This window comes from Phreatobacter sp. (assembly GCF_022843985.1).
Classification (GTDB): domain Bacteria; phylum Pseudomonadota; class Alphaproteobacteria; order Rhizobiales; family Phreatobacteraceae; genus Phreatobacter.
Genome location: NZ_JALHMP010000006.1, coordinates 57,026 through 111,243, shown reverse-complemented (window position 1 = coordinate 111,243; position 54,218 = coordinate 57,026). Strand labels below are relative to the sequence as shown.

The 54,218-nt window shown below is 66.5% G+C and carries 60 protein-coding genes (2 of these 60 running past the window's edge); 42 read left to right on the top strand and 18 right to left on the bottom strand.

Annotated features, from left to right (window positions below):
* From Q0C57_RS06050 to Q0C57_RS06025, 6 genes are all read left to right on the top strand, one after another.
* Positions 1-586, top strand: partial view of an urease accessory protein UreF gene (locus tag Q0C57_RS06050; protein WP_296573531.1) — the 3' portion only. Its footprint begins 110 nt before the window's first position; only the last 586 of its 696 coding nucleotides appear in the window; the start codon falls outside the window, past its left edge; it ends in the stop codon at positions 584-586.
* 65 nt (positions 587-651) lie between these two features.
* The gene (gene ureG, locus Q0C57_RS06045; protein ID WP_296573529.1) at positions 652-1,272 is read left to right on the top strand and encodes an urease accessory protein UreG; all 621 of its coding nucleotides are present in this window, start codon (positions 652-654) and stop codon (positions 1,270-1,272) included.
* A gap of 99 nt (positions 1,273-1,371) precedes the next feature.
* On the top strand, positions 1,372-2,892 hold the full coding sequence (locus Q0C57_RS06040; protein ID WP_296573526.1) for a UxaA family hydrolase: 1,521 nt from the start codon (positions 1,372-1,374) through the stop codon (positions 2,890-2,892).
* Between the two features lie 143 nt (positions 2,893-3,035).
* On the top strand, positions 3,036-4,088 hold the full coding sequence (locus tag Q0C57_RS06035) for a TRAP transporter substrate-binding protein (RefSeq protein ID WP_296573523.1): 1,053 nt from the start codon (positions 3,036-3,038) through the stop codon (positions 4,086-4,088).
* Between the two features lie 4 nt (positions 4,089-4,092).
* Entirely contained in the window at positions 4,093-4,605 is a 513-nt protein-coding gene (locus Q0C57_RS06030) for a TRAP transporter small permease (protein ID WP_296573521.1), read from the top strand.
* Positions 4,602-5,921 (top strand): TRAP transporter large permease, encoded by a 1,320-nt coding sequence (locus tag Q0C57_RS06025; RefSeq protein ID WP_296573518.1) that lies wholly within the window; start codon positions 4,602-4,604, stop codon positions 5,919-5,921. Before Q0C57_RS06030 ends, Q0C57_RS06025 begins: the two co-directional genes overlap by 4 nt.
* Before the next feature lie 3 nt (positions 5,922-5,924).
* On the opposite strand, the gene Q0C57_RS06020 is transcribed toward Q0C57_RS06025, so the two are convergent.
* Positions 5,925-6,293: an Ig-like domain-containing protein gene (locus tag Q0C57_RS06020; protein ID WP_296573516.1), complete on the bottom strand. Its 369-nt coding sequence runs from the start codon at positions 6,291-6,293 to the stop codon at positions 5,925-5,927.
* Positions 6,294-6,375: 82 nt separating this feature from the next.
* Positions 6,376-6,657: a hypothetical protein gene (locus Q0C57_RS06015; protein ID WP_296573512.1), complete on the bottom strand. Its 282-nt coding sequence runs from the start codon at positions 6,655-6,657 to the stop codon at positions 6,376-6,378.
* Positions 6,658-6,827: 170 nt separating this feature from the next.
* On the opposite strand from Q0C57_RS06015, the gene Q0C57_RS06010 reads away from it, so the two are divergent.
* Complete coding sequence (locus Q0C57_RS06010) at positions 6,828-7,292, top strand: PaaI family thioesterase (RefSeq protein ID WP_296573508.1); 465 nt, start codon at positions 6,828-6,830, stop codon at positions 7,290-7,292.
* A 10-nt stretch (positions 7,293-7,302) separates the two neighbouring features.
* A complete protein-coding gene (locus Q0C57_RS06005; RefSeq protein WP_296573505.1) occupies positions 7,303-8,106 on the top strand; it encodes a crotonase/enoyl-CoA hydratase family protein in 804 nt (267 codons plus the stop codon).
* On the opposite strand, the gene Q0C57_RS06000 is transcribed toward Q0C57_RS06005, so the two are convergent.
* Positions 8,107-9,195 (bottom strand): malate/lactate/ureidoglycolate dehydrogenase, encoded by a 1,089-nt coding sequence (locus Q0C57_RS06000; RefSeq protein WP_296573502.1) that lies wholly within the window; start codon positions 9,193-9,195, stop codon positions 8,107-8,109. It abuts the gene before it with no gap.
* A 144-nt stretch (positions 9,196-9,339) separates the two neighbouring features.
* On the opposite strand from Q0C57_RS06000, the gene Q0C57_RS05995 reads away from it, so the two are divergent.
* Positions 9,340-10,173: an alpha/beta hydrolase gene (locus tag Q0C57_RS05995; RefSeq protein WP_296573499.1), complete on the top strand. Its 834-nt coding sequence runs from the start codon at positions 9,340-9,342 to the stop codon at positions 10,171-10,173.
* Here Q0C57_RS05995 and Q0C57_RS05990 read toward each other — a convergent pair whose 3' ends face one another.
* Positions 10,174-10,998 carry a flagellar motor protein MotB gene (locus tag Q0C57_RS05990; protein WP_296573497.1) on the bottom strand — a complete coding sequence of 275 codons (825 nt, stop codon included), beginning with the start codon at positions 10,996-10,998 and terminating at the stop codon, positions 10,174-10,176. It lies immediately after the preceding gene.
* Between the two features lie 7 nt (positions 10,999-11,005).
* Positions 11,006-11,776, bottom strand: coding sequence for a MotA/TolQ/ExbB proton channel family protein (locus Q0C57_RS05985; RefSeq protein WP_296573493.1), 771 nt, complete (start codon positions 11,774-11,776; stop codon positions 11,006-11,008).
* A gap of 158 nt (positions 11,777-11,934) precedes the next feature.
* Between Q0C57_RS05985 and Q0C57_RS05980 the strand changes: the two genes are divergently transcribed.
* The 11 genes from Q0C57_RS05980 to Q0C57_RS05930 all read left to right on the top strand — a co-directional run bounded on the left by Q0C57_RS05980 (position 11,935) and on the right by Q0C57_RS05930 (position 20,695).
* A complete protein-coding gene (locus tag Q0C57_RS05980; protein WP_296573490.1) occupies positions 11,935-12,132 on the top strand; it encodes a hypothetical protein in 198 nt (65 codons plus the stop codon).
* 210 nt (positions 12,133-12,342) lie between these two features.
* Entirely contained in the window at positions 12,343-12,864 is a 522-nt protein-coding gene (locus tag Q0C57_RS05975; RefSeq protein WP_296573487.1) for a hypothetical protein, read from the top strand.
* A gap of 88 nt (positions 12,865-12,952) precedes the next feature.
* Positions 12,953-13,690, top strand: coding sequence for a signal peptidase I (lepB, locus tag Q0C57_RS05970; RefSeq protein WP_296573484.1), 738 nt, complete (start codon positions 12,953-12,955; stop codon positions 13,688-13,690).
* 8 nt (positions 13,691-13,698) lie between these two features.
* Entirely contained in the window at positions 13,699-14,442 is a 744-nt protein-coding gene (gene rnc, locus Q0C57_RS05965) for a ribonuclease III (protein ID WP_296573482.1), read from the top strand.
* A complete protein-coding gene (era, locus tag Q0C57_RS05960) occupies positions 14,439-15,347 on the top strand; it encodes a GTPase Era (RefSeq protein ID WP_296573478.1) in 909 nt (302 codons plus the stop codon). The genes rnc and era overlap by 4 nt, the downstream gene beginning before the upstream one ends.
* A 3-nt stretch (positions 15,348-15,350) precedes the next feature.
* The gene (locus Q0C57_RS05955) at positions 15,351-15,584 is read left to right on the top strand and encodes a DUF1737 domain-containing protein (RefSeq protein ID WP_296573477.1); all 234 of its coding nucleotides are present in this window, start codon (positions 15,351-15,353) and stop codon (positions 15,582-15,584) included.
* Positions 15,585-15,587: 3 nt separating this feature from the next.
* Positions 15,588-16,298 carry a DNA repair protein RecO gene (recO, locus tag Q0C57_RS05950; RefSeq protein ID WP_296573474.1) on the top strand — a complete coding sequence of 237 codons (711 nt, stop codon included), beginning with the start codon at positions 15,588-15,590 and terminating at the stop codon, positions 16,296-16,298.
* Positions 16,299-16,330: 32 nt separating this feature from the next.
* Complete coding sequence (locus Q0C57_RS05945) at positions 16,331-17,128, top strand: ATP12 family protein (RefSeq protein ID WP_366937802.1); 798 nt, start codon at positions 16,331-16,333, stop codon at positions 17,126-17,128.
* Positions 17,129-17,276: 148 nt separating this feature from the next.
* The gene (locus tag Q0C57_RS05940; protein ID WP_296573473.1) at positions 17,277-18,809 is read left to right on the top strand and encodes an acyl-CoA carboxylase subunit beta; all 1,533 of its coding nucleotides are present in this window, start codon (positions 17,277-17,279) and stop codon (positions 18,807-18,809) included.
* Between the two features lie 94 nt (positions 18,810-18,903).
* The gene (locus tag Q0C57_RS05935; protein ID WP_296573471.1) at positions 18,904-19,737 is read left to right on the top strand and encodes a universal stress protein; all 834 of its coding nucleotides are present in this window, start codon (positions 18,904-18,906) and stop codon (positions 19,735-19,737) included.
* Between the two features lie 70 nt (positions 19,738-19,807).
* On the top strand, positions 19,808-20,695 hold the full coding sequence (locus tag Q0C57_RS05930; RefSeq protein ID WP_296573470.1) for a hypothetical protein: 888 nt from the start codon (positions 19,808-19,810) through the stop codon (positions 20,693-20,695).
* Between the two features lie 79 nt (positions 20,696-20,774).
* Here Q0C57_RS05930 and Q0C57_RS05925 read toward each other — a convergent pair whose 3' ends face one another.
* Genes Q0C57_RS05925 through Q0C57_RS05915 form a run of 3 tightly spaced genes read right to left on the bottom strand, consistent with a single transcriptional unit; the run spans position 20,775 to position 23,752 of the window.
* The gene (locus tag Q0C57_RS05925; RefSeq protein WP_296573468.1) at positions 20,775-21,974 is read right to left on the bottom strand and encodes a dipeptidase; all 1,200 of its coding nucleotides are present in this window, start codon (positions 21,972-21,974) and stop codon (positions 20,775-20,777) included.
* 11 nt (positions 21,975-21,985) lie between these two features.
* Positions 21,986-23,158, bottom strand: a complete 1,173-nt coding sequence (gene rnd, locus Q0C57_RS05920; protein ID WP_296573465.1) for a ribonuclease D — start codon at positions 23,156-23,158, stop codon at positions 21,986-21,988.
* 42 nt (positions 23,159-23,200) lie between these two features.
* On the bottom strand, positions 23,201-23,752 hold the full coding sequence (locus Q0C57_RS05915; protein ID WP_296573462.1) for a glutathione peroxidase: 552 nt from the start codon (positions 23,750-23,752) through the stop codon (positions 23,201-23,203).
* Positions 23,753-23,935: 183 nt separating this feature from the next.
* On the opposite strand from Q0C57_RS05915, the gene Q0C57_RS05910 reads away from it, so the two are divergent.
* Positions 23,936-24,883: an acetamidase/formamidase family protein gene (locus tag Q0C57_RS05910; RefSeq protein WP_296573460.1), complete on the top strand. Its 948-nt coding sequence runs from the start codon at positions 23,936-23,938 to the stop codon at positions 24,881-24,883.
* Between the two features lie 3 nt (positions 24,884-24,886).
* Here Q0C57_RS05910 and Q0C57_RS05905 read toward each other — a convergent pair whose 3' ends face one another.
* Positions 24,887-25,663: a creatininase family protein gene (locus Q0C57_RS05905; protein WP_296573458.1), complete on the bottom strand. Its 777-nt coding sequence runs from the start codon at positions 25,661-25,663 to the stop codon at positions 24,887-24,889.
* Between the two features lie 293 nt (positions 25,664-25,956).
* On the opposite strand from Q0C57_RS05905, the gene Q0C57_RS05900 reads away from it, so the two are divergent.
* Together Q0C57_RS05900 and Q0C57_RS05895 are read left to right on the top strand one after the other, a co-directional pair.
* Positions 25,957-28,092: a hydantoinase/oxoprolinase family protein gene (locus Q0C57_RS05900; RefSeq protein ID WP_296573456.1), complete on the top strand. Its 2,136-nt coding sequence runs from the start codon at positions 25,957-25,959 to the stop codon at positions 28,090-28,092.
* A 5-nt stretch (positions 28,093-28,097) separates the two neighbouring features.
* Positions 28,098-29,738: a hydantoinase B/oxoprolinase family protein gene (locus tag Q0C57_RS05895; RefSeq protein ID WP_296573452.1), complete on the top strand. Its 1,641-nt coding sequence runs from the start codon at positions 28,098-28,100 to the stop codon at positions 29,736-29,738.
* A gap of 18 nt (positions 29,739-29,756) precedes the next feature.
* Here the strand turns inward: Q0C57_RS05895 and Q0C57_RS05890 are convergent, their stop codons facing one another.
* The gene (locus Q0C57_RS05890; RefSeq protein WP_296573449.1) at positions 29,757-30,275 is read right to left on the bottom strand and encodes a winged helix DNA-binding protein; all 519 of its coding nucleotides are present in this window, start codon (positions 30,273-30,275) and stop codon (positions 29,757-29,759) included.
* A 315-nt stretch (positions 30,276-30,590) separates the two neighbouring features.
* On the opposite strand from Q0C57_RS05890, the gene Q0C57_RS05885 reads away from it, so the two are divergent.
* Genes Q0C57_RS05885 through Q0C57_RS05860 form a run of 6 tightly spaced genes read left to right on the top strand, consistent with a single transcriptional unit; the run spans position 30,591 to position 36,091 of the window.
* A complete protein-coding gene (locus Q0C57_RS05885; protein WP_296573446.1) occupies positions 30,591-31,589 on the top strand; it encodes a TRAP transporter substrate-binding protein in 999 nt (332 codons plus the stop codon).
* A gap of 13 nt (positions 31,590-31,602) precedes the next feature.
* Positions 31,603-32,184: a TRAP transporter small permease subunit gene (locus Q0C57_RS05880; protein ID WP_296573440.1), complete on the top strand. Its 582-nt coding sequence runs from the start codon at positions 31,603-31,605 to the stop codon at positions 32,182-32,184.
* Between the two features lie 47 nt (positions 32,185-32,231).
* A complete protein-coding gene (locus Q0C57_RS05875) occupies positions 32,232-33,536 on the top strand; it encodes a TRAP transporter large permease subunit (RefSeq protein ID WP_296573437.1) in 1,305 nt (434 codons plus the stop codon).
* 13 nt (positions 33,537-33,549) lie between these two features.
* A complete protein-coding gene (gene pxpB, locus Q0C57_RS05870; protein WP_296573435.1) occupies positions 33,550-34,275 on the top strand; it encodes a 5-oxoprolinase subunit PxpB in 726 nt (241 codons plus the stop codon).
* Complete coding sequence (locus tag Q0C57_RS05865) at positions 34,272-35,312, top strand: biotin-dependent carboxyltransferase family protein (protein ID WP_296573432.1); 1,041 nt, start codon at positions 34,272-34,274, stop codon at positions 35,310-35,312. Before pxpB ends, Q0C57_RS05865 begins: the two co-directional genes overlap by 4 nt.
* Positions 35,313-35,323: 11 nt before the next feature.
* Positions 35,324-36,091 carry a 5-oxoprolinase subunit PxpA gene (locus Q0C57_RS05860; protein WP_296573429.1) on the top strand — a complete coding sequence of 256 codons (768 nt, stop codon included), beginning with the start codon at positions 35,324-35,326 and terminating at the stop codon, positions 36,089-36,091.
* Here the strand turns inward: Q0C57_RS05860 and Q0C57_RS05855 are convergent.
* Together Q0C57_RS05855 and ribA are read right to left on the bottom strand one after the other, a co-directional pair.
* Positions 36,078-38,345: a hypothetical protein gene (locus Q0C57_RS05855; RefSeq protein ID WP_296573426.1), complete on the bottom strand. Its 2,268-nt coding sequence runs from the start codon at positions 38,343-38,345 to the stop codon at positions 36,078-36,080. The genes Q0C57_RS05860 and Q0C57_RS05855 overlap by 14 nt on opposite strands.
* 62 nt (positions 38,346-38,407) lie before the next feature.
* Positions 38,408-39,529 (bottom strand): GTP cyclohydrolase II RibA, encoded by a 1,122-nt coding sequence (gene ribA / locus Q0C57_RS05850; protein WP_296573423.1) that lies wholly within the window; start codon positions 39,527-39,529, stop codon positions 38,408-38,410.
* A gap of 272 nt (positions 39,530-39,801) precedes the next feature.
* On the opposite strand from ribA, the gene Q0C57_RS05845 reads away from it, so the two are divergent.
* Entirely contained in the window at positions 39,802-40,353 is a 552-nt protein-coding gene (locus Q0C57_RS05845; RefSeq protein ID WP_296573420.1) for a cytochrome b, read from the top strand.
* Positions 40,354-40,450: 97 nt separating this feature from the next.
* On the opposite strand, the gene Q0C57_RS05840 is transcribed toward Q0C57_RS05845, so the two are convergent.
* Positions 40,451-40,633 carry a DUF465 domain-containing protein gene (locus Q0C57_RS05840; protein WP_296573416.1) on the bottom strand — a complete coding sequence of 61 codons (183 nt, stop codon included), beginning with the start codon at positions 40,631-40,633 and terminating at the stop codon, positions 40,451-40,453.
* Positions 40,634-40,869: 236 nt separating this feature from the next.
* On the opposite strand from Q0C57_RS05840, the gene Q0C57_RS05835 reads away from it, so the two are divergent.
* From Q0C57_RS05835 to Q0C57_RS05825, 3 genes are all read left to right on the top strand, one after another.
* Positions 40,870-41,082 carry a DUF465 domain-containing protein gene (locus Q0C57_RS05835; protein ID WP_296573414.1) on the top strand — a complete coding sequence of 71 codons (213 nt, stop codon included), beginning with the start codon at positions 40,870-40,872 and terminating at the stop codon, positions 41,080-41,082.
* A gap of 135 nt (positions 41,083-41,217) precedes the next feature.
* Positions 41,218-41,727 carry a 5-(carboxyamino)imidazole ribonucleotide mutase gene (purE, locus tag Q0C57_RS05830; RefSeq protein WP_296573412.1) on the top strand — a complete coding sequence of 170 codons (510 nt, stop codon included), beginning with the start codon at positions 41,218-41,220 and terminating at the stop codon, positions 41,725-41,727.
* Positions 41,714-42,805, top strand: a complete 1,092-nt coding sequence (locus tag Q0C57_RS05825) for a 5-(carboxyamino)imidazole ribonucleotide synthase (RefSeq protein ID WP_296573409.1) — start codon at positions 41,714-41,716, stop codon at positions 42,803-42,805. The genes purE and Q0C57_RS05825 overlap by 14 nt, the downstream gene beginning before the upstream one ends.
* On the opposite strand, the gene Q0C57_RS05820 is transcribed toward Q0C57_RS05825, so the two are convergent.
* The 5 genes from Q0C57_RS05820 to Q0C57_RS05800 all read right to left on the bottom strand — a co-directional run bounded on the left by Q0C57_RS05820 (position 42,792) and on the right by Q0C57_RS05800 (position 46,396).
* Positions 42,792-43,685: a DMT family transporter gene (locus tag Q0C57_RS05820; protein ID WP_296573407.1), complete on the bottom strand. Its 894-nt coding sequence runs from the start codon at positions 43,683-43,685 to the stop codon at positions 42,792-42,794. The two genes, Q0C57_RS05825 and Q0C57_RS05820, sit on opposite strands and share 14 nt — an antisense overlap.
* A gap of 80 nt (positions 43,686-43,765) precedes the next feature.
* Positions 43,766-44,014: a cysteine rich repeat-containing protein gene (locus Q0C57_RS05815; protein WP_296573405.1), complete on the bottom strand. Its 249-nt coding sequence runs from the start codon at positions 44,012-44,014 to the stop codon at positions 43,766-43,768.
* Positions 44,011-44,994 carry a small ribosomal subunit Rsm22 family protein gene (locus tag Q0C57_RS05810; RefSeq protein ID WP_296573403.1) on the bottom strand — a complete coding sequence of 328 codons (984 nt, stop codon included), beginning with the start codon at positions 44,992-44,994 and terminating at the stop codon, positions 44,011-44,013. The genes Q0C57_RS05815 and Q0C57_RS05810 overlap by 4 nt, the downstream gene beginning before the upstream one ends.
* Positions 44,991-45,782, bottom strand: coding sequence for an SDR family NAD(P)-dependent oxidoreductase (locus Q0C57_RS05805; RefSeq protein WP_296573400.1), 792 nt, complete (start codon positions 45,780-45,782; stop codon positions 44,991-44,993). Before Q0C57_RS05805 ends, Q0C57_RS05810 begins: the two co-directional genes overlap by 4 nt.
* Positions 45,783-45,859: 77 nt before the next feature.
* The gene (locus Q0C57_RS05800; RefSeq protein WP_296573398.1) at positions 45,860-46,396 is read right to left on the bottom strand and encodes an MOSC domain-containing protein; all 537 of its coding nucleotides are present in this window, start codon (positions 46,394-46,396) and stop codon (positions 45,860-45,862) included.
* 127 nt (positions 46,397-46,523) lie between these two features.
* Here Q0C57_RS05800 and Q0C57_RS05795 point away from each other — a divergent pair, with 127 nt between their 5' ends.
* The 9 genes from Q0C57_RS05795 to rseP all read left to right on the top strand — a co-directional run.
* Positions 46,524-47,174 (top strand): HAD hydrolase-like protein, encoded by a 651-nt coding sequence (locus Q0C57_RS05795; RefSeq protein WP_296573396.1) that lies wholly within the window; start codon positions 46,524-46,526, stop codon positions 47,172-47,174.
* A gap of 150 nt (positions 47,175-47,324) precedes the next feature.
* Positions 47,325-48,323, top strand: a complete 999-nt coding sequence (locus tag Q0C57_RS05790) for a 30S ribosomal protein S2 (protein WP_296573392.1) — start codon at positions 47,325-47,327, stop codon at positions 48,321-48,323.
* A 135-nt stretch (positions 48,324-48,458) separates the two neighbouring features.
* Positions 48,459-49,382 (top strand): translation elongation factor Ts, encoded by a 924-nt coding sequence (tsf, locus tag Q0C57_RS05785; protein ID WP_296573390.1) that lies wholly within the window; start codon positions 48,459-48,461, stop codon positions 49,380-49,382.
* A 401-nt stretch (positions 49,383-49,783) separates the two neighbouring features.
* Positions 49,784-50,500 carry a UMP kinase gene (gene pyrH, locus Q0C57_RS05780; RefSeq protein WP_296573760.1) on the top strand — a complete coding sequence of 239 codons (717 nt, stop codon included), beginning with the start codon at positions 49,784-49,786 and terminating at the stop codon, positions 50,498-50,500.
* Positions 50,501-50,556: 56 nt separating this feature from the next.
* Positions 50,557-51,123, top strand: coding sequence for a ribosome recycling factor (gene frr / locus Q0C57_RS05775; protein ID WP_296573757.1), 567 nt, complete (start codon positions 50,557-50,559; stop codon positions 51,121-51,123).
* Positions 51,124-51,143: 20 nt separating this feature from the next.
* Positions 51,144-51,911, top strand: coding sequence for an isoprenyl transferase (locus Q0C57_RS05770; RefSeq protein WP_296573354.1), 768 nt, complete (start codon positions 51,144-51,146; stop codon positions 51,909-51,911).
* A gap of 1 nt (position 51,912) precedes the next feature.
* Positions 51,913-52,761 (top strand): CDP-archaeol synthase, encoded by an 849-nt coding sequence (locus tag Q0C57_RS05765; protein ID WP_296573351.1) that lies wholly within the window; start codon positions 51,913-51,915, stop codon positions 52,759-52,761.
* The gene (gene dxr / locus Q0C57_RS05760) at positions 52,755-53,936 is read left to right on the top strand and encodes a 1-deoxy-D-xylulose-5-phosphate reductoisomerase (RefSeq protein WP_296573349.1); all 1,182 of its coding nucleotides are present in this window, start codon (positions 52,755-52,757) and stop codon (positions 53,934-53,936) included. The genes Q0C57_RS05765 and dxr overlap by 7 nt, the downstream gene beginning before the upstream one ends.
* Positions 53,937-53,991: 55 nt before the next feature.
* Positions 53,992-54,218, top strand: the start of a protein-coding gene (rseP, locus tag Q0C57_RS05755; RefSeq protein ID WP_296573346.1) for an RIP metalloprotease RseP. 916 nt of this gene lie beyond the right edge of the window; only the first 227 of its 1,143 coding nucleotides appear in the window; it begins with the start codon at positions 53,992-53,994; its stop codon lies beyond the right edge, outside the window.

Genomic DNA, 54,218 nt, shown 5'->3' with positions numbered 1-54,218 from the left:
CGAAACCGGCGACATCACCGATCTGAAGACCCTGGTGGACTGGCTCGGCATCGTCCTCGCGGAGGGCTCAGGGCTGGCGGACGCGACGTTCTGCGCCCATGCCCATCGCGCCGTGACCGCCGGCGACGGCACAGCCCTCGCGGCCGTGGCCGAACTGGCGCTCGCCTTTCAGCCGACCCGCGAGCGGCGGCTTGAGACCTCCGCCCAGGGCAATGCCTTCATGGCCGCCACCGAAGCGGCCTGGCCTGCGGCTCCGCTTGCCCTCGTCCGTGCCTCCTGGCCGGAGGCTATTGCCTATCCGGTGGCGGTGGGAGCCGCGACGGCGGCGCACGGGATTGGCGAAGAGACGGCCGTCCATGCCTTGCTGCACGCTGTGGCGGCGAACCTCATCTCTGCCGCGGTGCGCCTTGTTCCCCTCGGGCAGACCGACGGTCAAAGGGCGCTGGCCGCCCTGGAGCCAGTGGTCGCCGCGACCACCACGGCTGCGTCGCGCCTGGCGCTCGACGATATCGGCGGCCATGCGCTGCGGTCGGATATCGCCTCCATGCGGCACGAAACCCAGTATACCCGTCTCTTCAGGAGTTGAGGCACGAGTCCGACAAGGTGGTGACGCTTGCCGGACCACAACGTGCCTGCACAAAGGATTGGACCATGGCCTCACCTCACGGACCCCTGCGCGTCGGAATCGGCGGCCCTGTCGGCTCGGGCAAGACGGCGCTGATGGACGCCCTCTGCAAGATGTTGAAGGGCGAGTTCGAGATCGCCGCCATCACCAACGACATCTACACCAAGTGGGACGCCGAATATCTGATGCGGTCGGGGGCCTTGCCGACTGAGCGGATCATGGGGGTGGAGACCGGCGGCTGCCCGCATACGGCGATCCGCGAGGACGCCTCGATCAATCTCGCGGCGGTGGCCGAGATGCGGGCCAAGTTTCCCGAACTCGATCTGATCCTCATCGAATCGGGCGGCGACAATCTCGCCGCGACCTTCTCGCCGGAACTGGCCGACATCACCATCTATGTGATCGATGTCGCGGCGGGCGAAAAGATCCCGTCCAAGGGCGGGCCGGGCATCACCCGCTCGGACCTTCTCGTCATCAACAAGACCGACCTTGCGCCCCTGGTCGGCGCCGATCTCGGCAATATGGATCGCGATTCGAAGCGTATGCGTGGACAAAGGCCCTTCGTCTTCACCAATATCAAGACCGGAGACGGCGTGGCGGAGGTTGCCCGCTTCGTGCGCGAAAAGGGGGGCCTTGCCGCTGGCTGAGACAGGCCGGACCTGCGGTCGACCTCTTTCCTTAAAACGGTTCAAAGGCCATGATCCCTGGCAATGACGGCCGAGTGGCCGCTGCGCCGGGAGAGCCCCATGACCATCCAACCCCGTTTCATCCGCCTCGCCGCCGCGGACAATGTCGTCGTTGCCGTCGACACGATCGATGCCGGCAAGCGCGTCGACGGTGTGATGGCCGCAGCGCGGGTCATGAAGGGCCACAAGATGGCGACGAGGCCGCTTGCCGAGGGCCAGCCCATCGTCAAGTACGGCCAGATCATCGGCTTTGCCTCGCAGCCCATTGCACCCGGCGACTGGGTCCATACCCACAATTGCGCCTTCGCCGCCTTCGAACGCGACTATGCCTTCGCCCGAGACGCCCAGCCCGAGGACGTGCTGCCCGTCGAGCAGCGCGCCACTTTCGAGGGGTTCCGGCGGCCGGGCGGTCGCGCCGGCACGCGCAACTACATCGCCATTCTCACCTCGGTGAACTGCTCGGCCTCTGTCGCTCGTTTCATGGCCGAAGCGGTCAACCGGTCGGGGATGCTGGACGATTATCCCAATGTTGACGGCGTGATCCCGCTCGTTCACGGAACCGGGTGCGGCCTCGCCGGCGAGGGGCCCGGCTTCGACATCCTCGAGCGCACCATCTGGGGCTATGCCACCAATCCCAACGTCTCCGCCGTGCTGATCGTCGGCCTCGGCTGCGAGGTGTTCCAGATCCCGGGCCTGATGAAGCGCTACGGCATCCATCCGGGGGCGCATTTCCAGTCGATGACGATCCAGGAAACCGGCGGAACGAAGAAGTCGATCGAGGCCGGCCTGGCGCGGATCCGGGAGATGCTGCCGATCGTCAACCAGGCGAAGCGCGAGACGCTGCCGGCCTCCGAACTGTGCCTGGCGCTGCAATGCGGCGGGTCCGACGGCTATTCCGGAATCACCGCCAATCCCGCACTGGGCAAGGCGGTGGACCTCCTGGTGCGAAACGGTGGCACCGCCTGCCTGTCGGAAACGCCGGAGATCTATGGCGCCGAGCACCTTTTGACCCGCCGGGCCGAAAACCGCGCCGTCGGTGAGAAGCTGGTTGACATCATCCGCTGGTGGGAGGGCTATACGGCCAAGCACGAGGGGTCGATGGACAACAATCCATCGCCCGGCAACAAGGCCGGCGGTCTTACCACCATCCTGGAGAAGTCGCTTGGCGCCGCGGCCAAGGGCGGGTCGACGACGCTGCGCGGCGTCTACCACTATGCCGAGAAGATCGACCGCAACGGCTTCGTCTATATGGACACGCCTGGCTATGATCCGGTCGCGGCGACGGGACAGGTGGCGGGGGGCTCCAACATCCTGTGCTTCACCACCGGGCGCGGCTCTGCCTATGGCTGCAAGCCGACGCCCTCCATTAAGCTCGCCACCAATTCCGACATCTACGCCCGCATGATCGACGACATGGATATCAATTGCGGCGACGTGCTGGACGGGGTGTCCCTCGACGACAAGGGGCGCGAGATCTTCGAGCTCATCCTCCGCACGGCCTCGGGCAAGAAGACCAAGTCGGAACTGCTCGGCTATGGCGACAACGAGTTCGTGCCCTGGCAGATCGGCGCGACGATGTGACGATCGGGCTGTTCAGCCCTTTCTCCCACCAAATGCCTTGCGGCTGGCGCCTGCCAGTCGCTATCGTCACGCCCAATCGACCAAGACGCCCCGAACGGCGCCGGCCGCACGGCCTCCCGAGGAACGTTGACGAGGATCCTGTCATGACGCTCACCCGCCGCCATGCGCTGGCTTTTGCCGGTGCCGCCATCGCCACACCAGCGGTTATGCGGACCGCCTGGGGCCAGGTCCCGCAGGTCACGCTGCGCCTGCACCATTTTCTTCCGCCCGTCTCAAATGCCCACCAGCGCTTTCTGTTGCCCTGGTCACGCAAGGTGCAGGAAGCATCCGGCAACCGCATCAAGATCGACATCTTTCCGTCGATGCAGCTTGGCGGCGCGCCACCCCAGCTCTTCGATCAGGCGCGTGACGGCGTTGCCGATATCGTCTGGACCCTGCCGGGCAATACCCCTGGCCGCTTTCCGGCGACGGAGGCGATGGAACTGCCCTTCATCGCCGGCAAGCGCGGCGTCACCAATTCCAGGGTGATGGCGGAGCTCGGCCCGACGCATTTCTACAAGGACTATGCCGAGGTCCAGCCGCTCTGCCTGTGGGCGCATGACCACGGCCTGATCCATTCCAACAAGCAGGTCCGCACCCAGGCCGACCTGCAGGGCCTGAAGCTGCGCTTTCCGACGCGCCAGGCCGGCGAGGCGCTCCGGGCGCTCGGCGCCACCGCCATCGGCATGCCCATTCCTCAGGTCCCCGAGGCGCTCGCCCAGGGTGTGATCAACGGCGCAGTGGTGCCCTGGGAGGTTGTCCCGGCGCTGCGCCTGCACGAGCTCGTCAACCATCATACCGAGATCCCAGGCTCGCCGACCCTCTACACCGCCACCTTCATCCTCGCCATGAACAAGGCGAAATATGAGGGCCTGCCGGCCGACCTGAAGAGGGTGATGGACGACCATTCCGGCATGGTAGCCGCCGTCATGGCCGGCGAAATGTGGGACGAACGCGGCCGGGCGGTGAGCGAGATGGTCAGGGCACGCCCGCGCAACACGGTGACCGTCCTCGCCGAGGACGAGGCGGCGCGCTGGCGCATCGCGACCCGACCGGTCGAAGAGGCCTGGATCAGGGGCGTCCGGGAGCGGGGCCTTGACGGGCAAAAGATCGTCGACGACGTGCGGGCTGCCGTCGCCAAACATATGGCGGCCTGAGCGTATGGCCGGGGAGGGGGCGGCGACGGGCGACGGTGCACCGCCGCCCGGAGTGGTCGACCGTGTCGCGCGGGGACTGGCTGTTTTCGGCGGCCTGCTCATGCTCGCCGCGGCGCTCATGGTCACCACCTCCGTGCTGCTGCGCTGGCTTTTCGCCTCCGGCGTCAAGGGCGACTTCGAAATGGTGCAGATCGCCACCGCCGTGGCGGTCTTCGCCTTCCTGCCGCTGTGCCAGCTGAAACGCGGCAATGTCTTCGTCGACACCTTCACCTTGCGGACGCCTGCCTCGTTCAACCGCTTCCTCGACCGGCTGTGGGACGGGCTCTATGCCGGTTTCGCGCTGCTGATCGGCTGGCGGCTCATCGTCGGCGGGCTCGACGCCATCGGCTCGCGCACGAGTTCGATGGTCCTCGCCATTCCCATCGGCTGGGCGATCCTGGCCGTCGGGGTCATGGCCTTCGTGCTGGCCAGCGCCACCCTGGTCTCGGCGGTGCGCCTGTTGCGGGAGCCCTCATGAGCGGTGCCGCCGTCGCCGCCCTCGGCTTTGCCGGCATGCTGCTGTTGCTGGTGCTGCGAATGCCCATCGGGCTCGCCATGCTGACGGCGGGGTCGCTCGGCTATGCCTGGTTCACCAGCGTGCCGATCTTCCTCAACTACATGAAGACCACGCCCTACCACCTCTTTGCCAGTTACACGCTTTCTGTGATCCCGCTGTTCATCCTGATGGGGGCGCTCGCCGAGAAGTCGGGCCTGTCCACGGCGCTGTTCCGGGCAGCGGCGAGCTTCCTTGGTCATCGGCGCGGCGGGCTCGGCATGGCGCTGGTCGGCGCCTGCACCGGGTTCGGGGCCATCTGCGGCTCGTCGGTGGCCACCACCGCCACCTTCGGTCGGGCGACGCTGCCGGAGTTCAAGCGCTACGGCTATGATCAAGGCTTCGCCACCGGCATGGTCGCGGTGGGCGGCACGCTCGGCATCCTCATCCCGCCCTCGGTCATCCTCGTCGTCTATGCCATCACCACCGAACAGAACATCGCCAAGCTGTTCATGGCGGCGCTGATCCCAGGCCTCATGGCCGCTGTGTTTTATTGCGTCGTCATCGCCATCATGGTGCGCCTCGACCCCAGGGCCGGTCCGGCCGTCGCGCGGGTGCCATGGGCCGAGCGCTGGCGGGCCCTGCTCGGCGTCTGGCCTGTCCTGCTCATCGCCGTCGCCGTCGTCGGCGGCATCTATGGCGGTGTCTTCACCCCGACCGAGGCGGCCTCCGTCGGCTGCATTGCCATGCTCGTCGTTGGTATCGCGCAGGGGAGCCTCGGCTGGCCCGAGATCAAGGCCTCGCTGATCCAGACCGCCGAGACTTCGGCCATGATCTTCATCATCCTGCTCGGTGCCGAGGTCTTCAACGGCTTCCTCGCCCTGTCGCAACTGCCCGCGACCGCGGCCGAAATCGTCACCCAGTCAGGGCTGTCTCCCTATGGCGTCATCATCGGTCTGCTGATTTTCTACATCATCCTCGGGGGTGTCATGGACGAACTGGCCATGATCCTGCTGACACTGCCGATCTTCTTTCCCATCGTCACCGCGCTCGACCTCGGCATGATGCCCGACGACATCGCCATCTGGTTCGGCATTCTCGTGCTGATGGTGGTGGGCATTGGCCTCACCGCCCCGCCGATCGGGCTCAACGTCTTCGTCATCTCCGCCATCGCCAGGGATGTGCCGATCCTGGCCATCTATCGCGGTGTCATCCCCTTCGTCGCCGCGGACATCCTGCGGCTTGCCCTCGTCGTCGCCTTCCCGGCGCTGGCCCTTTGGTTGGTGAACGTTCTGAGCTGAGGGCTAGTCGACGACAACGTCGACGAAAAGTTCGGAAGTGCCGCTGCCGATGCTGCTCGTACCGGTAACGGCGAAGACAAAGCGGTCGGTGCCGGTGAAGCCGGGATAGGGGGTGTAGACGACGCCGGTACGCCCGTCGGCAATCACCCGTCCACCGCGCGGTCGCTCGACGATGTTGAGCGATTCATAGCGGCTCTGTCCGCCGGCCCGCAGGCTGATGCGGCAGGGTTCGCCCGAGACGCTCATGGCGATGTGCCCAGGCTGGCCGAGGACGAAGGGGCGGGCCGCGACGCTGCAAAGCGCAGAGGCCGCAGATGGCATGAGGGCGAGGGCTGCGAGAGCGGCGGTGGCAGCGCGGAGCGTACGGCGCAAGGTCGGCCTCCTTGGCGATGGGCCCTAAGGTCGGGCATCGAAGGTTCCCAGTCCCGAAAATCTGGAAACCTTGGCGGCCCCGTCAAGTCCGGCTGAGCCGTTTCGCGTTGGCCCGGGCCCGTCGGGCTGCCGGGCGGCCTGCGGCAACGCCGATGGCCAGAAGGTCGTGGGCAACATCATCGGTCGACATCCTGCCGCTCGCGGAGCGCAGGGCGAGGCGACCGGCTGCGAAGGCGGCGTCGAGAGACCCCTGGGTCGCCGCGTCCATTTTCTCGGAGATCATCCGCATGGCCTCACCGCGAGAGGACAGGTCCCATGCCGTTGCGGGATCCGACATCAACATCACCCGGTGGGTGATGGTCACCGCCGATGCGAGGGCCGCGGAAGCTGACAGGGTTGCTGCGCCCATCGCGGCCTCGGTGAAGCGTGGCATGTACCAGAAGAACAATGCGATCCCTCGACCGACAAGCCGGCTTGCACGACGTTAAGCCAGTTTGCGAGACTTTGCTTTCCAATCAATGAGGATGCTGGTGCATGGCTGCCGCGCAGCAGGAGTTTTCCCCGAAAGACAGGGATTTCGAGGCCCGCGCCCGCGCCAGTTTCGCGCGGCAGAGCATGATGGCAACGCTCGGCATGAGCCTCGAGACCGTCGCTCCCGGCGCGGTCGAGATGGCGATGCCCTATGCACCGCATATCCTGCAGCAGCACGGCTTCGTTCACGCCGGTGCGCTTTCGGCCCTGGTCGACAATGCCTGTGGCTTCGCGGCGATGACGCTGATGCCGAAAGGCTCCGGTGTGCTGACGGTGGAATTCAAGGTCAACATGATGTCGCCGGGCAGGGGCGACCGTTTCATCGGCATCGGCCGGGTCGTTCGGCCCGGCAGAACGATCATGGTGACGCTGGGCGAGTGCTTCGCCGAGACGGGCGGCGAGCGCAAGCTCATCGCCATGATGACCGCTACCATGATGGTGGTGGACAGCCCCGGCATCGTCGATTGAAGGAGCCCCCATGACTGATCTGACCGTCGAGCGATCCGGACCCGTCACCACTTTCATCCGCACGCGTTCCGCCGCGCGCAACGCGATGAACCCGGAAGGGGCCGTGGCCCTCACGTCGGCGCTGCTCGCCTTCGAGGCCGACGACACCGCCAGCGTCGGTGTGTTGTGGGGCGCTGGCGGGGCCTTCTGTGCCGGCTTCGATCTCAAACATGCCGCGGCAGCCCCCGGCGGCACACCCTTCGGTGGCAATCTCGACATTCCCGATGGCGATGCGGACTGGCCGCGCGGGCCGATGGGGCCGACGCGCCTGCAACTTTCCAAGCCCGTCATCGCCGCCATTGCCGGACCGGCCGTGGCCGGCGGCATGGAACTCGCGTTGTGGTGCGATCTCCGCGTCATGGAGGAAGACGCCTATATGGGTGTCTATTGTCGCCGCTGGGGTGTGCCGCTGATCGATGGCGGGACAGTGCGCCTGCCGCGCCTCGTCGGCCAGGGCCGCGCGCTCGATCTCATCCTCACCGGCCGCAAGGTCGAGGCCGACGAGGCGTTGCGGATCGGGCTCGCCGACCGGGTCGTGGCCCGAGGCACGGCCCGGGAGGCCGCCGAAGCGCTGGCTCACGCGATCGCTCGTTTCCCCCAGGGATGTCTGCGGGCCGACCGGGCCTCCGCCCTCGCTCAATGGGACCTGCCGCTGGACGAGGCGTTGCGCAGCGAGTGGCGCACGTCTTCGGCCATGGCGGTGACGGAGGGCATTGCGGGGGCCGGCCGTTTCGCCGCCGGGAAGGGTCGCGGCGGCGATTTCGGGTCGATCTGATCAGCGCAGGGCCGCCTTGATGACATTGTCCCCGACACCGACCTCGCGCGCGGTGGCGGCGATGGCGTCCCAGGTGCCATCGGAGAGCGGCACCCCATCCTTCAGCTTTTTCGCCCGGGAACGCAGTTCGGCCTCGCCGGGGACGAGAACCTCGCCGCCGGCCTCGACCGGCCGCGCGCTCTTGTAATAGGCGACATAGTCGGTGCATTCGGCCGGGAAGAAGCCGTCGGGATCGACCACTTTCGGGTCGATGTAGATCGACATCATACCGTTGCAGAAGCGCTTGTCCGGTCCGGTCGTGCCGGCGCCGGTCAGGGCTCCGCCGAGAATTTCGCACATGAAGGCGAGGCCCGAGCCCTTGTGTTCGCCGAAAGCCCGGATGGCGCCGGGCCCGTTCATCGGGTCGCGCGGGCCGGGTCCGGACGCGTAGGGCCCGTACAGTATCGCCGGATCGCCGCTCTTCGTGCCGTTCGGCGAGATCAGGGCGTCCGGGGGAATGGGCTTGCCGCCCAAGGAGGCGACAAGGACCTTGCCCTCGGCCACCAGCGAGGTGGCGAAATCGAGCAGGAGCGGCGGTGCGCCCGGCCGCGGCACGCCGATGCAGTAGGGAGCCGTGGACAGCCTGCGGTCGACCCCGCCATAGGGTGCGACCAGGATCGAACCGACCACATTGACGAAGTGGATGGAGACCAGGCCCTCGGCCGCTGCCATCTCGGCGAAGTCGCCGATCCGGCCGAGATGGCCAGCCTTGCGCAGGGCGACGGCGGCGAGGCCGTGCTGCTTGGCCTTGGCGATGCCGATGCGGACCGCCTGGGGTCCGACGGTCTGGCCGAAGCCGTAATGGCCGTCGAGCACGGTGATGGCCGGCGTGTCGACGATGGCGGTCACGGACTTGCCGGCCTCGACGCGGCCTTCCTTCAGCCAGTCGACATAGCGCGGGACCCGGGCGACCCCGTGGCTGTCATGGCCGGTCAGATTCGCCTCGGTGAGATAATGGCCGATGCGGCGCGCTTCGTCGCCGTCGCAACCGGCCCGCTCGAAAATTGTCGCGACGAGTGCGGCAAGGCGCTCTGCATCGACCATGGCCATGGACATCCTCCTGTGTTGTTTTGTGTGATCATGGACGCGGGGAGGGATCGCTGAAAGGGTCGTGCCGGCACGGTCGGCCTGCATCACCGGCGCTTCCGGTCGGGGCTGGCGCCGTCTAGGCTGGTGTTCTCCAAGGAGTTGTCCATGCCCGTCGCCATCCCCGCCCTGGCACCCGGCCGCCTCGCGCGCCCCGACGGTGCCGTCATTCACTACGAGGTCGGCGGGGAGGGGCCGGTCGTCGTCTTCGCCCATGGGCTCGGCGGCAACCATCTGAGCTGGTGGCAGTCGGCGCCGGTCTTCGCCGCGCGCCACAGGGTGGTTGTCTTTTCCCACCGGGGGTTCGCGCCCTCCACGGCGCCGGGCGGCGTCGCCGATCCACAGCTCTTTGCCGGCGACCTGATTGCGCTGCTCGATCATCTCGCGGTCTCCAGGGCCGTGATCATCGGCCAGTCGATGGGCGGCTGGACCTGCGTCGAGACGGCGCTGGCGGCTCCGGACCGCGTCGCCGGCCTCGTTATGGCCTGTACCACGGGTTCCTTCGACTACGACCGATTCGGGGATGCCGGCGTCGCGGCGTGGCGGCAGCAGATGCCGGCAGTGCTCGCCGACCTCTCCGCCCGTGGCATTCATCGGGCCGCGGGGGCCCGGATGGCGGAGGACAATCCGCCGCTCCATGCCCTCTACCAGGGAATCGATCGGCTGACTTTTGGCCTGGACAAGGAGGAGGTCGGCAAACGCATCCGTACCCTGCGCGTCCGTGGCGCCGCCGACGCCGCCCGCATGACCTGTCCGGCACTGTTCGTCATCGGGTCGGAGGATCCGCTGATCTGTCCGCGCGGGATCGAGCTTGTGGCCGAAACCTGGCCGCAGGCCCGGACCCACCTGGTCGCCGAAGCCGGCCATTCCGTCTATTTCGAACGCGCGGCCTTGTTCAACCAGCTGGTTGCCGAATTCCTCGATTCGATCGGCTGGGCCTGATCAGTTTCCGAGGAAGGCGCGGGGCGCCACCGGGGCTTCCTTCATCAACAGGATCGACACGCGCCGGTTGGCAGCCAGATAGGGATCGTCCGGGAACAGCGGCTCGCTGTCGCCCTTGCCGGTGACCGCGAAAATGCGGTCGGGCGGCAGGCCCTGTTCTTCCAGAATCATCCGCACGGCATTGGCCCGGTCGGCGGTGAGGTCCCAGGGGCCGTAGCCCGGGCGACCGAGGACGCGTGAGCCCGAGGTGTGGCCTGTGATGGTGACACGGTTGGACAGCTGGCGCAGGGCCGGGGCGAGGGCGGCGATGAGGCGGCGCGTCCGTTCATAGGGCTCACGGCCGTCCGGCGGGAACATGGCGCGGCCGTCCTGGTCGACGATCTGGATGTCGAGCCCGTCAGGTCGCTCCTCCATGATGATGTTTTTGGAAAGCTCGGCGATTTCCGGGAAGGCCTGCAGGGCCTGGCGCAGGCTGGCCGCGGCGAGCGCCATGCGCCGGTCGGCCAAGGCGTTGATGGCGTCGGGATGACGCTCATCTGTCCGGGGTGCCGGACGATCGGTCGGAGATTCAGGCGAAGAGGACAGGTTCTGGATGAAGGGGCGGGTCGGGATGCCGTGCAATTCGACCATGCCGGTGAGCTGGGTGTTGCTGGTCGTGCCGAAGGCCTCGCGGAACGAGCCGGTCATCATGTGCTTCTTGCGCTCGTCTTGGGCCGATGTGGCGACAATGACCACGAAGAACGACATCAGCAGCGCCATGAGGTCGGCGAAGGTCACGAACCAGCCGTGACCGCCTGCGTGCCCGTCACCCTTGCGTTTTGCCATCGTGTCCTCAGGCCGCTTCGGCCATTTCGTGGCGGTCGTGCTCACTCAAGTAGGCGAGAAGCATTTCCCTCACGATCTGCGGGCTCTTCTGGTTCCGGATCTGGATCACGCCATCCATGATGATCGAGCGGCAGAGATCCTCTTCCGCCATCTTCAGATGGCATTTGTCGGCGATGGGCATGCACACCATGTTGGCGATGACGGCACCGTAGAGGGTCGCGAGCAGCGCCATGGCCATGATCGGGCCGAGCTTGGTGGGATCCGTCATGTTTGCGAACATGTTGACCATGCCCAGCAGCGTCCCGATCATGCCGAAGGCAGGCGCGCAATCGCCGATCGAGCGATAGATCTTCTGGGCTTCATCCAGCTCCGCATAGACCTTGTCCTTGTCGGTCTCCATGGCCTGGCGAATGAAGTCGACATCGTAGCCATCAGCGATGTAGCGCACGCCCTGGGCCAGGACCGGATCCGACACATCCAGCTTCTCGAGGGCGTTCGGTCCCTGCTTGCGGGCCACGTCGGCAATCGTCGCGATCTCTTCGACGAGTTGCCGCGGGCTGATGGAGCGCATCGCCATGGCCGCCTTGAAGCCCATGGGAATGCCATGCATAACCACGCTGAGAGGATAGCGGGTCAGTGTCGCCGCAAAGGCTCCGCCAAAGATGATGATGACGGCGTGTTTGTCGGCATATTGCGCGAAATTGCCGCCATCGATCATGATCAGTCCGACGAGGACGGCGACACTCGCGACCAGGCCGAGGACTGTGGCGATATCCATCGAAGACTCCGAACGCGCACCCTTGCTGGTACCGGACTGTAGAAGCCGGCGCCTAAGACTTGTTTAAGGTTGCCAGGGTGTTGCCGGTTTTCAGACGACTTGCGGAACCTGCCATCCGGAGGCTAAAGGGCTTGGGTCGTGCACGGAGATCGGATGCCATGAAGACAGTGATCCTCAGGGGGTTGACGATCGCCGCCATGGTCGGTCTCGCCGGCTGCGCCCAGACGCAGACCTCCGCGCCTCCCGGACCGCCCGTCGTCAATGCGACTCCGCCGCCTCTGCCGCCCGATCCGGCTCTGGGTCCGCACGCGACCCAGGGCGCAGCCCAGCCACAGGGCGGCCGCCGGACACGCTGAGGCGCCACCATTTCGCCACGGCTTGCCGGTCCACTGCGTCAACGCGCCTCTGCACGGTTTCGGGGGCCCCTGGCCTTCCGTCTTCCTCGCTTCGCCCGGTCCGACACGGCCAACGAGGTCCGGCCGATGGGGGTGCCCGGAGCACAGGACTGGCAGTCGCCCATCGGAATGATGCCGCCTCGAGTGCCGGTGGCCTGAACGGACCCCTTCATGATCCAGCACGTGACCCTCGCTGCCTTCGCAACTCTCCTTGCCGGCTGCATGACGGCGCGCGAGAGCCCCGTCACCGTCGTGCAGCCGGTTCCCGTCGCACGAGTCGAGACATCGGCGCTTCCAGCGCCCGCACCGGCAGACCAGGCTGCAACTTCGGCCGCGTCGTCCCCGTCATCGGCCCAGCCGCTCTCCAGCCGCAGCGCGGTGACAGCGCCGTCCCGGGTGGAGGTCGACGGGATGCGCACTGCGCCCGGAGCGCGCGAGAGCACCTCGCTCAGCAATGTCTCGCGGGTGTCATCGGGTGCGCCGACCGGGGGCAACGCACTGGGGGGTACGATCATGAGCGGCCAGGGGGCCGGCGTGATCCCGACGACGATCGACCGCAACAGGGAGCCGGTGCGCCGTGCCTCTGTCCCCCGCGATCCGGTCGGCCCCGGGACGCCGGCTCCGGTTATCGCTCCGGAATTGCGCGATACGACGGGCCGTTCGATCCGCAACCGGCAGGAAGTGCGGTTCTGAAAGGCGTTCCGACCGCAACGGACGTCGTTGCGCGCAGGGCCACGCGCGGGCTATAGGGCGGGCTCATTCGACATGAGGTTCGACGCGCGTGGCCGATGACAACAAGAGCGGACTGGGCGAAACCGTCCGCGTGGTGATCCACGCGCTGCTGATCGCCTTCGTGATCCGTACATTTCTGTTCCAGCCGTTCAACATCCCCTCGGGATCGATGAAGGACACGCTCCTCGTCGGCGACTATCTCTTCGTTTCGAAGTTCTCCTACGGCTATTCGAAGTTCTCCTTCCCGTTCTCGCCCAACCTGTTCGACGGTCGGATCATGGGGTCCGTCCCCACTCGCGGCGATGTGGTCGTGTTCCGTCTGCCACGCGAGCCCGACGTCGACTATATCAAACGGGTGATCGGCCTTCCGGGTGACCGGATCCAGATGATCGCCGGCCAGGTCCACATCAACGGAACGCCCGTCCAGCGCGAGCGGATCGAAGATTTCGTGGACACTGAAGACGGGCGGCAGGTGCGCACCCGCCGCTATCGCGAGACGCTGCCGAACGGCGTCGCCTATACGACGCTCGACCTCTACGAGAATGGTTTCTACGACAACACGCCGGTCTATGACGTGCCGCAGGGCCACGTCTTCGTTCTAGGCGACAACCGCGACAATTCGACCGACAGCCGCGTCCTGAGCCAGGTCGGTCCGATCCCTGTCGACCATCTCATCGGCCGGGCGCAGATCCTGTTCTTCTCGCTGGAGGAGGGCGAGCGCGCCTGGGCCTTCTGGCGCTGGCCCTGGTCGATCCGCTGGACACGGTTCGGAAATCTCGTGAGGTGACGGGGGCCGTGGCGCCAGGTCGCAAAGCCAAGGCCCAGCGGGCGAGCGTCGAGGAGATCGAGGCGCGGATAGGCCATGTCTTCGCCGACAAGGGATTGTTGGGCCGCGCGCTGACCCATCCGAGCGCCGTGTCCGGCATCGAGAAGCGCTCGGGCTCGTACCAGCGGCTGGAATTCCTTGGTGACCGTGTGCTCGGCCTGGCGGTGGCGGCCATGCTGTACAAGGCCATGCCGGAGGATGACGAGGGCAACCTGTCGCGCCGCCTGTCGGATCTTGTCAGGGCGGAAACCTGCGCGGAGGTCGCCGTCGCGCTCGGTCTTGGCGACGGCGTCCATGTTGGGCCGACCGAGAGCCAGACGGCGGTCGGCCGGCGGCCCGGCGTCCTCGCCGACCTCTGCGAGGCTGTGATCGGCGCCATCCATCTGGACGCGGGATGGGCGGCCGCGGAGGCCTTCGTCATCCGCAACTGGCGCAAGCGTCTCGTCGCCAATGCCCCGGTGCAGCGCGATGCCAAGAGCGCCCTGCAGGAATGGGCGCAGGGCAGGGGCTATGCCACGCCGGTCTACCGGGTCGTGTCCCGCACCGGACCTGACCACGCGCCCGTCTTTACCATGGCCGTGATCATTCCCGGCCTCGCCGATGGAACCGGGGAGGGTGCCGCTAAGCGGCAGGCCGAGATCGCCGCCGCGACCGCGGTCCTGGTGCGCGAGGGTGTCTGGCCGGCTAACCCGCAGCGAGAGGGCGCGCCATGAAGGAGGTTTCTACCCGCTGCGGTTTCGTCGCCATCATCGGCGCGCCCAATGCCGGCAAGTCGACGCTGGTCAATGCCCTGGTCGGCGCCAAGGTCACCATCGTCTCGCACAAGGTGCAGACGACCCGGGCCCTCGTCCGCGGCATCGCCATGGAAGGGGCCTCGCAGGTCATCCTGGTCGATACGCCAGGCCTCTTCTCGCCCAAGCGCCGTCTTGACCGCGCCATGGTGTCGGCGGCGTGGGGGGGCGCCGCAGACGCCGATCGCGTGCTCGTCCTGGTCGATGCCAAGAAGGGCGTCGACGAATCCGTCGACGCCATCCTCGGCAAGATCGGCGACATCCGCCAGCCGAAGGATCTGGTGCTGAACAAGGTCGATCTTGTCGAGCGGCCGAAACTCCTCGACCTGGCCACGGCCATTAATGGGCGTGCGACCTTCGACCAGACCTTCATGATCTCCTCGACCACCGGGTCCGGTGTCATGGACCTGAAGCGTCATCTCGCGGCTGTCGTTCCCGCCGGGCCCTGGCACTATCCGGAGGACGAGATTTCCGACGTGCCCGCCCGCATGCTTGCCGCCGAGATCACCCGCGAGAAGCTCTATCACCGCCTCCACGACGAGTTGCCCTATGACGCCACCGTCGAGACAGAGAGCTACGAGGAGCGAAAGGACGGCTCGATCCGGATCGAGCAGACGATCTATGTGGTGCGCGAAGGGCAGCGCAAGATCATGCTCGGCAAGCGCGGCGATACCATCAAGCTGATCTCGACTTCGGCGCGCGAGGAACTCTCGAAGCTGTTCGAGACCAAGGTGCACCTGTTCCTTTTCGTGAAGGTGCGCGAGAACTGGGGCGATGATCCCGAGCGCTACGAGCGCATGGGTCTGGATTATCCGAAAGGCAGGTGAGCCATGCTGTCCGTCAAACCTAAGAGCGCGACCACGCTCTACCGCTATCTGACCGGCCCCGACGATTCGGCCTTCTGCCATCGCGTCAGCGAGGCAATCAACAAGGGCTGGCAGCTCTACGGCCCGCCGACCCTTACCTTTGATGCCGCCAAGGGGCGCGTGATCTGCGGCCAGGCGATCGTCAAGGAAATCGAGGACGTGGCCTATTCGCCGGACCTGAAACTGTCCGACTTCTGATCCATGCACTGGATCGACGAGGGGATCGTCCTGGGCGCCCGATCCTATGGGGAATCGAGCGTGATCCTCGAATTGTTCACCCGCAGCCACGGCCGCCATCTCGGCCTGGTGCGCGGGGGGCGGTCGCGTCGCCAGCAGCCCGTGATCCAGCCCGGCAACACCGTCCATGCGGCATGGTCGGCGCGGCTCGACGAGCATCTCGGCACCTATGCGATCGAGGCCAAGGTGTCGCGCGCCGCGCGCCTGATGGAGGCGCGCGCGGGCATCGCGGGCATCACCCTGCTCGCCGCCTTGGCGCGGCTGATGCCGGAACGCGAGGCGCATGAGGGCATCTATGCGGCCGTAGAACTGATCGCCGACACGCTTCCCGATGTCGCCATCGCCGCGCCGCTGATGGTGCGTTTCGAACTGGAAGTCCTGCGGCTCCTCGGTTTCGGCGTCGATCTGTCGGAATGTGCGGCGACGGGATCGATGGACGACCTCGTCTATGTCTCGCCGAAGACCGGGCGGGCCGTGTCCCGTGCCGCGGGCGAGCCCTGGCACGACCGTCTGCTCGCCCTGCCTGCCTTCCTGCGCGGAGCGGCGGCGATCGCGCCCGACGACGTGCGCGCCGGTTTCCGCCTTACCGGCCATTTCCTGTCGCGCCACGTCTTCGAGCCACGCGGCCTGCCCATGCCCGACGCACGCGAGGTGTTCCTGCGCTTCGTCGCCTGAGCCGGTTTGAAATCGCCCGGCGAAGCCTCTACATGGCGGCCATGAGCAAGAGCGCCTTCGAAGACTGGTTCGCCCGGGACCTCGACCCCGCTGCCTATGATCCGGTGGCCTCGGCCCGGCTCGCGATGAAACCGACTTATCCGAAGCGCTTCTACAAGGATGCGACGGCTGGCCCGTCCGATGCGGGCTGGCGCCTTCTTCTCGACGGACGTCCGGCCAAGACCCCGGGGCGCCATCCGCTGGCCTTTCCGACGGAGAGGCTGGCAACGGCGGTCGCGGCGGAATGGGCGGCCCTCGGCGAATTCATCGAGCCTCTGAAGATGCCGATCACGCGGATCGCCAATTCCATCATCGACGGTGTCCTGCCCGATCCTGCGCCGGTCGCGGCAGAGATCGTGCGCTATGCCTCATCCGATCTCCTCTGCTATCGCGCCGACGGGCCGGCGAGCCTCGTCGCCCGCCAGGCGGCCGCCTGGGACCCCGTCCTTGCCTGGGCCCGCGACGATCTCGGTGCCCGGCTGATCCTGTCGCAGGGCGTCGTCTTCGTCACCCAGCCTCCCGCCGCGCTGGCGGCCCTGGCGGCGGTGCTCCCGGAGGATGACGGTTGGCGCATCGGCGCAACCCATGTGGTGACGACTCTGACCGGGTCGGCGCTTCTGGCACTCGCCCTGCTGCGCGGGCGGCTCGACGCGGAGGTGGTATGGGCGGCCGCCCATGTCGACGAGGATTTTCAAGCATCCCAGTGGGGCGAGGATGCCGAGGCGGCCGAACGTCGCGTCGCGCGTCGCCGCGAATTCGATGCGGCGGCAACCGTCCTCGCCGCCCACTGACCCGTTAGGCTGCGGAGCAGCGCGGCGGACCATTCCCCCCGGTTCCATCCCATCCCCCGACAGTCTCATTGGTTGGCGCGGAGCTTGCGTGCTATCGGACCTGCTGGCTCGATACCGATGAGGGGCGGGGCGCGATCCCCGGCGTGCAATGAAGGACGTCCTTGAAAGGCTTGAAAATCGTCGTGCCGAGGCCCGCCTTGGCGGTGGCCAGAAGCGCATCGATGCCCAGCATGCGCGCGGCAAGCTAACGGCCCGCGAGCGTATTGAACTCCTGGTCGACAAGGGGTCCTTCGAGGAGTTCGACATGTTCGTGCAGCATCGCTGCGCGGATTTCGGCATGGAGAAGTCCCATATTCCCGGTGACGGCGTCGTTACCGGCTGGGGTACCGTCAACGGCCGCACGGTCTTCATCTTTTCCAAGGACTTCACGGTTTTCGGCGGGTCCCTGTCCGGCGCTCATGCCGCCAAGATGACGAAGATCCAGGATATGGCGTTGAAGGCCCGTGCGCCGATCATCGGCCTGTTCGATGCCGGTGGTGCAAGAATTCAGGAAGGCGTCGATGCTCTCGGTGGTTATGGCGAGGTCTTCAAGCGAAATGTGATCTCATCAGGGGTCATTCCGCAGATTTCGCTGATCATGGGGCCCTGTGCCGGCGGCGACGTCTACTCGCCCGCCATGACCGACTTCATCTTCATGGTGAAGGACACGAGCTACATGTTCGTGACCGGCCCCGACGTGGTGAAGACGGTGACCAACGAGGTCGTCACGTCGGAGGAACTCGGCGGTGCCTCGGTCCACGCGGTGAAGTCGTCGGTCGCCGACGGCGCCTACGAGAATGATCTGGAACTGTTGCTGCAGATGCGCCGGCTCATCGATTTCCTGCCCTCCAACAACATGGAGGGCGTGCCGGAAATCCCGTCCTTCGATCAGCCGGACCGGATCGACATGTCGCTCGACACACTGGTCCCGGACAATCCGAACAAGCCCTACGATATGAAGGAGTTGATCCTGAAGACGGTCGATGAGGGCGACTTCTTCGAAATCCAGGCCAAGTTTGCCCCCAATATCATCACCGGGTTTGCCCGGTTCGAGGGCCGGTCCGTCGGCATCGTCGCCAACCAGCCGATGGTTCTCGCGGGCGTCCTCGATTCCGATGCCAGCCGCAAGGCGGCGCGTTTCGTCCGCTTCTGCGACGCCTTCTCGATCCCGATCGTCACTTTCGTCGACGTTCCCGGCTTCCTGCCCGGAACGAGCCAGGAATATGGCGGCCTCATCAAGCACGGCGCCAAGCTGCTCTTCGCCTTCACGCAGTGCACCGTGCCACTGGTCACTGTCATCACCCGCAAGGCCTTCGGCGGCGCCTATGACGTCATGGCCTCCAAACATATCGGTGGCGACATCAACTATGCTTGGCCGACCGCACAGATCGCCGTGATGGGCGCCAAAGGCGCGGTCGAGATCATCTTCCGGGCCGACATGAAGGATGCAGAGAAGATTGCAGCCAGGACGAAGGAATACGAGGAGCGGTTCCTGTCGCCCTTCGTTGCCGCAGAGCGTGGCTATATCGACGAGGTGATCATGCCCCACTCGACCCGTCGCCGGGTCGCCCGGGCCCTTTCCCTGCTTCGGAACAAATCCGCCGACACGCCGTGGAAAAAGCACGACAACATCCCGCTTTGATCGGCTAAGCTCGGACGGTCTGATCTCCATCAAGGACGCGTCACCCAGAACGCGCGACCGTCCCGCGCGTTCGCTCGTGAAGAAGGAGGCCCCCATGTCCATCAAGTCGATCCTGCTCGCTCTCATTGCCGGTGACGGCGCAAAGCCGCAGGGAGCGATCGAGTACGCCGTCTCGCTGGCTGCCGCCCATGGTGCCCATCTGTCGGTGGTGGTCGGGGCTATCAAGGTTCCGGTCGTCGTCTATTCCGGGGTGGCAGAGGTCCAGGCGATCGTCGCCGACGAGAACGACACGCGCACCGACAAGGCGGACGAACTCTGCAACGCCATCCGCTATGCCACCCAGACGGCCGGCGTTGCCTCCACGGTGGAGGTGGTGACGGACGCCATCGACCCGCTGTTCGGCCGGATTGGCAAGCGCGGCCGCCTGCATGATTTCTGCGTCTGCGGCCGGCCGCGGCCGGACGACGTCTGGGCGACCGAACTCGCCGAAACGTTGCTGCTTTCGACAGGGCGCCCCACGATCCTCGCTCCGGACGGGTTTGACGCCGCCCGCGCGTCGAATTCCATCGTCGTCGCCTGGGACGGCTCGGCTGTCGCCGCCCGCGCCATCGGCTCGGCCTCGGACTTCATCGACAAGGCAGGTCATGTCGAGATCGTCTCGGTGCTCGGCGATCGCCATGCCGACGAGTTGGTGGCGGGCGCCGATCTCGCGCCGATGCTCGCCCATCACGGTGTCAAGGTGACGGTGACGAACCTTCCCTACAGCCGGAACGTCGGCAAGACGATCGTCGAGCACGCGCAGAACAACCGGGCGCAGATGATCGTGATGGGCGCCTATGCCCATTCCCGCCTGCGCCAGATGGTGCTTGGCGGTACGACGACGACATTGCTGCAATATTCGCCGGTTCCGGTGCTGATGGCGCACTGAGTCAGGAGTGGTACCGATATTGTATCTTCTCGTCAGGGTTGTGTAGCCTCACCAAGTGGGGGGGCGTGCAATGACTACGAATGCCAGACTTGTCACTCTCGTCGTGGCGCCGCTGATGTTTGTCGGCTGCGTCACGGCATCGCCGCCGCCGATTTCGTCGGAACATGCGTCGCAGCCGCTTCTCGTCCAAGTCTTGTCAGAGCGCATCCAATGCGAGCTGGCCAGCATCTATTCTCTTGGTAGCGTGGTCGCGCGCGACATGGATGCGTTCACGAGCACCGTGGATTTGGAGTTGCGGGTCATTGAGGGCGTCAGTGCGGGCGCAAGTGCTGGCTTATCTGTTGCGTTCTCGGGTGGAAGCGTAGTTCCCTCGGCCGGGTTGGGCTGGGATCGTCAGGCCACGCGTTCCGGGAAGGTCCGCTTCAGCATCGACTTCACGGCTCTTCGCGGACATCCGTGCGCCCTGCCAGGTTCAGCGATGACGACTGCGACGGGCTGGCCCGAATCCGCGGGAACTCTGGGGCTGGCCGAATGGCTCCGGACGGCCGTTCCAGCAATAGCGGTCCGCGCCGGCGATCATGCCGAACTCTCGCAGCTTGACTATTTGTTGCAGTTTGAGGTGCTCGCAGACGCCCGCGGCGGTTTCAGGATCGTTCCGATAAACTTGGCCGCTGACCTAAGCGTGAATGCCAAGTCGCAGGCGACCAATGTGCTGAACGTTGCCATCACCCGTATACCACCTGCTCCTAGGCCGGCGCGCGTCGAAATCGTCAACTGGCCGCCGACCGGCCAAGAGCGGGGCGTTCGGCAGGGGATGGCTGTCCAAAGCCGCCCTCAGCCGCGGGCTTCGGTCCGGTCGCGCTCCCCCGAGGAACGACGCCAGATCAACGAGCAGTTGCGCGAAAACCTGTACCGCTCGGCACCGCAACCGCTGCGCCTGTCACCATTCATCCGCTAGGAGCCTTGGCTTACCATTCAGTTTTCGTCGCGTTGGGGCGCGCGATTGTGAAAAGGGCATGGACGGCCTCGCCGGCGGCTCAGGTCGCCGGCTTCTTGCGTCTGGGGGTGACGAGGGACTCGGCCGCGACCCGGGCGATCCCTGGCGGGCGTTCCGCCTTCAGCCGGACCGAGACCTTTTCGACGGTCCGCCAGACCCTGAGCGCATTTCCGGAGAGGATCCCCTTCAGGGCCGCGTCCGACCAGCCGCGCCGGACGAGCTCGGCGACCAGGTGAGGAAAGCGGGAGGCATCAGCGAGGTCCGGTGGGTTCGGACCGCCAAAGAAGTCGGAGCCAATGCCGATATGCGCGAGGCCCGTGCGCCCGACGATGTACTCGATGTGGTCGCAGAGCTCAGCGATGGAGCCACGCGGCCAGGGGCCGGCCTCCGCCGCACGGCGCGTCACCGCGGCGTCGATGTCGTGACCCGGCGGTGTCTTGCCGTGGACCTGCAGCGGCGCCATCCAGTCGTGACTCTTACGCGAGATGAAGTTCGGCACGAAGGTGGCCATGACGACCCCGCCATTGGCCTTGACCCGGTCGAGCACGTCGTCCGGCACGTTGCGCGGATGGGGGCAGAGCGCCGTGGCGTTGGAATGCGACCACAACAACGGTGCCGCGGCGACGTCGAGCACGTCATGCTGGGCTTTCGGCGAGGCGTGGGCGAGGTCGACCATCATGCCGATGCGGTTGCACTCGGCCACCAGTGACCGGCCGAAATCCGTCAGCCCGCCATGACGGGGCGCATCGGTGGCTGAATCGATCCAGTCCAGCGTCTCGTTGTGGCAGAGGGTGAGGATGCGCACGCCAGCCGCATGCCAGACGCGGAGCGGTGAGAGCGAGCCGCAGAGACCGACGGCGCTCTCGACCGAGATGACGGAGGCGATCTTGCCGGCCCGCCGTGCCGCAGCAATGTCGGCGGCGCGGCGCGCCGGGTGGAAGATGCGGCCATGCACCGTCTCGATGTCGAGGCCGATTGCAATCTGCTCGAGCGTGAAGCGGCCCGGATTGGGGACCGATGTCGGCACGAAGGCGGCAAAGACCTGGGCGCCCACCTTGCCCGTGCGCAGGCGCGGGATGTCGGTGTCGCTTTCCTGGTGGACGCGATCCAGGCCATAGGCCGCGACGTCGCCATCGGCGGCCCGGCGGATCGTGTAGGGCAGGTCGTTGTGACCGTCGAAGAGGACGAAGCGCTCGAGCAGTTCATGGGCCCTGACGAGAGCCGGGTCGGTCCTGCTCATGCGCAGCTCCTTCAGTCCTCGGCGATGATGACCGCCGGAACGCGATCTACGGCCGTCACGCGGCCCCGTTCGATGGCAAGGGCCAGTTTGCCGTGCTTGAGTGCAAGAGCCTTCTCGCCGAAGAGCTCGCGTCGCCAGCCCTTGAGGGCGCCGATATCGGCCTCGTCGTTCTCGGCGAGGCGGTCGAGATCATCGGAGGTCGCGACCACCTTGGCGGCGACGTGGTGTTTCTCAGCCACCATCTTCAACAGGACCTTCAGCAGTTCGACGGTTGCCGACTGCGACTGGCTCTGCGGGCGGTGCTTGTCGATGGGGGGCAGTTCGCGCGGATCGCGGGCGAGGCCCGCCTGCACCGCCTCGACGACGGCCATGCCGTCGCGGGACCGCTCCCACCCCTTGGGGATCGAGCGCATGGCCCCCAGCGCCTCGACAGTCTTGGGGCCGGTGAGGGCGATGTCGAACAGGCTGTCGTCCTTCAGGACGCGGGAGCGTGGCACGTCGCGCGCCTGAGCCTCGCGCTCGCGCCAGGCGGCGACCTCCATGAGGACAGCGAGTTCGCGCGGCTTGCGCACACGGCTGCGGAACCGTTCCCAGGCCCGTTCGGGTTCCTGGCGATAGGTGTCGGGGGAGGTGAGGACCCGCATCTCCTCGGCGACCCAATCGGTGCGGCCGCGCTTCTCCAGCTCCCCGGTGAGCTTGACATAGATATCGCGGAGATGGGTCACATCGGCGATGGCATAGTCGATCTGGGCATTGCTCAAGGGCCGCTTCGACCAATCGGTGAAGCGGCTGGTCTTGTCGAGCTGCGTGCCGTTGGTGCGCTGGACCAACTGATCATAGGAAATCGAATCGCCATAGCCGAGGACCATGGCGGCGACCTGGCTGTCGAAGAGCGGTTCGGGAATCCGCTTCGACAGGTGCCAGACGATTTCAACGTCCTGTCTGGCCGCATGGAAGACCTTCACCACGGCTCGATCGACCATCAGGTCGAAGAAGGGCGACAGGTCCATGCCCGGCGCAAGCGCGTCGACAGCTACGGCTTCGCCGGGGCCGGCCAGCTGGATGACGCAGAGCTTCGGCCAGAAGGTCGTTTCCCGGAGGAACTCCGTATCGACCGTGACGAAAGGGTGCTTTGCGAGGCGCGCGCAGATGGCGGCCAGTTCGGACGAGGACGTGATCAGCATCGCCTCCTCCTTACAGGAGTCGTGGGGCGATGCGAACGGTCTTCAGGCGGAGGCCAGCTGCGCTTCGATGAGAGCGACAATGCGGGGATCGGTGGGTCGGACGCGTGCCGGAAAGGCGCCTACCACCTGACCGTTGCGACCGAGCACATATTTGTGGAAGTTCCAGGTGGGGATATCGGTTGGTCGCTGCGCTGCGATCCAGCGGAAAAAAGGGTGCGCGTCGCGGCCGGTGACGCGATGTTTGCCAGCCATTGGGAAGGTCACACCATAGACGCCCTGGCAGAACGCGGCGATATCAGCCGCGGTGCCGCGCTCCTGGTTGAAGTCGTCCGAGGGCACGCCCACGATGGTCAGACCGCGATCGCGGTAACGTGTCCACAGCGCCTGGAGGTCGGCATATTGCGGGGTGAACCCGCACGAGGAGGCGGTGTTGACCACCATCAGCACCCGTCCCGCATGGTCGGCGAGACGGACGGGATTGCCGTCGAGACCCTCGAACGTGAAGGCATAGGCCGAGGACGAGACCTGCGCGGAGAGCGACGAAGGCAGGGCCGCGAGAAGCGGCGCGGCGAGGAGGATGCGGCGTGTCAGCATGGTTCTGGCTCAAGCTTGGCTCGTCAGTCTAAGCCAGCGAGCGGCGCTGTGGCGGCGCTGTGGATGCATCACACGCAGACGTGAACCGCGTCGCCCAGCGCGTCGCTGCACTGCGGCGGCCGCGTCTAGGCAGCCTGGCGCGAGCCGGTACACTTGGGCGTCTTTTGAGGGAACAGGCCACCCATGACCCATCGTCTTGACGCCGGCGCCGACACCGCCCACTGGGGCTATTTCGACGCCGCCCTGCCACCGCGGCTCACGATCCGCTCCGGAGAGGCGGTGACATTATCAACCGTATCGGGCGGTGCCGACGTCCTGCCGCCTGCGGACTGGGGCATTCCTCCCGGGCTGACAGCCATCCATGAGCGCTTCGGCGGGCCGACCCTTCCAGGCCACATCTGTACCGGCCCCGTCGCGGTGGCAGGTGCCAAGGCCGGACAGGTCCTGCAGGTCGACATCGACGCGATCGATCTGCATTACGACTGGGGCTACACCTTCGTCGCGCCGCTGGTCGGGGCTCTGCCCGACGATATCAAGGCGAAGCGGCTGTTCCACTCGCGCATCGATCGGGCGCGCAAGGTCGCAACCATGCCCTGGGGTCACGAGATTCCCCTCGACCGGCCATTCTTCGGCGTGATGGCCGTTGCGCCGCCGCCGGAATGGGGCCGGGTCAACACGCTGCCGCCGCGCCGCAACGGCGGCAATCTCGACAACAAGGAACTGATCGCCGGCACCACGCTCTACCTGCCGATCTTCGTCGACGGCGCCAACTTCTCGGTCGGCGATGCCCATGGTGCGCAGGGCGACGGCGAGGTGTGCATCACGGCTGTTGAGACCGGCCTGATCGGCACCTTCACACTGACCGTTCGCAACGACATGAGCCTCAACTGGCCGATGGCGGAAACCCCGACCCATGCCCTCACCATGGCCTTCGATCCCGATCTCGACACCGCGGTTCAGGTCGCACTGCGCTCGATGATCGATCTCGTGACGGCGCGGGCCGGACTTGATCGGGACGAAGCCTTCGCGCTGCTGTCTCTGGTCGCCGACGTGCGGGTGACGCAGGTCGTCAACGGCAACAAGGGCATCCATGTGATGCTGGACAAGAAGTGGCTGGCAAAGATCCGCTGAGCTTCACTCCCAGGGCTTGCCGCGGACGATGAGTTCGGCGAGGGCGTCGGTCGCGGCGGCGATGAGCTTCTCGCCCTTGGTGCGGGTCGCCTTGCGCGCATCGCCGAGAACACCGGACGGCGTGAGCGTGGCGAAAGAGCGGAAACGCTGGGCGGGGGGCGCCAGCACGGCGCGCGGGTCGCCGAAATGGGGGCCGACCGCGGCGGCGAGCTTGTCAGGGCGGACAGCGTCGGGTGCCACGGCCATCATCATGGCGGTCTCCGCCTCGCAGGCGTGGAGCACACTGGTCTGGTCCTCGAGGAGCGGCGCAAAGGCGGGCTGGGCCAGTTCGAAATAGGTGGTGGCGGCGACGACCAGCCCTGTTTCGCGTTCAAGATCCGGCAGGAAGGCGTTGAGGGCCGTCATGTTGCCGCCATGGCCATTGACGATCAGCACCCGCTTGAAGCCATGGCGGGCAAGCGACCGGATCAGGCAGAGCAGGACGGCCCGATAGGTCGGAATGTCCAAGGTGAAGGTGCCGCCATGGGCCATGTGATGTTCTGCCATGCCCACCCAAAGCGTCGGCGCGACCACCGTCGGCCGGTGCTCCATGGCCTTCTCGGCGGCGATCCGGCAGACCATGCCGCACAGCGTGGTGTCGACCCCGGTGCCCAGATGCGGGCCATGCTGCTCCGTGGAGGCAACGGGCAGCAGCACCGTCGCCCCGGCGGTAGCCATGGCATTGAGTTCGGGCGCAGTCAGCTTGGCCCATTCGACCACCGGTGTTTGGGCTGTCGTCATCGTCAGAACCTCCTGCTGGCCTCGCTGCAAAGCCGATCGTGCCCGCCGCAACCCTTGGCGTCGAGACCAGAGACATCAGCCCTGCGGTCAAGGCGCGGCTGCTGCGCGAGTTGCTGCAATTCGATGACGAATTGTCGATGAATCGTTGACATCGGAAAATGTCGGCCCGAATGTCTGATGCCGCGCGCGTGGCTGTCGCCGAACATCGACGTTCGTGCCAGAAGAACCGTGGCATCGGTGACGGAGGGCTGCCCGGCAGTGCCCCAGCCGACTCGAGGGACCGGACACCAGGCATGACCCAATCCGCCATCACCCGCCTCGCCACCGACATCGGCGGCACCTTCACCGACATCGTGCTGGAACACGGCGATCGCCGCTTCACGACCAAGGTGCTGACGACGCCCCATGCTCCCGAAGAGGCGGTCGTGGAAGGCACGCGGCTGGTCCTCCACCAGGCCGGAATCAGCTTCTCCGACCTCGACGTCTTCGTTCATGGCACGACGCTGGCGACCAATGCCGTTATCGAGCGCAAGGGCGCCAAGACCGCTCTGATCGCGACGGACGGCTTTCGCGACGTGATCGAGATCGCCGACGAGGGCCGTTACGACCAGTACGATATCTTCATCGACAAGCCACGCCAACTGGTGCCGCGTGAACTGCGATTCACTGTTCCCGAGCGCATCGACGTGACCGGCAAGGTTTGGATCGACCTCGATGAGGCGGCGGTGAAAAAGGTCGCCAAAGCCCTCAGGGCCGCCAAAGTTGAGGCCGTCGCCGTCGCCTTCATCCATTCCTACGCCAATGCGGCCCATGAGGAGCGGGTGCGTGAGATCCTTGCGCGGGAAGTCCCGGATATTGCGGTGACGCTGTCCTCGGAAGTCTGTCCGGAGATGCGCGAGTACGAGCGCAGCTCGACGGCCGTCGCCAATGCCTATGTGCAGCCGCTCATGGCCGGATATCTCGGCCGGCTGAAGGCGCGTTTCGCCGACGAGGGCTATGGCAAGCCGATCCACCTGATGACGTCGGGCGGTTCGCTGGCGACGCTGGAGACGGCGGCGCGCTTTCCGATCCGCCTCGTCGAATCCGGCCCGGCGGGCGGCGCCATCCTCGCCGCCTACATCGCGGCCGAGCGCGGCGAGGACAAGGTCCTGTCCTTCGACATGGGCGGGACCACTGCCAAGATCTGCCTCATCCACGATGCGACTCCCTACAAGGCGCGGACGTTCGAGGTCGATCGTCAGTCGCGGTTCATGAAAGGGTCGGGGCTGCCCGTCCGCATTCCGGTGATCGAGATGGTCGAGATCGGCGCCGGCGGCGGCTCCATTGCCCGCGTCGACACGCTGAAACGCATCACCGTCGGACCGGATTCGGCCGCTTCGGTGCCGGGCCCCGCCTGCTATGGCCGCGGCGGCGACCTGCCGACCGTCACCGATGCGGACGTCGCGCTCGGCAAGATCGAGCCGGCCCGCTTTGCCGGCGGCGCCATTGCACTCTATCCGGACAAGGCCGCTACCGCGCTCGATGCCCGTGTCGGCAAGCCCCTGGCGCTGTCGACCGCCATGGCTGCCCATGGCGTCGCCGAGATTGTCGACGAGAACATGGCCAATGCCGCGCGGGTCCATGCGGTGGAACGCGGTGTCGTGGTCTCGGACCACACGATGGTCGCCTTCGGCGGCGCGGCGCCGCTGCATGCCGCCCGTCTCGCCGAGAAGCTGGGCATCGCGCGCGTCGTGGTGCCCGCCGATGCCGGGGTCGGTTCGGCGGTCGGGTTCCTGCGCGCACCGGCGGCCTATGAGCTCGTCCATTCGAAGTTTATGCGGCTCGACAAGTTCGATCTCGCGGAAGCCAACCAGCTGCTCGCGGCCATGAGCGGGGAGGCGACGGCCCTGGCCCGCGCCGCCGCCGGCAAGCGGAAGCTGACCGAAACCCGTACCGCCTTCATGCGCTATGCGGGGCAGGGGCACGAGATCGCCGTCGCCCTTCCCAACCGTGCCCTGGTCGAGAAGGACATGGCGACGATGCGCGACCTGTTCGAGACAGGCTATCGCCAGCTCTTCGCCCGCCACATTCCCGGCGCCGCGATCGAGATCCTGTCGTGGTCGCTGCTGGTCACCACCGACACGGCCAGACCGGCGTTGCTCGGGAAGCCGAAAGCGAGGGGCGGGCCCAAACCCATCGGCGTCAGACCGGTCTTCGACGCCAAGGCCGGCAAGACGGTGAAGGTGCCGATGTATGATCGACTGGCCATGATGCCGGGGACTCGGATCGAGGGGCCCGCCATCGTCGTCGAGGCCGGCACCTCGACCTATGTGACGGCGGCCTTCGACGCTGCGATCGATGCCGGCCTCGGCCTTGTCCTCACCGCCCGCAAGGCGACCAAGCCCGCCGCCAGCTCGGCGGCGCAACCTGCCGCGAAGAAGGGCAAGTGACCGTCATGAGCAAGCTTTCCGATATCGAATTGCAGGTCATGTGGAATCGCCTCATCGCGGTGGTAGAGGAACAGGCGCAGGTGCTGCTGCGCACCGCCTTTTCCCCCATCGTGCGCGAGGCGGGCGATCTTTCCGCCGGCGTCTTCGACCGCGAGGGCAACATGCTGGCCCAGGCGGTGACCGGCACGCCCGGCCACGTCAACTCCATGGCCGAGAGCGTCAAGCACTTCATCCGGGTCTTTCCGGTCGAAACGATGAAGCCCGGCGACATCTACATCACCAACGATCCCTGGATGGGCACCGGCCATCTCAACGATTTCGTGCTGACGACGCCGGCCTTCCATCGCGGCAAGCTGGTGGGTCTCTTTTCCTGCACCAGCCATCTCATGGATATCGGCGGCATCGGCTTCGGGCCTGACGGCACCGACGTCTTCATGGAAGGGCTCTATATCCCGCTCCTGAAACTCGCTGACCAGGGCCAGCTCAACGAGACGCTGATGGCGATGATCCGCGCCAACACGCGCCTGCCGATCGACACCGAGGGTGACGTCTATTCGCTCGCCGCCTGCAACGATGTCGGTTGCGAGCGTCTGTCTGAAATGATGGAGGAGTTCGGCCTCAAGGACCTCGACGTCCTGTCGGACCACATCCTGACGCGGTCGAAGGCGGCCGTGCTGGAGGCCATCGCGGCGCTGCCACAGGGCCAGTGGTGCAACACCATGACGGTGGACGGCTATGACGAGCCGGTGACCCTGGCCTGCACCGTCACGGTCACCAAGACGGGCATCCATGTCGACTATGCCGGCACTGGGGAGGCCTCGAAGCGCGGCATCAACGTTCCGCTCGCCTATACCACGGCCTATACGGTGTTCGGGCTCGCCTGCATCGTCGGCAAGGACATCCCCAACAATGCGGGGTCGCTGGCGCCGCTCACGGTCTCGGCGCCGGAGAACTGCATCGTCAACGCCCTGAAGCCCAAGCCGGTGGCCTCGCGTCACATCATCGGCCAGATGCTGCCCGACGTGGTCTTCGGTGCCCTGCGTCAGGCGGTGCCGGACCGGGTCCCGGCCGAAGGCACCTCCTGCCTGTGGAACCTCAATGTGCGCGGCCAGACGGACGAGGCCGGGCTTGGCAATTACGGGTTCATGATGGCGGTGACGTCGAATGGCGGCACCGGCGCGCGGCCGATGAAGGACGGTCTGTCGGCGACGGCCTATCCCTCCGGCGTCAAGGGGACGCCTGTCGAGATCGCCGAGTCCATCACGCCGCTGATCTTCTGGCGCAAGGAGTTCCGCGAGGACTCCGGCGGGGCTGGCACCCTGCGCGGCGGACTCGGCCAGGTCATCGAGGTTGGCAGTCGCATCGGCAAGCCCTTCGACCTCTTGGCCGCCTATGACCGGATCGATCACCCCCCGCGCGGACGCGACGGCGGCAGGGACGGCGCACCGGGGGCGGTGATGCTCAAGTCGGGCAAGGTGCTGAAGGGCAAGGGCTTCCAGCTTATCCCGCCCGATGATCGGCTGGTGGTGATGACGCCCGGCGGCGGCGGCATTGGCGATCCGGCCAGGCGCGACCGCGCCGCCCTCGCCAAGGACGTCAGCGAAGGGCTGGTCTCGCCCCAGGGCGTCAAGGCCTATGGCGGCTGATGGCCGTGGCCGTCGGCCTCACAGGCTGGCGGCCGCCCGCGCGGCCTGATCGTAGAGACCGGACAGGGCGCGCATTTCGGTGGCGATGCGGCTGAGCACGGCCGCATCCGTGCCGAAGGCCTTGACGCTCTGGATCAGCAGGGCCTCACGGACCTCATGGTAGCGCATCACGGCGTCCGAGCCTTTCTTGGTGACGGAGACCGCCTTCTCCTTGCCGATCTTCTCGCCCTTCACGAGGCCCGCCTTTTCGAGCTTCTTCACCGCATAGGTGACGAGATGCATGTCCTCGACATTGAGGACCAGGGCGATGTCGGCGAGGCGCTTCGGCCGGCCGCGATGATAGACCGTGTGGAGGATCATGTTTTCCAGTGCCGACAAGCCCGGCGCTCCGCCAGCTGCCGCGCAGCGCACGGTCCACCGATGGAATGCGTGGCTGACCATCATCATGCCGAACTCGAACTCGGACAGCGCCGGCAGTTCCCCCGACGCCAGGTGAGCGGAGGAGACAATGGGACCCAGGGAGGACGGAGGCGTCATCGACAGACCTCGAAACTGTGCATCAGCACGGCCTGACAGAGTGGCAAGACTGGGGGCTGAAATCAAACAGAGAAAACGACGACAAAACGTCAACATCATGTTGACACATAGGCCGGCGTGCGGGATCGTCATGCCAATGAGCGTCGGTCAGCGACGACATGGCAGGCGTCTCGGCTGCGCGTGACCGGTGCCCGCGCAATGCAGATTTCGGCCTTGTCAACGTGGCTGAACAGCAGTCCAATTCCAAACAAGGGCGCCAAGCCCGGCCGCCGACAACGGCGGAACATCCAGAGACAGGAACGAGGAGTCCCGCCAATGTTCGATCGTCGTCAATTCGTGGCCGGCCTTGCCGGCACCAGCATGCTCGCGGCCCCGACGGTAGCCCGCGCCCAGGCCGCCAACTGGGACCTTTCGACGGTCTGGCCGGACGGCAATTTCCACACGGTGAATGCCAAGAAATTCGCCGAGGAGGTGAAGGCTGCGACCGGCGGCGCCGTGAACATCACGGTGAAAAGCGGCGGTCAGCTCGGCTTCAGGGGACCGGAGCATCTGCGTGCAGTGCGTGACGGTCTCGTGCCGATTGCCGACGTCCTCAACATCCAGCAGATCGGCGACGAGCCGATCCTTGGGGCCGAGGGTATTCCGTTCCTCGTCGGCTCGGTGGACGAGCTGCGCATCTATCACAAGCACATCCGTCCGGTCTTCGAGCGCGTGGTGCAGAACAACAACCAGAAGAATCTCTATATGGTTCCCTGGCCGACCCAGTACCTGCACATGAAGGTCAAGGCTGATACCCTGGCAGGCCTCGCCGGCCAGAAGGTGCGCTGCCCTGATCGCGGCGCGCAGGACATGGTCAATGCGCTGGGCATGACCGGCGTCGTCATTCCGTGGGGCGAGACCATACCGGCTCTCGCTTCCGGCGCGGTCCAGGGCGTTTCGACCTCGTCCGTGTCCGGCGTCGACGGCAAGTTCTGGGAGTTCCTGAAGTATGTCTATCCGACGAACCATGTCTGGTCGTGCCAGATGGTGAACGTCAACATGGACGCCTGGAACAGGCTTCCCGCCAACCACCGCGCGTCGATCGAGGCGGTGGCCAAGAAGCTCGAGCCGGAATTCTGGGCGGTCTCCGTGAAGGCCGACACCGACAGCCTTGCGCGCCTGAAGCAGGGCGGCATGGAAGTCGTCGACATCCCGGCGCCGATGATGGCCGATATGCGCCGTCGCACCGCCAACATGGTGCAGGATTACATCCGGCGCGTTCCCGCGGCGAAGGGGCCGATCGAGGCCTATCTCGCTGAAGTCAAGCGCTCCTGACACGGATCCTCCGATGGCACCCCACGTTGATCTCAATGCCGGGGCGCCATCGGGCATCCGGTGGTTCCTGACCGGCATCGACCGTCTCGGCCGCTTTGACGGCTGGGCCGGCGCGTTTTGCCTTCTTGCACTCACCTGCCTGATGCTGTCGGAGGTTATCGCGCGCGCGGCGTCCAACTTCTTCGGCATCGGCCCTGGCGTCGTCCCCAACGCTTGGGAATATTCCTCCTATCTCATGGCGGCGGCCTTCACGTTCGGTGCCGCCATGAATTTGCGGGGCGGCGGGCATATCCGGGTCACTCTCGTCGTGGGCAACGCCGGTCCCCGGCTGAAGAAGTTTCTGGAGATTGTCTCCTCTGCGGCGGCCTTCGCTGCGGTCAGCTATCTGACGGTGTCCATGGTCATTTTCACATGGAATTCCTTTTCCCGTGGCCAGGTCTCGATCTCGTCCGGAACGATCGTGTGGCCGCCGATGGCCCTCGTGACGATCGGCATGGCGCTGCTCGCCCTCCAGTTCCTGGCGCGCACCATCCGCGCCGCCCTGGACCTGCCACTGGAAGACCCGTCCATGCGGGCGTCGAACCCCGTCGAATAGCGGCCTTCGCGTCGTCCTGATCCTCGTCTCGTCGAGCGGAGCCCCCTATGGCCGTCGAAGTCATCTTCATGTTCGCCATCCTGTTCGGCCTGCTGGCCGGCGGGCTTTGGATCGGCCTCACTCTTGGCGTGACGGGCACGATCCTGCTGGCGATCTTTCGCGATATTCCGCTGCACCGGCTGGTGCCGCAATACGCCTGGAACATCCTGACGACGCAGGAGCTGCTGGCGCTGCCGCTGTTCATCCTGATGGGCGAGCTGCTGTTCCGCACCAACCTGTCGCGCTCCTTGTTCACGGGCCTTGCGCCCTGGGCCGGCCTGCTGCCGGGACGCCTTATCCACGTCAACGTCATCGGCTGCACGATCTTCGCGGCGATCTCCGGCTCATCCGCTGCGACGACGCAGGTCGTCGGGCGCATCGCCCTGACCGAACTGCTCAAGCGCGGCTATTCGCGCGACATCGCCATCGGCTCGCTCGCCGGCGCCGGCACTCTCGGCTTCCTCATTCCGCCGTCCAATATCCTCATCATCTACGGCGTCCTCGCCGACGTCTCCATCATCAAGCTGTTCACGGCAGGCCTCATTCCCGGTCTGCTTCTGGCGGTCTGCTTCATGGGCTGGATCATGATCCACACGACGATCCGTAAGGACCTCGTGCCCGAGAGCGAGCGCGCGCTGCGCAACCTGTCCTGGGGCGAGCGCTTCGCTTCGCTGAAGGACCTTGCGCCGGCGCTGTTCCTCATCGCCTGCGTGCTGCGCTCGATGTATGGCGGCATTGCAACCCCGTCAGAAGCCGCAGCCGTGGGCGTGCTCGGCGCTGCAGTGGTTGCACTGGTCCAGCGCTCGCTGACCTGGGAGGCTGCCCGCCAAGTCGCTATTGGCTCGGTGGTGACCTGTTCGATGATCGCGTTGATCCTGCTGGGAGCGTCGATCCTTGGCTCGGCCACCGCATTCCTCGGCATCCCCGCCAAGGTCGCTGCCTTCGTACAGGGCCTCGGCCTGTCGCCCTTCGAGTTGATGCTCGCACTGGTGGTGTTCTACTTGGTGCTCGGCTGCTTCCTCGATGGGTTCTCGATGATCGTCATGACGCTGCCCATTGTCCTGCCGATTATCAAAATGGCGGGCTTCGATCCGATCTGGTTCGGCGTCTTCATTGTGCTGGTCGTCGAGATGGCGCAGATCACGCCACCGGTCGGCTTTAACCTCTTCGTCATCCAGGGCATCACCGGAGACAGTCTGTCCTATCTGGCGAAGGTGACGCTGCCCTATCTGATCATCATGATCATCTTCACGATGACCCTGGTAGTCTTCCCAGACATCGTCATGTTCTTGCCCAACCTGATGGCAGGCTGACCGGAATCCAGCCATGGGCGTCCAATCCCCGCGCTTCCTGCCGTGTGGCGACACCGCCGTCACGGTCGAGTTCGGCACCGAGATCGACGACGGGCTCAACGCGCTCTGTCTCGCCTTCGATTCCGCCTTGGCCGATGCGGCGATCCCGGGGGTTATCGAGACCTTGCCGACCTACCGCTCGGTTCTCGTGCAGGTCGACCCACTGGTCATCGACATGCCCGCCTTCGAGGCGCGGGTGCACGATCTCCTTGCGTCGCTGCAACCGAGCGGCGCGCCGCCACGGCGCTGGATCATTCCCGTCGTCTATGGCGGTGAATTCGGAATCGACCTGGAAGACGTCGCCCGGGCCCATGGCATCTCACCCGAGGAGGTCATACGCCGGCATTCCAGCCGGTCCTACCGGGTCGCCATGCTCGGGTTCCTGCCGGGTTTCTGCTACCTGTCGGGGGCCGATCCCTCCATCGCGCTGCCGCGGCGGATCAGCCCGCGGCTCAAGACGCCGGCCGGCACGGTCTCCATCGGAGGCGTCCAGGCCCTGTTCGCGTCCGTCGAGGCGCCGTCGGGCTGGCATCTGCTTGGACGGACCCCGGTGCGCAACTTCCTGCCGGACCGCGATCCGGTATTCCTGGTGGGCGCGGGCGACGAGGTGGTGTTCAAGCCCATCCCCGCGGCGGCCTGGGACGATCTCGACGCGGCGGCGGCCGCGGGCGAATCCGTTGCCGAACTGGTGACGTCATGATCCGACTTCTGGTCAAGGATTGCGGCGCCGGTACCTCGATCCAGGATTGCGGGCGGTTCGGGTACCAGCGCTATGGCGTGGGGCCTGCCGGGGCGATGGACAAGATCGCGCTGGCCGTGGCCAATATGCTCGTCGGCAACGATCCGGAAGCGGCGGCTATCGAGTTCACCGTGCTCGGCGGCACTTTCGTGGTCGAGGGCGGCCCGGTGCGGGTTGCGCTGGCCGGCGCCTATGCCGAGGTCAGGATTGACGGCGAAGCGGTGCCGCCCTTGACGAGTGCCACCGCCGGGGACGGGCAGTCCATCACCGTTGGACCAGCCAAGGCGGGCACCTTCATGGTGCTCGCAGTCTGCGGCGGGTTCGCCGTGACGAAAGATCTCGGCAGCCGCTCGTTCCACCTGCGCGGCGGTCTCGGCGGTCTCGGTCGCGCGCCGGTCCGGCCAGGACAGGTGCTGCCGGTCGGCGGCAGTCCGCAAGGCCCGGATCTGACGGCGACAGTCCCGCCCCAGGTGTCCGCCGGCGCTTATCGCGTCGTTCTCGGGCCGCAGGATGACTATTTCAGTGCCGCCGGGATCGCGACCTTCCTCGGCGAGGCCTATCGTGTTTCGGCAGAGGCCGACCGGATGGGCTACCGGCTCAGCGGCCCGGTGATCGAGCACGCCAAGGGCTTCAACATCGTCTCCGATGGCATCGTCACCGGCTCGATCCAGGTGCCGGGATCGGGCGAACCGATCGTGCTGCTCGCCGACCGGCAGACGACGGGCGGCTATCCGAAGATCGCGACCATCATCTCGGCCGATCTGCCGCGTTTCGTCCAGCAGCGTCCCGGCAGCGAGATGCGCTTCGCGGCCGTGTCCCTGTCCGATGCGATCGCCGCGGCGCGCGAGCAGGCTGCCATGCTGACGGCCGTCCGTGCCGGACTGAAGCCGGTCGGCCTCGGCTTCGACACTGAACATCTCCTGTCCGTCAATCTCGTCGACGGCTGGGTCGATGCCCATGCGCCGCCGCCCGAACCCCCGCTCGTCACCGCCGCCTGAAGGAGGCCGTCATGACTGCCGTCGATCTCAATTCGGACATGGGCGAGGGCTTTGGTCCCTGGAAGATGGGCGACGACGAGGCGATGCTTTCGATCGTGTCTTCGGCCAATGTCGCCTGCGGCTGGCATGCCGGCGACCCCGTGATCATGCATCGCACTGCCGAGATCGCGAAGGCCAAGGGGGTATCGATCGGCGCCCATCCCGGCTTCGGCGACCTCTGGGGGTTCGGACGCAGGGTGATCCGCGGGGACAGCATGGGTGATCTCGAAAAGCAGATCGCCTACCAGGTCGGCGCCATGCAGGCACTGGCCGTCATGGCCGGCCATCAGGTCACCCATGTGAAGACCCACGGCGCCCTGGGCAATATGAGCAATGACGATGACGAGATGGCGATGGCCGTCGGCCGTGCCATCAAGGCCGTCGATCCCACGCTCGTCTTCGTCGTCATGCCGGGACTGTCGACGGAGAGGGCCGCCGAGAAACTCGGTCTGCCGATGGCACGGGAGGTCTTCGCCGACCGCACCTATGACGACAGCGGCAACCTGACGAGCCGCAAGGTGGCAGGCGCCGTCATCCACGATGCGGCGCTGGCTGCCGCCCGAGTCCTGCGCATGGTCGAGGATCAGGAGGTGGTCACCGTCACCGGCAAACGGATCAAGGTCGCCATCGACACGATCTGCGTCCATGGTGACAATCCCGCCGCCGTGGCCATGGCGCGCACCGTCCGCGACAGGCTGGAGGCGGCCGGCATCACCATCAGGCCGTTCAAGGCCGCCTAGAACCGGCCTGGATCTGCCGCCACAGGCCGCGCAGCGGCTCGAAGGTGAAGGTGACGGTCGCGCTGCCGCCGGGCACCTCCACCGCGCGGACGACCCCGAAGGCACGTTGGATGGGCACGTCGCGGCCGTTGATGCGGGCGAACCACCAGGGGTGCCAGGCATCGCCGAGGACGAGGATGCCGCCGTCGGCCGTCGTCGTCTCGACCGTCACGGCCGTATTGCCATAGGCGAGGATGCGCGCCGTGCCGCCGGGTTGCCGCGCGGGCGGTACGGGTCCCTCGACCAGGACCGTCAGGCGCGGATCGAGACCTGAGGGAAAGCCGGCCGCGGCGAGATCCGGCGGCGTCTCCATGGCCGCCGGCGCGACCCAGACGCGGGGCAGGGCCCGGGTGTTCTCATGGATGCGGATGCCGCCGGCCTCGCCGACGAGTGGCAAGGCATCGGCGGCGAGCCGCCGGTCGATGTCGCCGGGTGGCACGCGCGTGACCACGAAGCGCAGCCCGAGAATGTCGGCAAGTTCCGACCGGTAGGACGGGAAGGCGGGGGGAAAGCGCCGCTGGCCTGGCAGGGCGGCGATGTCCTCGGCGCCTACGAGATTGGCAAAGGCGGCGGAGCGCACGGGATTGAAGCCAAGCACGTCCTCGAAGTCATGGGACATGGCGACGTTCTGCCATTCGTAACCGAGGCCGATCAGCTCGAGCCGGTCACGTCGCGTCGCGTCGCGGACGATGAGGGAGCGGATGAGGGCGAGCGCGGGATCGGCGCTGCCCGGCTCGAGCACCGCATAGCTGGCGGGCGGCAAGGCGGTGGATTCACTTGGACCGTTGGTGAGGCGCAGGTCCGCCAGCAGAACCGCCCCGAGGAGGATCGTCCATCCGGCAGCAGGCAGACGCCGGCCCAGCCCGAGGACCAGCAGCGACAGAGCGATCGATCCCGCTGCGATGGCGAGGTTGGTCCAGGCGGCGGTGGGTGCGCCCTTTGACACGATCAGCGCGCTGGCCAGCGTCACCAGGGCGGCGGCGAGCAGTGCCTCGACGCGCCAGTTGGTCTGCAGCGTTCCCGTCAGCAGACGGTGCGCGCCATAGCCGGCGAGAATGGCGAAGAGCCCGCCGATCACGAAGGTTGCATCGGCCGGCCGGCGGAAGAGATCGACGCCCGGCAGTTGCCAGAAGAGGCTGAAGGCGGGCGTGTACCAGCCGAGGGCATAGAGCAGCATGATGACGAGCGCGACGGTGACGAAGCGGATGTCGCGATCGAACAGAGCGCCGCTGCGCAGGAGGCCGAGGACGAGGAGCAGGGGCAGGGCGCCCGCATAGAGGTTGCCCATGTTGCGGGCGAGGAACAGGCCTGTCTCGCCCCAGGTTGGGCTCGGCGGCCCCCAGTGCTCGGCGAGAGGACCGGCGGCGCCATAGAGATTGCCGACGATCCAGGTGAGGAGATGGGCCGGATGGAGCGAGCCGCGGCCGGCGCCGGTCTCGTCGATGACGATGCGGTTGGATTCGGCCCCCCACAGGGCTGACATCAGGACCGGAACGGCAACCACCAGCGCGCCGGTCAAGGCCGCTGCCGTGAGCGGCCCGAGCGTCGCCCCGACTTTGGCCCAGGGTCTTTCCGCCGCGACCCAATGGGCCAGAACGGTCGCAGCGAGCAGGTAGGCGCAGAGCAGCGCCACCTGGTCGCGGCCCAGCACCATGAGTGCCGCCGCCAGTCCCGCCGCGATTCCGTAGAAAAGGGAATGACGGTCGAGGGCGCGGGCGAGACACCACCAGGCGATCGGCCACCAGCAGAGAGAAAAGACCTGCGAGAGGTGCTGAATACGCCAGCTCGCCGCCGCGCCGAAGGCAAAGGCGAGGGCGGCGACGAGGCCACCGCCCCAATGCCAGCCGCGGTCCCTGAACAGGAGAATGATGCCGGTGCCGCCGGCGAAGAGCATCGCGAAGACAGCCCAGTCCATGGCGGTCAGACTTGGCTTCGCGGTGAGAGCGGCGAGCGCCAGGAGCGGTGCCGAGAACAGCACCGATTGCGGATCGGCGATTTCCGGCGACCCCGCGAAGATGTTCGGCGTCCAGGACGGCGACGCGGCCGCATGGAGCGACCGCGCTGCGAAGACGAGGTGAGGGTACCAGTGGGCCTTGGCGTCCCAGGGAATGGTCACATGGCCGAGGAGCCAGGGCGCCGCGAGGATGAACCAGCCGAAGGCGAAGAGCCCCAACGGCAGGGCGAGGCGGAACGGCACGGGGTTCTGAGACAGCATGGGCGGCGCCAGGTTCGACCTGCCGCCCTCTTAGCCCAGCCCGGCACTCCCCGCCATAGCCGCTATTTGCGGGCGGCGAGGCTCGCAAGAAGCGCATCGGCATCGATGGCATGGCCGGCGCGGTCACGCTTCGATGTCAGGTAGCGCACGTTCTCGTCGGTGGCGCGGCCGATGACGCGACGTTCGGAACGCACCTCAATGCCGGCGTCCGCCATGGCGGCAATCTTGACCGGATTGTTGGTCATCACGTCGATCGAGGTGATGCCGAGCTGCTTCAGCATCTCGGCAGCGAAATCGAAGCGACGCTGGTCAAGATCGAAGCCGAGGACCTCGTCGGCGTCGTAGGTATCCCAGCCGAGCGACTGCAACCGATAGGCCCGCATCTTATTGGCGATGCCGTTACCGCGGCCTTCCTGGTCGAGATACAGCAGCACCCCGCCGCCGTTCTTCGCCATCCACTCGACGGTATCACGCAGTTGGTCGCCGCAATCGCACTTCAGTGACCCGAAGAGGTCACCGGTCAGGCAAGCGGAGTGCAGGCGCACCGGCACGGGCTGGGCCGGGTTCGGCTTGCCGATGACGATGGCGACCTGGTCACGCAGCCCCTCGCCGCCCCGGAAGACGACGAATTCCGTATCGGGTGCGCCCTCAAGAGGAACCGGTGCCCGGCCGACGATGCGGATCAGGCGGGCCTCCAACTTCCGGAAATCGCCGATGGCGGCGGCGTCCACTGATAGGACGTGCAGCGGCGCATCGCTGCCCGCGGCCAGTGGAACCATGACGACCGCCGGCACGATCAGTGCGAGGCGCGCCAGTTCGAGCGCCGCCTCGTCGAGGTCATCGACGGGCGAGACCGGCGCGTCGATACGCGCCTCAATCGTCAGCGCCAGGGTTTCGATCCGGGACGGAGTGATCTGCGGCAGCGCCACGCGGGCCGGAGCAGACCGCTCTAGGCCAAGCCGCCGCAGACGGGCGGCCGGGAGGAGAAGATGAGCCATGGACGGGCTGAGAGCAGCTGCCGCCCCTGCCGCCACATGGTCGATACCATCGACTCCAAAGGCAAGCACGGTTCGCCCTGCGCCATGGATCAGGACCGGGCGCGCGGCCCGAAATTCAGCAATGGCCCGCTCGACCTGGGCCCGGACGATATCGGCCTTCGTGCCGAGAATTCCGGAAGTTTCCATCGTCAGATAGGCCTTTCATGCCCCTGGCAGGTGCCGGGCTGGACATCCAGCCGGCGACTTGTACTGCATGTATGGCTCTCGAACCGGTTTTGGATCAGGCGCGGCGAAAAAAGAGTTACCAGCCACACTGGCATCAATCGCATCTCCCGTCATCGCTGCGTAACGACAGAGGGCGCGTGCTACGCTTGAAAGGCCGCCAAAAGGCGCCCCTTGCATTCCGCAGGAGACCCCGATCATCATCAGTGCCTGGAACCGATGGAGAGATGGCAGTCATGTCGCAGGCGGAAATCTATTCGACGCCGCATCGGATCATCCACTGGGCGACCGCGGCGCTGATCATCGGGCTGGTGCCGGTCGGCATCTACATGACCAGCATTCCCTTTCCGCCCGATCCAGACGCCAATCCCGCGGTGAAGAATGCCCTTTATGAGTGGCACAAGTCATTCGGCCTGATCGTCCTGCTGCTCGCGGTCATGCGCGTGGCAATGAAAGTCACGCAGGGAACCCCGCCTCCGGTGCCGACCCTGACGAAATTCCAGCGCGTCGCCTCAGCGGCCACCCACCATCTGCTCTATGTGCTGATCTTTCTCGTGCCGCTGACCGGCTGGGTCGCCACTTCGATGTGCTACGGGCCGGTCAATCTCTTCTGGACCATCCCGGTGACGCTTCAGTTGTCCGGCCAGCCGGCGACCTGTTCGGTGATCTACCGGTTCCATTTCGGCGGTGCAGTGGTGATGAGCCTGCTGGTCTTCGCGCACATAGGGGCGGCGCTGATGCACCTCGTCATTATCAAGGACGGCGTTTTCCGGCGCATGTGGCCGTGACGCCTGCCGGCTGAAACAAAAACTGCCGGCGCCCGGAAGGACGTCGGCAGTCCTGGATCTTTTATTCGGCGATCTCGGTAGCCCTAACGTTCCGATTCTAGTGGAGCCTGGAGCTGCTCGCCCTCAGGCGCTCGATCTGGTCCTTCAGCTGCAGCTTGCGCCGCTTCAGCTCCGCAATCTCTTTATCCTGCGAGGATGGGCGGGCGACGATCTGGCTCAACTGCCGATCAAGTGCCTCATGACGCTTCTCGAGTTCCGCAAGGTGCGACTGCAAGCTCATCAAAGTCCTCCTTTGAAGAAAGGGTCCAGATGGCCTCGGACAAGGTCCGAAACGCATCGGACTGCAATCGAGTGTGGACCTGTATGCGGCAAAGTAAAGTCACGGAATGTTACGGCGACCCTCCACCGCAGGCCTCACGCCTAGACAAGCGGCGCCTTGCCCAAGGCGCTGCGGCGATCGCATAATGCCGGCGGCGCGGATCGCCCTTCGGATCCGGCACAGCCTCTGGTAACGCAATGGCATCGAACGACACCGACGAGCGCGAGGCGCTGCTTGAGCTTGAAAGGCTGCGGCAGGAACACCGGGATCTCGACGTCGCCATCGATGCACTGGTGCGGATGGCGGTCGCCGACCGCCTCCAGATCCAGCGGTTAAAGAAGCGCAAGCTCGTCCTGCGCGACCGGATCGCCTTCCTCGACGACCTTCTGACACCCGACATCATCGCATGAAACGGCTGCGGCCAAGCTGATGCGCCGGCGCAAAGATAGGGTCAGGCTGCGTCTTGCTACCTGGACAACCTCTGCCTATTCTCCGCCGCTTCTTTCTGAATGCCGTCGATCCTCGACGAGCGGGGGGAGGCGTCGATGCCGGAGACGGCCGCGAGCGGGGATAAGCCCGTCGCTATCATCATGGGCTCCCAGTCGGACTGGGCGACCATGCGCCATGCGGCTGAGATTCTGGCCGCTCTGGGTATCGACCATGAGTCTCTCATTGTCTCCGCCCACCGCACGCCCGACCGGCTCTATGATTTTGCTCGATCGGCGCGCGACAAGGGGTTCAAGATCATCATCGCCGGAGCCGGCGGCGCGGCGCATCTGCCGGGCATGGCGGCGGCGCTGACGCCGTTGCCGGTCTTCGGCGTGCCGGTGGAGAGCAAGGCGCTGTCAGGTGTCGATTCGCTCCATTCCATCGTGCAGATGCCGGGCGGCATCCCGGTCGGTACCCTCGCTATCGGCAAGCCCGGTGCCATTAATGCGGCGCTGCTGGCGGCTGCAGTCCTTGCCCTCAACGATCCGGCCCTGGCCGAGCGGCTTGACGCCTATCGGGCCCGTCAGACGGCGGCTATTGCGGAGCGTCCCCGTGACGACATCTGACCGGTCGGTCGGTCCCGACCAGATCATCGGCATTCTCGGCGGCGGCCAGCTCGGTCGCATGCTTGCGCTGGCCGGCGCGCGGCTGGGCCTGCGTTGCCAGGTCTTTGCCCCCGAGCCGGAAAGCCCTGCCTTCGACGTGGTGCGGCGGATCACGGAGGCAGACTATTCGGACGAGAGCGCGCTGGCCCGCTTCGCCGAGGATGTCGACATCGTCACTTACGAATTCGAGAACGTGCCGGCCCGGGCCGCCGATTTCCTGGCGAGCCGGCTGCCGGTTCGCCCCGGCCCCATGGCGTTGACGGTGTCGCAGGACCGTATCGCGGAGAAGACCTTCGCGCGTGGCTGTGGGCTCGCCGTCCCCGACTTCCTTGCCGTCGATTCGGTTGACGATCTTGTCCGCGCCATCGAGACGATCGGCCGGCCTGCCGTCCTGAAGACCCGGCGCTTCGGCTATGACGGCAAGGGGCAGGTCGTGATCCGCTCGGGCGACGATCCGGCCCGCGCTCTTGCGACCATCGGCAACCAGCCAGCCATCCTTGAGGCCTTCGTTTCCTTCGAGCGCGAGATCTCCGTCCTCGTGGTCCGCGGTGTCAGCGGCGAGATTCGCCATTACGATCCGGTCTGGAACGTCCACCGCAGCGGCATTCTCCGCACGTCGACAGTACCGGCTGCTATTGATGTCTCGCTGGCGGCGCGGGCGGCCCTGATGGGCACGGTGCTCGCGGAGAAGCTCGACTATGTCGGTGTGCTGGCGGTGGAGCTCTTCGTCACGCGCGACGGACAGCTTTTGCTGAACGAGATGGCGCCACGTGTCCACAATTCAGGCCACTGGACCGAGGCCGCGTGCCATTGCTCTCAGTTCGAGAACCATATGCGCGCGGTCGCCGGCCTGCCGCTTGGCTCGACACGGCGGCACTCCGACGCTGTGATGCAGAATCTCATCGGTGCCAGCGTCAAGGACTGGCGACGCCATGCCGCCGAAGAGGGAACGGTGCTGCATCTCTACGGCAAGCGCGACCAGCGCGAGGGCCGGAAGATGGGCCATCTGACCCGCCTGTCGCCCCTCAGCCAAGGCTGAGCAGCACAGCGACGCCGATGACGATGAGCGCGATCGCCAGCCCCTCGCGCGGGCTGGTCGCCTGCTTGATGATGGCTCCCGAGACGATACCGGCGAAGAGCACCTCGACCAGGGCGAGGGTCCGCACCTTGGCGACGGTTTCCAGCGCGAAGGCGAGAAACCAGAACTGGGAGGCAAAGGCGCCGAGGAAGCCCGCCGCGAGCGAAGGCCGCCAGGCGCGGAAGATCGCCATGAGGCCGGCCCGGTCCGCGATCGCAAGATAGGCTGTGAGGACCGCCGTCTGGATCGCCAGGCTCCAGGCGAGGGTCGTGGTGGCGGCGAGGACGAAGCTCTCGGTGTCGAGGGTGCGGATGGCGCCGCGGAAGCCGACCGATGCGAGACCGAAGAGCGCGGCGGAGACGATGCCAAGGACGGCCGGCCGCAGGGACTGCTCGGTACCGGGCTTCCAGGACATCAGGAGGATCCCCGATGTGGCGATGAGGATCGCGGTCCATGCCCAGCCCGTGAGGTGGTCGCCAAGCAGCACCACGCCGAACAGCGCGACGATGACCGGTTCGGTCTTGGTATAGGCCGTGGTGACGACGAAGGAGCGCTCCCGCATGGCCGCCAGCATCAGTGCCGTCGCGCCGATCTGTGCCATGGCGCCGACCGTCGTCCACACCAGAAAGGCACCTGACAGGCCCGGCGCGCGAGCCGGTACGGCGAGATGGACACCAGCCAGAAAGACCAGTGCGAAGGGAAAGCCGTAGAGAAAACGCACATGGGTGGCGCCGATCGTGCCCAGACGCTCGGTGAGGCTGCGCTGCAGGGCGTTGCGCGCCGTCTGGGCGGCAGCTGCGATGACGGTAAAGACCGCCCAGAGCCAGGGCATGACGAGCATCGTTGCACTCCCGATCACCGCTATCGGGCCTGCGGCGGCGGCCGGTCAATCGCGGGCGATGCAGGGCAGCGGTGCCAGCCTCAGCGCAGGCCTGTCTGCCGGATCGCCGTGACGCAGGGAGGCGAGAGCTGCCCCTGGTTGCTGCGCAGGCAGGCCGACACCCGCGCCGAATCGGTCCCGGCGCTCGGACATTTGCTGTCGAGGTCGGCCTTGCAGGCCCGGTAAATGCCCATGCGCTGGGAAAAGGACAGGTTCTCGCTCTGGCCGAGCGCAGGGAGCGGCAGGAAGGCGCCAGCAACGACGAGGGCAATGACGGGTCTGCGGGTCATGGCGGCTCCGGTTGTTCTGAGGGAAAAGCGTCGCCCCAGCCGAGGCGCCGCGTCAAGCGATGGGCATCGCGGTCGCGGCTGGCGACGACGTGCTGCGTCAGGCCCGCTCCCGTGCAGAGAGTGAATGTGGTTGCCGCCTTGTCGGCATGGGGAGGTCGCAGGATGCGTGCCGGCGCGGCCACGATCCGCAGATGCGGCCGCGCGGCGACCAGATAGGCATAGCGCTCGTCCTCGAACGGGGCATCGGCCGATTTCGCGGCCTTGTGGGCGCGCAGCCGCGGCAGCCGGGCGGAGAAATGGCACCAGTCAGGTGCCACGATCGGGCAGGCGCCTTCGCCCGGGCAGGGGGCAGCGATACGGGCGCCGCCGGTCATTAGCGCGGTGCGGGCGGCGGCGATCACAGCGAAGCCGGCGGGAGTGCCGGGCTCGATGAGGACGAGCACGCCGCGCGTGGCGGCGTAGAGCCCGCACGCCGCATCCGCGACCGCGGCGGGCTTGAGTTCGTTGAGCGTATAGCTGGCGACAACCAGATCGGCGGTGGCCGGCGCGACCCCTTCCAGCCGGCCGGCCTGCCAGTCGGCCTCCGCCAGCAGGGCCGGCCCCTCCGCCGCGAGGTCGCGGCCGAGCGCCGTCATGCCCGCATGGGCGTCAACCAGCGTGGCCCTGACGAGGTCCTGAAAGATCTCCGCTGCGGCCCAGCTGGCGGTGCCCGGTCCGCAGCCGACGTCGAGAAGGGTGCGTGGCGCGAGAAAAACCCGCGCCGCGGCCTCTGTCAGGGCGGCGGCACAGGCCGCATAGGTCGCCGGCATGCGGGCAATGGCATAGGCGGCGAGATCGACCGGGGCCGGCAGGCGCGAGCCGCGGCCTGCCCGGTAATCCGCAGTGAGGCGATGGCTTGCTGCGGCAAGGTCGCGCCCGCTGAAACGGCCGGCGAGCCGCTCCAGCGCCGCACGCAGGGCCGGCGGCAGATTGGCGCTCAATCCTGCACCGGCACCGTGTAATTGAGCCCGAGCCTGCCGCCATCGGCATAGAGCGTCTGGCCGGTGATGTAGCTGGAGGCGTCGGAGGCAAGGAAGACGGCGACCTTGGCGATCTCGTCGGGTTCGCCGAGGCGGCGCAGCGGCGTCCGCGAGAAGAGGCGGTGACGGGCGGCCTTGTCGGTATTGACGCTCGCCAGCATCTCGGTGGCGATGGAACCGGGACCGATGGCGTTGACGCGGATGCCGTGTTCGGAGAGCCCGAGCGCCATGACGTTAGTGAGCTGGCCGACGCCGCCCTTTGAAACGCAGTAGGGGATCTGGTTGACGATGGCGAGCCGGGCATTGACCGAGCTCATATTGACGATGGCGCCCGGGGGCTTTCCTGCTTTCACCTGCTCAACCATGCGGCGGGCGACGGCCTGTCCGACGAGGAACGAGCCCTTCAGGTTCACCCGCATAACCTTGTCGAAATCGGCCTCGGCGAGGTCGAGGAATTCGGCGCTGTGGACGATGCCTGCATTGTTGACCAGAATGTCGATGTCGCCGCCAAAGGCCTTGCGCGCCCCCTCGACGAGGCCGGCGACCGAGGCGGCGTCACCGACATCGGCCGCCACGAAGACCGCCTTGCCCTTCTTGGCGAGTTCCGCCGTCGTCGCACGCCCGGCCTCCTCGGCAATGTCGGAGAGGACGACGCTCGCGCCTTCGTCGATGAACCGCCCGGCGATGGCTTTGCCGATGCCGCGTGCGGCTCCCGTGATGATGGCAACCTTGCCGTCCAGCGCGCCCATGGCGATCCCCCGCAAAACCTGACCGCAGCGGTTCTAGACCAGAAGGGCAGGCACGGGGAGGGGGCGGGACGGGGGGCTCATACTTTCTGCAGCGGGCGGTGCGGCCCCTCAGGGAGCGTGATCTCCACGGCATCGCCCGGCCGAATTCTGCCGCCGGTGACGACGATCCCCATGATGCCCGCCTTGCGGACGAGGTTTCCGTCCGCATCGCGATCAAGCGTCGCCTGCATCAACCCGTCCTGGAACCGGTCGATCTGGATGCAGGGATTGCGCAGGCCGGTGATTTCGATGATGGCACCGGCAATGGTCAGACGCGCGCCGGTCGGCAGGGCGAGCAGGTCGATGCCCGATGTGGTGATGTTCTCCCCGAGTTCGGCAGGACCGACGGTGAAGCCCTTGCCGGCAAGCTCCTCGAAGAGCTCCGCGTGGATCAGATGAACCTGACGCAGGTTGGGCAGGGTCGGATTGAAGCGCGCCCGCGAGCGATGCTTGACCGTCACGCCGCAATGGGCGTCGCCTGCCACGCCTTCGCCGGCAATCAGCGTGATCTCCTCGATAGGCGCCTTGGAGAAGCGATGGCGACGGTCGAGGCTGACAGAAATCACCTGGCCCATGTCGTGGCTCCGAGCGGGTATAGCGCCTTCTGCCTGCTCGCTAACCGGCTGTCACCTGCCTTGGCGGGAGGCGCGCCTTGCGCCGCCGGTGATGGACGGGAGAAGGCTGTAGCCCTATTCAGGCCAAATGCCCCAGACCGTGCTTTTCGACCTCGATGGAACCCTGACCGATCCGGCGCCCGGCATCATCGGCTCCTTTCGCCAGGCGCTGGTCGATCTCGGCCACGAGCCGCCGCCCTTCGCCGATCTCGGCTGGATCATCGGGCCGGCGTTACGCCTGTCCTTTCCGAAGGTGATGGGGCCTGGGAGCGATCCCGAGGCGGCGGTCGAGCGCTACCGCGTCCATTACCGCGCAGGCGGCATGTACGACCTCACCCTCTATACCGGCATGATGGAGGCGGTTGCCGCCATCGGCGGGGCCGCCGACCGCATGTTCGTCTGCACCGCCAAGCCCGAACCCTATGCGGTGCCCATCGTCGAACGCTTCGGCTATGCGCCGCATTTCCAGCGCGTCTACGGGGCGGCGCTCGACGGCAGCCTCGACGACAAGGCCGACATCATCGCCAAGATCATTGCGGAGCAGGGTATCGACCCCTCCGGAACGGTCATGATCGGCGACCGGATGCACGACATCCACGCGGCCCAGCGTCACGGCATCGCCTCCATCGGCGTCGCCTGGGGTTATGGCGGCGTCGCGGAACTTGAGGCAGCCGGTGCAACCGCGATCTGCCAGCGGCCGCAGGATCTGCCGGAGATGGTCGCGGCGCTGGCGCGCTGATCGCCTTGCACTCCTCGGTCGGATCGTGTAGTGCCCGGCCCATTCCACACGCGGACCCGCGGCTGAGGCCTTTTGTCCTTTGCCGCTCCGGTGGTGACGGATCCCGTTCGGGGTCGGCCATAGTCCGCGGAGGCACAACCGGAGAAGACCATGGCGCTGCCCGATTTCAGCATGCGTCAGCTTTTGGAAGCTGGCTGTCACTTTGGCCATCAGGCCCATCGCTGGAACCCGAAGATGAATCAGTACATCTTCGGCGTCCGCAACAATATCCACATTCTCGACCTCGCCCAGACCGTGCCGATGCTGCATCGCGCGCTCGTCGCCGTTTCCGACACCGTTGCCAAGGGTGGCCGCGTGCTGTTCGTCGGCACCAAGCGCCAGGCGCAGGACGGCATCGCCGCCGGTGCCAAGCAGTGCGCCCAGTATTATGTGAACTCCCGCTGGCTGGGCGGAACGCTCACCAACTGGAAGACCGTGTCGGGTTCGATCTCCCGCCTGCGCAAGCTCGACGAGGCGCTCGGCTCCGGCGGCGCCGGCTACACCAAGAAGGAAGCGCTGACCCTCGCCCGCGAGAAGGACAAGCTCGAGCGCGCCCTCGGCGGCATCAAGGACATGGGCGGCGTGCCCGACCTGATGTTCGTGATCGACACCAACAAGGAAGCGATCGCCATTCTCGAGGCCAAGCGTCTCGGCATTCCGGTGGTCGCCATCGTCGACACCAACTGCGATCCGGACGGCATCACCTATCCGATCCCGGGCAATGACGACGCCGGTCGCGCCATCTCGCTCTATTGCGACCTGATCGCTCGTGCCGCCATCGACGGCATCGGCCGCGCCCAGGGATCGTCGGGCATCGATCTCGGTGCCTCCGAGAAGCCGATGGTCGAGGATCTGCCGGAGGCCGCAGCCCCCGCCGGTGTCGAGCGTCTCGCCGGTCCGCGCGGCCCGGCCGACGAGCTCATCAAGCTCACCGGCGTGTCGCCGGAGATCGAGAAGCAGCTCAACGATCTGGGCATCTTCCATTTCTGGCAGGTCGCCGGCTTCACCCCGGTCGATGCCGCTGAAATCGGCGACAGCGTCGGCCTCCCGGGCCGCGTCCAGGGCTGGATCGACCAGGCGAAGTCGCTGGTCGAGGCCGAGGCCGCCTGATCCAAGCCGCCAGCCGGCGTCATCCGGCCGACACGAAACACGTGTCGATCGGAGATCGGTTCTGAGTTCCGGCCGGCTCGCTCCTGCGGGCCGGCCGTTTCCCTTCCCAACAAGACTGAATTCGAGGACGGACCCATGGCGAACATCACCGCCCAGATGGTCAAGGAACTGCGCGAAATGACCGGCGCAGGCATGATGGACTGCAAGTCCGCGCTGAACGAGACCGCCGGCGACATCGAGGCCGCCGTCGACCTGCTGCGCAAGAAGGGTCTGTCAAAGGCCGCCAAGAAGGCCGGCCGCGTCGCCGCGGAAGGTCTCGTCGGCGTTGTCACCGCCGGTCCGAAGGCCGCCGTGGTCGAGGTCAACTCGGAGACCGATTTCGTCGCCCGCAACGACCAGTTCCAGGGCCTCGTGAAGGCGATCGCGGAAGTCGCACTGAAGACCGGCAACGACGTGGATGCCATCCTGGCGGCGCCGGTCGCCGCCGGTGGCACGGTTGCCGACGCCATCGCCTCGGCGGTCGCCACGATCGGCGAGAACATGACGCTGCGCCGCGCCTCGGTCCTGTCGGTCTCCGACGGTGTCGTCGGCAGCTACATTCATAACGCGGTCGAGCCGGGCCTGGGCAAGATCGGCGTGCTGGTGGCGCTCGAATCGACCGGCAACAAGGACGAACTCGCCGCCCTGGGTCGGATGGTCGCGATGCATGTCGCCGCCGCCAACCCGCTGGCCCTGGACGCCGAGGGCCTCGATCCGGCCGTCGTCGCCCGCGAGAAGGCAATCCTCGCCGAGAAGAATGCCGGCAAGCCCGAGAACGTCATCGCCAAGATCGTCGAGTCGGGGATCAAGACCTATGCCAAGGAAGTCTGCCTGCTGGAGCAGCTCTATATCCATGACGGCGGCAAGACGGTGGCCCAGGCCCTGAAGGAGATGGAGAGCAAGGTCGGCGCGCCTATCAAGCTGACCGCCTTTACCCGTTTCGCCCTCGGCGAAGGAATCGAGAAGGCCGAGAACGATTTCGCTGCGGAAGTCGCGGCCCAGGCCGGTATCAAGGCCTGAGCAGATCCGACGTGACGGCGGAAAGAGGGGCGGGCGACCGCCCCTTTTTTCATGGGTTGAGCCCACGGCCGACGGCGAGCGCCTCGTCGACGTCGTGTCCTTGGCGAAACACATGCCGGGTCCGATCAAGAACATCGGGACGCCGAAGGCGACGCTGCCGACCGACGTGATCCCGGGGATCCGCAGGGCCCGGGTGACAGGGCACGCTACGTCGCGGCCTTACAACCGAAGGAAATGGCCGGATCAACTGACATCGTGTGTCGGCACGCCGCACAGCGTATCGACGTGCGGTGAGGCTCGTTCGTCGCGACTGCCTCACCTGCACGGTTGCGCCGATCGGGCATTGCGCTAAACCCGACCTTCGCAAGCATCATGTGACGACCGCGAATCGGGGGAACGATATGGCCGGGCCACGCTACAGGCGCGCGCTGGTGAAAGTATCCGGCGAGGCCCTGGCGGGCGATCAGGACTTCGGCTTCGACGCCAAGACGGTCCGGATCATCGCCGAGGACCTCATCGCCGCGGCCAAGGCTGGCACCGACATCGCGGTAGTGGTCGGCGGCGGCAATATCTTCCGCGGCCGGCAGATCGCCGGGATCGGGCTGAGCCGCGTCGATGCCGATGCGATCGGCCGTCTGGCGACCGTGATGAACGCGATCGCGCTGGCCGGTCAGATCACTGCTCTTGGCCATCCCGCGGTCGCGCTGTCGGCGGAGCCCGTGCCTGAGGCGCTGGATGTCTACACGGTCCGTCATGCGCTTGCCCATCTCACCGCCGGCAAGATCGTCGTGCTCGGCGGAGGCATCGGCGTGCCGCTTCTGACGACGGATACCACCGCGACCATGCGGGCGGTCGAGCTCGGCTGCGACGTCGTGCTGAAGGGCACCAATGTCGACGGCGTCTATTCCGCTGACCCGAAGCGTGACCCGACGGCAGTACGGTTCGACCAGCTGAGCGCCGATGAGGCGATTGCCCGCGACCTCAAGGTGATGGACACCGCTGCCTTCGCGCTTGCCCGCGAGAACCGACTTCCGATAATCGTGTTCTCCCTCGATGCCCCCGGCGCCGTCGCGTCGGTTCTCGCAGGCGAGGGCCGTTGCACCGTGGTCACTGTCTGACCGCGAAACCGACCTTCCCGCGGATGTCTCCGCGCAATCTCCAAGAGGCGTACCCCATGGCCGCGTCCCCGACCTTCGATCTTGGCGACATCACCCGTCGCATGCAGAGCTCGATCGCTTCCTTCAAGCACGAGCTGGGAACGCTCCGCACCGGTCGCGCGTCGCCCAACCTCCTCGACCCGATTCAGGTCGAAGCCTACGGCCAGTCGATGCATGTCAACCAGGTCGCCACGGTGAGCGTGCCCGAGCCGCGCCTCCTGTCGGTTCAGGTCTGGGACCGCGCGATGGTGGGTCCGGTGGAGAAGGCCATCCGCGAATCGAGCCTGGGTCTCAATCCGCAGACCGAGGGCCAGGTCATCCGCCTGCGCATCCCGGAACTGACGCAGGATCGCCGCAAGGACATGGTCAAGGTCGCGCACAAATATGCCGAGGGCGCGCGTGTCGCCGTGCGTCACATCCGCCGAGACGGCATGGACATCCTGAAAGCGAAGGAGAAGGACCACTCGATGAGCGAGGATGAGAACGTCCGCGCCGCCGATCAGGTCCAGAAGGAAACCGACAAGCATATCGCCGAGATCGACCAACTGCTTGCGCAGAAGGAAAAAGAGATCATGACGGTCTGAGCGCGGGCACGGACATGACCATGGTGGACCGACAAGGCCTGGCCGCAGAACACGGCGTTGCGACCGCAGCGCCGACGTCTCTGCCGCGCCATGTCGCCATCATCATGGACGGGAATGGCCGCTGGGCGAAGCAGCGCGGCCTGCCGCGCATCGAAGGCCACCGGCGCGGTGTCGATGCGCTCCGGCGGACCCTGCGCGCCGCCCGCGAGATCGGCATCGAGATCGTAACGGTCTATTCGTTTTCCTCCGAGAACTGGTCGCGGCCGCCCGCCGAGGTTTCGGCTCTGATGGGGCTGCTCAAACGCTTCATCCGCAACGATCTGGCCGAACTGCACGAGGCTGGCGTGCGGGTCCTCATCGCCGGTGATCGTGACAACCTTGAGCCCGACATCCGGCTGCTGTTGACCGAGGCCGAGGCGCTGACCCGCGGCAACACGCGGCAAACGCTCATCGTTGCCTTCAACTACGGGTCCCGCCAGGAGATCGCTGCCGCAGCCCGGGCCCTGGCGGAGGAGGTGGCGCGTGGGGATCGCAGTGCGGCGAGCATCACGCCGGAGGCGATTGCGGCGCGCCTCAATACGGCCGGTGTCCCCGATCCCGACCTCGTCATCCGCACATCCGGCGAGATGCGCCTGTCGAACTTCCTGATGTGGCAGTCGGCCTATGCCGAGCTCGTCTTCCAGACCATTCTCTGGCCTGACTACGGCCGTGAGGCGCTGATGGAGGCGCTCGTCGAATATGGCCGCCGCGAGCGTCGCTATGGCGGCCTCGGCGCTGTCGGCGCCTGACATGCACCCCGATCAGCGCCCCGCCGGGGCCTTTTCCGATCCCGACCTTAAGAAGCGGATCCTGTCCGCCCTGGTCCTCATCCCGGTGGCGATCTTCACAGCCTGGCTCGGCGACTGGCCCTTCGCACTCCTCTGGCTCTTCGGCGCCGCGCTGGTTCTGCGCGAGTGGAATCGCCTGGTCCTGCCGGGTGCGCCGATGGCGCTCTATGTCGGCGAACTCGCCGCCCTGACCGTCGCTCTCGGCCTCGAGCGGTATTTCCTCAATCCTGGCTTTGCCATGGTCGCCCTCGGCGCCGGGGCGGGCGTTGCCCTGGCGCTGAGCCCGCAAGGACGCTCGCGCTGGGCGATCGCCGGCCTTCTCTACGCGGCCGCGGTGGTTCTCGGCCCGACGATCCTGCGGGACGACAACAATCTCGGCTTCGTCGCCATTCTCTGGCTCTTTGCCGTGGTCTGGGGCACCGACGTGGCCGCCTATTTCGCCGGCCGGTCGATCGGCGGCCCGAAGCTGTGGCCGCAGCTGTCGCCGAAGAAGACGTGGTCGGGTTTCATCGGCGGCACGCTGATCGGCACGGTGATCGCTCTCATCGTGGTCAAGATTGCCGGCCTGCAGCTCAGCGTCGGGCTGGCGCTGACGACCTGGGTGATCGCGGCTCTCAGCCAGGGCGGCGACCTCTTCGAATCCTCCGTCAAGCGCCGTTTCGCCGCCAAGGATGCCGGGTCGATCATCCCTGGCCATGGCGGTGTCATGGACCGTCTCGACGGCTTTCTCGTTGCCGCCGTCGCCGCCGCCGCCGTCGGCTTGATGCGCGGCGGCGTCGGCAACCCGGCGGCCGGCGTGCTGGTATGGTGAGCGGCATGCGCAGGCTGACGATTCTGGGCGCCACGGGTTCGGTCGGGACCAGTGCTCTCGACATCGTCGCGCGCCATCGCGACCGATTCCCGATCGAGGCGGTGACGGCGAACGGCGATGCGGCGGGCCTCGCCCGGATCGCCCGCGACCTCGGCGCGCGATTTGCCGCAGTCGCCGACGAGGGCGCCTATCCGGCCCTGCGCGAGGCCCTGGCGGGAACCGGCATCGAGACTGGCGCCGGCCCGGCAGCGGTCGCCGCCGCCGCGGCACGGCCTGCGGACATGGTTGTCGCCGCGATCTCGGGCGCGGCCGGCGTCGAGCCGGTTCTCGCGGCCATCGGACAGGGCACGACGGTCGCGCTCGCCAACAAGGAGAGCCTCGTCGCGGCGGGCGCTATGGTCATGGCAGCGGCCCGCGCGCGACGGGTGCAGGTACTCCCCGTCGATTCCGAGCACAATGCTGTCTTCCAGGCGCTCGCCGGGTCGCGCATGGACGATGTCGAGACGGTCTGGATTACCGCGTCGGGCGGGCCTTTCCGGACCTGGGACGCGGCCGCGATCGCAGCGGCGCGACCGGAGGACGCCCTCAAGCACCCGAACTATTCCATGGGGGCGAAGGTCACGGTCGATTCCGCCGGCCTGATGAACAAGGGTCTCGAACTCATTGAGGCCCATCACCTTTTCTCATTACCACCCGATCGCCTCCGGGCGCTGATCCACCCGCAACAGGTGGTCCACGGTATGGTCGGCTATCGCGACGGTTCCATCGTCGCCCAACTCGGCGCGGCGGACATGCGGGTGCCCATTGCCCACTGCCTTGGCTTTCCCGAAAGAATCGATGGGCCGTCCCGGCGGCTCGATTTCGCGGCGATCGCCACGCTCACCTTCGAGGAGCCCGATCTGGTGCGCTTTCCTGCGTTGCGCCTCGCCATCGAGGCCATGGCGGCCGGGGGCAGGGCGCCGACGGTGCTGAATGCTGCCAATGAAGTGGCTGTCGAAGCTTTCCTCGCCCGGCAGATCGGCTTTACCGCCATCGCTGGAATCGTCGAGAGCGTGCTGGCGGCGGAAGGGGTCGGCCCCGCTCCGGCCACATTGGACGATTTATGGTTGATTGACCATGCCGCACGACAGCGGGCGCGGGCCACTATGCTTAACGCACCGGCTGCGGCATCTTGAATTCGGGAGGGTATGAGTCCGGGATTTCCAGGGCCCATATCCATGGGACAATGCAATGAACGTGGTTTCCGCTCTCGGCGGATGGGGCCAGACCCTGATCTGGACCATCATTCCGTTCCTGTTCGTGCTGACCGTCGTGGTGTTCTTCCACGAGCTCGGGCATTTCTGGGTCGCGCGCCGCAACGGCGTGCGTGTGGAGGTTTTTTCGGTCGGTTTCGGCCGGGAACTCGTCGGGTTCAACGACCGGCACGGCACGCGCTGGAAATTCTGCATCATCCCGCT

Excerpts from the sequence above, each read along its gene's own strand:
- Q0C57_RS05930 (WP_296573470.1), top strand. The coding sequence starts at position 19,808 with ATGACTACGAATGCCAGACTTGTCACTCTCGTCGTGGCGCCGCTGATG.
- recO (WP_296573474.1), top strand. The coding sequence starts at position 15,588 with ATGCACTGGATCGACGAGGGGATCGTCCTGGGCGCCCGATCCTATGGG.
- Q0C57_RS05840 (WP_296573416.1), bottom strand. The coding sequence starts at position 40,633 with ATGAGCTTGCAGTCGCACCTTGCGGAACTCGAGAAGCGTCATGAGGCA.
- Q0C57_RS05795 (WP_296573396.1), top strand. The coding sequence starts at position 46,524 with ATGCCCCAGACCGTGCTTTTCGACCTCGATGGAACCCTGACCGATCCG.
- Q0C57_RS05900 (WP_296573456.1), top strand. The coding sequence starts at position 25,957 with ATGACCCAATCCGCCATCACCCGCCTCGCCACCGACATCGGCGGCACC.
- pyrH (WP_296573760.1), top strand. The coding sequence starts at position 49,784 with ATGGCCGGGCCACGCTACAGGCGCGCGCTGGTGAAAGTATCCGGCGAG.
- Q0C57_RS05940 (WP_296573473.1), top strand. The coding sequence starts at position 17,277 with ATGAAGGACGTCCTTGAAAGGCTTGAAAATCGTCGTGCCGAGGCCCGC.
- Q0C57_RS05995 (WP_296573499.1), top strand. The coding sequence starts at position 9,340 with ATGCCCGTCGCCATCCCCGCCCTGGCACCCGGCCGCCTCGCGCGCCCC.
- Q0C57_RS05865 (WP_296573432.1), top strand. The coding sequence starts at position 34,272 with ATGATCCGACTTCTGGTCAAGGATTGCGGCGCCGGTACCTCGATCCAG.
- Q0C57_RS05890 (WP_296573449.1), bottom strand. The coding sequence starts at position 30,275 with ATGACGCCTCCGTCCTCCCTGGGTCCCATTGTCTCCTCCGCTCACCTG.
- Q0C57_RS06040 (WP_296573526.1), top strand. The coding sequence starts at position 1,372 with ATGACCATCCAACCCCGTTTCATCCGCCTCGCCGCCGCGGACAATGTC.
- tsf (WP_296573390.1), top strand. The coding sequence starts at position 48,459 with ATGGCGAACATCACCGCCCAGATGGTCAAGGAACTGCGCGAAATGACC.
- Q0C57_RS05895 (WP_296573452.1), top strand. The coding sequence starts at position 28,098 with ATGAGCAAGCTTTCCGATATCGAATTGCAGGTCATGTGGAATCGCCTC.
- Q0C57_RS05875 (WP_296573437.1), top strand. The coding sequence starts at position 32,232 with ATGGCCGTCGAAGTCATCTTCATGTTCGCCATCCTGTTCGGCCTGCTG.
- dxr (WP_296573349.1), top strand. The coding sequence starts at position 52,755 with ATGGTGAGCGGCATGCGCAGGCTGACGATTCTGGGCGCCACGGGTTCG.
- Q0C57_RS06000 (WP_296573502.1), bottom strand. The coding sequence starts at position 9,195 with ATGGCCATGGTCGATGCAGAGCGCCTTGCCGCACTCGTCGCGACAATT.
- Q0C57_RS05845 (WP_296573420.1), top strand. The coding sequence starts at position 39,802 with ATGTCGCAGGCGGAAATCTATTCGACGCCGCATCGGATCATCCACTGG.
- Q0C57_RS05805 (WP_296573400.1), bottom strand. The coding sequence starts at position 45,782 with ATGGGCGCGCTGGACGGCAAGGTTGCCATCATCACGGGAGCCGCACGC.
- Q0C57_RS06035 (WP_296573523.1), top strand. The coding sequence starts at position 3,036 with ATGACGCTCACCCGCCGCCATGCGCTGGCTTTTGCCGGTGCCGCCATC.
- Q0C57_RS05935 (WP_296573471.1), top strand. The coding sequence starts at position 18,904 with ATGTCCATCAAGTCGATCCTGCTCGCTCTCATTGCCGGTGACGGCGCA.
- Q0C57_RS05770 (WP_296573354.1), top strand. The coding sequence starts at position 51,144 with ATGGTGGACCGACAAGGCCTGGCCGCAGAACACGGCGTTGCGACCGCA.
- Q0C57_RS05955 (WP_296573477.1), top strand. The coding sequence starts at position 15,351 with ATGCTGTCCGTCAAACCTAAGAGCGCGACCACGCTCTACCGCTATCTG.
- Q0C57_RS05855 (WP_296573426.1), bottom strand. The coding sequence starts at position 38,345 with ATGCTGTCTCAGAACCCCGTGCCGTTCCGCCTCGCCCTGCCGTTGGGG.
- Q0C57_RS05790 (WP_296573392.1), top strand. The coding sequence starts at position 47,325 with ATGGCGCTGCCCGATTTCAGCATGCGTCAGCTTTTGGAAGCTGGCTGT.
- Q0C57_RS05815 (WP_296573405.1), bottom strand. The coding sequence starts at position 44,014 with ATGACCCGCAGACCCGTCATTGCCCTCGTCGTTGCTGGCGCCTTCCTG.
- frr (WP_296573757.1), top strand. The coding sequence starts at position 50,557 with ATGGCCGCGTCCCCGACCTTCGATCTTGGCGACATCACCCGTCGCATG.
- Q0C57_RS06030 (WP_296573521.1), top strand. The coding sequence starts at position 4,093 with ATGGCCGGGGAGGGGGCGGCGACGGGCGACGGTGCACCGCCGCCCGGA.
- Q0C57_RS06005 (WP_296573505.1), top strand. The coding sequence starts at position 7,303 with ATGACTGATCTGACCGTCGAGCGATCCGGACCCGTCACCACTTTCATC.
- Q0C57_RS05925 (WP_296573468.1), bottom strand. The coding sequence starts at position 21,974 with ATGAGCAGGACCGACCCGGCTCTCGTCAGGGCCCATGAACTGCTCGAG.
- Q0C57_RS05880 (WP_296573440.1), top strand. The coding sequence starts at position 31,603 with ATGGCACCCCACGTTGATCTCAATGCCGGGGCGCCATCGGGCATCCGG.
- pxpB (WP_296573435.1), top strand. The coding sequence starts at position 33,550 with ATGGGCGTCCAATCCCCGCGCTTCCTGCCGTGTGGCGACACCGCCGTC.
- Q0C57_RS05985 (WP_296573493.1), bottom strand. The coding sequence starts at position 11,776 with ATGGATATCGCCACAGTCCTCGGCCTGGTCGCGAGTGTCGCCGTCCTC.
- Q0C57_RS05765 (WP_296573351.1), top strand. The coding sequence starts at position 51,913 with ATGCACCCCGATCAGCGCCCCGCCGGGGCCTTTTCCGATCCCGACCTT.
- Q0C57_RS05980 (WP_296573490.1), top strand. The coding sequence starts at position 11,935 with ATGAAGACAGTGATCCTCAGGGGGTTGACGATCGCCGCCATGGTCGGT.
- Q0C57_RS05885 (WP_296573446.1), top strand. The coding sequence starts at position 30,591 with ATGTTCGATCGTCGTCAATTCGTGGCCGGCCTTGCCGGCACCAGCATG.
- purE (WP_296573412.1), top strand. The coding sequence starts at position 41,218 with ATGCCGGAGACGGCCGCGAGCGGGGATAAGCCCGTCGCTATCATCATG.
- ureG (WP_296573529.1), top strand. The coding sequence starts at position 652 with ATGGCCTCACCTCACGGACCCCTGCGCGTCGGAATCGGCGGCCCTGTC.
- Q0C57_RS05910 (WP_296573460.1), top strand. The coding sequence starts at position 23,936 with ATGACCCATCGTCTTGACGCCGGCGCCGACACCGCCCACTGGGGCTAT.
- Q0C57_RS05820 (WP_296573407.1), bottom strand. The coding sequence starts at position 43,685 with ATGCTCGTCATGCCCTGGCTCTGGGCGGTCTTTACCGTCATCGCAGCT.
- Q0C57_RS05915 (WP_296573462.1), bottom strand. The coding sequence starts at position 23,752 with ATGCTGACACGCCGCATCCTCCTCGCCGCGCCGCTTCTCGCGGCCCTG.
- era (WP_296573478.1), top strand. The coding sequence starts at position 14,439 with ATGAAGGAGGTTTCTACCCGCTGCGGTTTCGTCGCCATCATCGGCGCG.
- rnd (WP_296573465.1), bottom strand. The coding sequence starts at position 23,158 with ATGCTGATCACGTCCTCGTCCGAACTGGCCGCCATCTGCGCGCGCCTC.
- Q0C57_RS05835 (WP_296573414.1), top strand. The coding sequence starts at position 40,870 with ATGGCATCGAACGACACCGACGAGCGCGAGGCGCTGCTTGAGCTTGAA.
- Q0C57_RS05860 (WP_296573429.1), top strand. The coding sequence starts at position 35,324 with ATGACTGCCGTCGATCTCAATTCGGACATGGGCGAGGGCTTTGGTCCC.
- Q0C57_RS05905 (WP_296573458.1), bottom strand. The coding sequence starts at position 25,663 with ATGACGACAGCCCAAACACCGGTGGTCGAATGGGCCAAGCTGACTGCG.
- Q0C57_RS05990 (WP_296573497.1), bottom strand. The coding sequence starts at position 10,998 with ATGGCAAAACGCAAGGGTGACGGGCACGCAGGCGGTCACGGCTGGTTC.
- Q0C57_RS06010 (WP_296573508.1), top strand. The coding sequence starts at position 6,828 with ATGGCTGCCGCGCAGCAGGAGTTTTCCCCGAAAGACAGGGATTTCGAG.
- Q0C57_RS05975 (WP_296573487.1), top strand. The coding sequence starts at position 12,343 with ATGATCCAGCACGTGACCCTCGCTGCCTTCGCAACTCTCCTTGCCGGC.
- ribA (WP_296573423.1), bottom strand. The coding sequence starts at position 39,529 with ATGGAAACTTCCGGAATTCTCGGCACGAAGGCCGATATCGTCCGGGCC.
- Q0C57_RS05945 (WP_366937802.1), top strand. The coding sequence starts at position 16,331 with ATGGCGGCCATGAGCAAGAGCGCCTTCGAAGACTGGTTCGCCCGGGAC.
- Q0C57_RS06025 (WP_296573518.1), top strand. The coding sequence starts at position 4,602 with ATGAGCGGTGCCGCCGTCGCCGCCCTCGGCTTTGCCGGCATGCTGCTG.
- Q0C57_RS05800 (WP_296573398.1), bottom strand. The coding sequence starts at position 46,396 with ATGGGCCAGGTGATTTCTGTCAGCCTCGACCGTCGCCATCGCTTCTCC.